Here is a 57671-nt window from a genome sequence, read left to right on the forward strand (position 1 = left end):
TCGTCCTCACCAGCGACAGCGGTGACGCCGCCACCCGCGGCGAACGCCTCGGCGGTCCGCCACCCACGGTGGAGAGCGTCACCGCCGCGTTCGACGCCTGCCGCGCCTTCTGGCTGACCTGGCTACGGGCGTCGCGCTACCGCGGCCGGTGGCATGAGATGGTCACCCGCTCGGCGATCACCCTGAAACTGCTCACCTACGCTCCCACCGGCGCTCCCATCGCCGCCGCCACGATGGGTCTGCCCGAGCAGATCGGCGGCGAACGCAACTGGGACTACCGGTACACCTGGGTTCGCGACGCCTCCCTGTCCGTCCACGCCCTGAGCACGCTCGGCTTCACCCGCGACGCGAACGCCTACCGCCGCTGGCTGCGCGAGCGCCTCGACGCGGGCTGGACCGCCTCCGGCGAACCGCTTCAGATCATGTACCGGGTCGACGGGGAACCCCACCTGACCGAGGAGATCCTCGACCATCTGGAGGGCTACCGCCGGTCCGCGCCGGTCCGCGCCGGCAACGCCGCCGCCGACCAGATCCAGCTCGACATCTACGGCGAGGCCGCCTACGCCCTCGCCGAGGCGAAGGACATGGGCGGAGTCCGTGGCTGGAACGCCTTCGCCGCCGTCATCGACTGGCTCACCGACCACTGGGACCGCCCGGACGAAGGCATCTGGGAAACCCGTGGCGGCCGGCAGAACTTCACCTACAGCCGCCTCATGACCTGGGTCGCCTTCGACCGGGCCATCCGGATCGCGACCGCCTATTCCCGGCCCGCCGACCTCACCCGCTGGCAGACGGCCCGCGACACCGTCTTCCGGCAGATCATCGACCGCGGCTGGAACGACAAGCGCCATGCCTTCGTCCAGCACTACGACACCGACGTCGTCGACGCCTCCCTGCTGCTCATGCCCCGCGTCGGTTTCCTCGCCCCGACCGACCCCGACTGGCTGAGCACGCTCGACGCGATGAACGACGAACTCGTCAGTGACAGCCTCGTCTACCGGTACAACCCGGCCGCCTCCCCCGACGGCCTGCGGGGCTCCGAGGGCACCTTCAACCTCTGCAGCTTCCTCTACGTGCAGGCCCTGGCCCGCGCCGGCCGCCTCGACCAGGCCCGCTACGCCTTCGACAAGATGCTCACCTACGCCAACCACGTCGGCCTGTTCGCCGAGGAGATCGGGCCGTCCGGTGAACAGCTGGGCAACTTCCCCCAGGCCTTCACCCATCTCGCGCTCATCGACGCCGCCATCGCCCTCGACGAGGAGCTCGACCGCGCCGAGAACCTGGGCCGCTGACCATCGGCGACGCGACCGGAAGCGAGGTACGTGACGACGATGACCGAGCAGACGCCCGACGTGGATACCCGCGCCCTGCCACGGTCGACCGGCGCCGACCGGCGCCTCCTGGCACCGCTCGCGCTCGCGCAGTTCATCTGCAGCTTCGCCGGGTCGAACATGAACGTGATGATCAATGACATCAGCCGGGACCTCGACACGACCGTCCAGTCCGTTCAGGTCGTCATCACGGTCTTCCTGCTCGTCATGGCCGCGCTGATGATTCCCGGCGGCAAGCTGACCGACCGGCTCGGCCGCAAACGCTGCTTTCTGATCGGACTCACGGTGTACGGGGTGGGTGCCCTGCTCAGCGCCGTCGCACCGGGCGTGGGCCTGCTGCTGCTCGGCAACTCGATCCTGGAGGGCATCGGCACGGCCCTGCTGATTCCCCCGGTCTACATCCTCACCACGGTGCTGTTCACCGACCTCACCGCCCGTGCCCGCGCCTTCGGGGTCATCATGGCCGGTGGTGGCCTCGGGGCGGCGGCGGGCCCGCTCATCGGCGGCCTGATCACCTCCGCGATCAGCTGGCGCGCGGCCTTCGCCTTCCAGGCCCTGATCGTCGCGCTCATCATCGTGCTGAGCCGGTCCATCACCGACCCGCTCCCGGCGGACCCGCACCGTCACTTCGACGTTCCCGGCTCGATCCTGTCCGCGGGTGGCCTCACCCTGATCGTGCTGGGCATCCTCGCCGCCGACGACAACCTTGCCCTCACCGCCGTCCTCCTGGCCGCCGGCCTGCTCGTGCTGGCCGGATTCCTGCACTGGGTACGCCGCGAGGAGCGAGCCGGCCGGGAGCCTCTGCTGTCCACCAGCCTGTTCCGCAACCGGGTCTCCAACCTCGGCCTGGTCACCCAGAACATCCAGTGGCTGCTGCTGATGGGCTCGTCCTTCACCGTCGCCACGTTCCTCCAGGTGGTCCGCGGCTACGACGCCATCCGGACCGGCCTCATCTTCACCGCGGCCACGGTCGGTCTGCTCATCTCGTCCACCGCCGCCGAACGACTCGCGAAACGCCACTCCCAGAGCACCCTGATCACCGCCGGGTTCACCCTGACCATCGCCGGCATCATCGCCCTGATCGGCCTGGTCGCCGCATCACACAGCCCCTGGGCGTTCGTGCCCGGGCTGTTGCTGCTCGGTCTCGGCCTCGGCGCGATGCTCACCCCCTCGGTCAACGTCGTCCAGTCCGCCTTCTCCGAACAACGCCAGGGCGAGATCTCCGGGCTGTCCCGCAGCATCTCGAACCTCGGTTCGTCCTTCGGTACCGCCATCGCCGGGACCATCCTCGTCGCCGGCCTGACCAGGAACGCCTACGCCATCGCCATGGCCACCCTCGGCGTCCTCGGTGTCCTCGGTCTGGTCGCCGCCGCGCGGATGTCCCGGACCAGCGCCGGGGACAACCCGCTGGCCGACAGCCGGCCCGGCCACGGACCGCACGACTGACCCGCACCCGGTAGCCCCGGGCGACCACCGGTCGTCACCGGAACAGGGATCTCGCGCGTCGTCCGACCGCGCGGAGCAGGGACAGGCCCCGCGCGTTGTACCAGGCGCCGACGGTCGCCCCTCCGGTGAGCACCACCCCGAGTCCGATCAGCCACGACAGAAGCGTGAAGACGACGCCGATCTCGCCGTAGTTCCGCTCGTTGTCCACGATCGACGTCGAGAACAGCAGCCGGCTCACCACCCCGAGGCCGGTCAGTCCGACCGTGGTGAACACCGCCGCGGGCAGGACGTCCCGCCAGGCCAGCCGACCGCGCACGAGAACCCAGGTGCCGATCCAGAACAGCAGCACCATCGCGGTGATGACGATCAGAGCCTGGCACACCTGGCCGGCGACCGTGCCGGTGAGCGCCGCCCCGGTGGCGGTGGTACCCGCGAGAAAGACGAGCAGTCCGGCGAGCCAGACCACCTGGGCCGGCACCCCGCGCAGGCCGAACGCCGGAACCCGGAAGACCCGCAGATACACCGACTGCACCGCCCCGGCCAGGCTCAGCCCACCCAGGGTCAGCCAGAGCGCGCCGAGGACCGTCCAACCGGACTGCGCGGATCCGCCGCCGCGGGGAGTGAACAGGCGCTCGACGGCCATGGCGGCGTCGTGGTTCAGTCCCATCCGCCTGACGATGATCTCGGCCGCGCCGCCGGGGCGCAGCGGCGACACCGCGGCCAGCGTGATGACAAACGGGAAGAACAACATCAGAATGAGCGCGGCGAGGGTCATCGAGCCGTTCATCAGATCGCTTTCCCGCAACTGGCGGGCCAGGCCCTCCGCCGACGAAGAGCGCCATCCTTCCTGAACCTCGCGATATTTTTCCGATGCCCACCTCCGGACGCCGGAAAGGTGGCTTCCCGCCTGCTCGTGGCGAATCTGACCGCCAGCCGGTCCCCGCTGCCGACTCACCCCCACAGCATCACTCGAAGTGACGGTCTGCGCATCCCACCGGATGCGGCAGCGGAAGCGGAGTTCGATATTTCCGGAATCTCGCGGCGCCTTTTTGCGGCTCGTCGAAAACCAGTTTTCGACGAGCCCTCGCAGGGAAGGAGCCGGCCGCGAGACCGCATTGGCGGCCGCACCACGCACAAAGCAGGAGGGACCGTTCCATGGTTGCCAGTGCTGGCGACAGCTCCGACGGCCCGGCGCGTTCTCCTGGCATATCCCTCCGGACTGTCGGGGCGTCCCTCCTGCTCCTGCTGGCCGTCGTGCTGGCACCGCTCGCCGTGGTCGCCACCTGGGCGGACATCACGATCTCCGACTCGGACCGGTACGGGGAGACCGTCGCCCCGCTCGCCACCGACCCCGCGGTGCAGAACATGGTGACCAACCGGCTGACCGATCTGGTCGTCAGGAACGTCGACGTCGATCAGGTCACCGCGTCACTCAACGACGTTCTCACCCGAAACGACGTCCCGCCCGTTGTCGTGAACCATGCCGACGTCCTGGCCGGCGCGCTGCACAGCGCCCTGACCAGCGCGGTACATCAGGTGGTTCAGGGGGTGGTCACCAGCGACCAGTTTCCCCCGCTGTGGGAGAACGCGAACCGTCGGGCGCATGCCGCCGTGAAGAAGGTTCTCACCGATGAGGGCAACAACGTCCTCCAGGCCAAGGACGACACGATCGTGCTGGATATCGGCCCGGTCGTCGACAGTGTGCAGCAGCGACTCGCCGACGCCGGTCTCGAGAAGGCCGGCAGCATTCCCGACGTCGACCGACAGATCGTGCTGCTGCGGACGGACACCCTGACCAGAACTCAGGACGCCCTGCGTCTGCTCGCCGTCCTCGGCCTGTGGCTGCCCGTCGCCGTGGTGGCGTTCGCCGCGCTGGGCGTGTGGCTGGCGCCCGCGCACCGCGTCGGGCTCATGGCCCTGGGCGTCGGCACCGCCGTGACGATGATCGTCCTGCTCGTGGTGCTGGCCGTCCTGCGCCAGAGTTATCTGGACTCCGTCGCGCCCGACGCCCAGCCGCGCGACGCGGCAGCGGCCATCTACGACACTCTCGTCCGTTTCCTACGAGACAGCGCGCTTACCTGGCTGACCGTGGCCGTCATCACCGTGGTCGCCGGGTATCTCCACGGGCCGGGCCGCGGCGCCCGCGCCCTGCGCGCCAGCGCCAGCCACGCCACCGGGGCCGCCGGCCAGGCCCTGGCCCGGGCGGGTGTGGGTACCGGCGGCGCGGGCGACTGGCTGGCCCGGCATCGCCGCCTCACCGGCGGGGTCGTCATCGGGGCGGGGCTGCTGGCGCTGGTGCTGTGGAACTGTCCGACCCCGGCAGCGGTCGCCCTCGTCCTGCTGACAGTCGTGGTCGCCCTGGCCGCGCTGGGTGTCCTCGCCGCCGCCGGGACCATCCGACCCGAGCCCACGAACCCCGCCGACTGGAACGACTGACCCCTGGCCCGGCTCTGGCCGAGCCGAGCTCGGCCGGGCCGCACCGCGCGGCTCAGGCCGGGGACCGGCCGGCCACGATCCGGACCAGAGCCGGGAACATCCCCCACAGACCCGGCCGCGCGGGTGGCACCCCGGGTGCGTGCACCGGGATCCGAACGCGGACCGCGGCCGGAAGCGAGCGCAGCTCCAGCGGTGGTGGCAGGCACAGCGCCTCCCCGTCCACGCCGACACTGACCGGTCTCGCGGAGTCGATCCGCAGGGTGGGACTGGTCCACTGCTGGAAGCCGCGGAACCGGCTGATGGCACCCATGGACTCGAGCGCGACGAGGGCGGGCAGATCACGGGCCCGATCGACACACAAGGTCGTCACACCGAGCCGGCCGCTGTCGAGGTGGGGGCGGGTGCCGAAACCACCGAGGCTGTGGAGCTGGTAGGCGTTGTTGGACACGAGCAGGACGTCCGCGGTCGATCCGGTGTGACCGTCCGGGCCGGTGAAGCGGAGATCCGGCGCGGCGCGGTCCGCGCCCAGCAGGTCGGGCAGCCTCGCGGCCGCCGTGGGCACCTTCGCGTCACGGTAGCTGTCGGACTGCACGATGTCGGCGTAGACACCCAGCGAGACGTTGTTGACAAACACGCGGTCACCGAGCTGGCCCAGGTCGACACGCTGCTCGACCGCGAGGTCGAACGCGTCGAGCGCCCCCACCACATCCCTGCGGTCCAGGCCGAGATCAAGGGCGAAGTGGTTACGCGTACCGGCGGGGACGCAGACGAACGCCATCCCACGCTGACGCGCCACGTCCGCGACGACCGCCTGCGAGCCGTCGCCACCCGCCATGCCCACCACATCGGCGCCGCGGTCGGCGGCGTCCTCGGCGAGCGACCGCAGATCAGCGTGTTCCGTGAGGGTGACGACCTCGATCCCGCGCCGGAGCGCGGCCTGGGCGAGCTGGTGACGCCCGGCGGCACCACCACCGGAACGCGGGTTCACCACCAGGACGCCGTGCCGGGCGGCTCCCACCTGACGCCCCCGCGGTCGGTGCCGTCCGAAGGCGCCACGCGCCGCGATTCCTGACGCGACGAGCAGACCCGCGGTGACCAGCAGGGTGGCCAGGCCGATCACCCCCGCGAAGGCGATCAGGGCGCCAAGGGTGCAGACCGCCAGCACAGCCGCGCCCAGGCGACGCGGCCCCCGTCCGACCAGCGCCGCCCAGCCCGCCATCAACGTGATCGTCACGGCGACGACCGAAACCGGCAGGGCGATCGGCCGGTCGATCAACCGGGCGATCAGGACGACGACCACCGCGGCGGAGGCCAGCAACGCCACCGAAGCCGCCAGCCGCTGGGAACAGGACACCGGCGCTCCCGCGCCCCGCCCCGACCGGCGAACCATCCGGGAACGCATGATCATCCACCCCTCCGAGCTGCCGAAAAACCGGGAGTGCAACCCAGAAAGCAGCCGAAAACATTCTCTTCAACCCGTTTCCACATTTCCCGTTCCACCGTCCCATCCGCGACCCAGGCCAGCAACTCGATCAGGAACGGAAAATGCGCCCCATATTGGAACCATGCCGACACCCGACGCGCCGATCCCGTATTTCGTGAGCCCGGGCGGCAGGCTTCTGATGCCACTGTCTCCCTGATGCCGCTGTTTCCCTGATGCCCCTGTCTCCCTGATGCCCCTTCGGGCGACGACTGGATGAGGCCGGTCCCTGGGTGAAACCCTGGGACCGCCAGGCCAGGCATCAGCCGAGCCGGGTGTGGCCGGCGCAGGAGGGGTGTGGATGGGGTTCTATGAGGACCAGGTGCTTCCGCGGATCATCGACGTCGCGCTCGGGCGGGTGGTGGAGCCGGCGCGGGCCCGGGTGACCGCCGGGCTGCGCGGGGACGTGCTGGAGATCGGCTTCGGCTCGGGTCGCAACCTGGCGCATCTGCCGGCGCAGGTCAGCCGGCTGCTGGTGGTCGAACCGGCGGCGACCGGCCTCCGGCTGGCACAGCGGCGGATCGCCACGGCCACTGTGCCCGTCGAGGTCGTCGGACGGGACGGGCAGCGCTTGGAGCTGGCCGACACCTCGGTCGACCATGTGCTGGTCACCTGGACGTTGTGCACCATCCCCGACGTCGACCAGGCGCTGCGGGAGGCCCGTCGCGTCCTGCGCCCCGGCGGAACGCTGCATTTCACCGAGCATGGCCGCTCCGCGCGGCCGCGGGTCGCCCGCTGGCAGGACCGGCTCACCCCCGCCTGGGGCCGGATCTTCGGTGGCTGCCACCTCAACCGTCCCATCGACGAGCTGGTCACCAACGCCGGCCTGGAACTGCGAAGCCTTGACCACTACCGGGTGGGCCCCGAGTTCATCGGCTACGGCTACGAAGGGATCGCGACAAAACCCGCATGAGGCCGGTGTGCGCCGCGCGGGGGGCTCAGGCGGCGGGGTCGAGGACGACCTTGGTCCAGCCCGTCTCGCGGCGGTCGAAGGCCTGATAGGCGTCGATGGCCGACGACACGGGCTGATGCTGGGTGATGACCCGGGCCGGGTCGACCGTTCCCGCCATCACCTTCGACAGCAGCTCGGGAATGTACCGGCGGTGGTCGCAGATACCGAGCTTGATCGTCAGGTTGCGGTTGAGTGCCACCCCGATCGGATAGGCGTTCAGGGTCGGCGGGTAGAGGCCGACAACACCGATCGAACCGGCTTTGGCCACCGCCTCCACCGACCAGTGCGCCGCCTGCGACGGAGCGTTTCCAGGCACCCAGGTGTCACCAACGGGCCGGGCCCCACCCGCCGTGGCGGCCTCCCTCTCGGCCTCGAACGCCCGGGTCTCGTCGGCATCCGGCACCGCCGGCCCGGACGATGCCCGCTGGGCGTCGACGCCGACCGCGTCGATCACCCGGTCCGCCCCGATGCCCCGGGTCATCTCGAGGATCATCGCGACCGGGTCCTCCTCGTTGAAGTCGACGATCTCGGCGTGCAGCGCACGGGCGCCCTGCAACCGGGACGCGATGCCGTCGACCGCGATGACCCGCCCGGCGCCCTGCTGGAACGCGGACAGGACCGCGAACTGGCCGACGGGGCCCGCCCCGAACACCGCGACCGTGTCCCCCGGGGTGACCTCGGCCAGTCTCGCTCCGTACCACCCGGTCGGATAGATGTCGGACAGCATGATCGCCTGATCGTCCGACACCGAGTCGGGCAGCGGCACCAGCCCGACGTTCGCGTAGGGCACCCGGGCGAACTCCGCCTGCAGGCCGTCGAACGGGCCGGTGTCCACCGGACCGCCGAAGAACGCCGCCCCCGCCCGGGAACCGCGCGGGTTGGCATGGTCGCACTGTGAGTAGTAGCCGTCGCGACAGTAGGAGCAGCACCCACAGCCGATCGTCGAGGGGATGATCACCCGGTCGCCGGGCCGCAGGTTACGGACGTACGGCCCGACCTCCTCCACGACGCCGACCCCTTCGTGCCCCAGGATCGTGCCCTCCCGCATGCCCGGCATCGTCCCGCGCACCATGTGCAGATCCGTCCCGCACACCGCACTGCTGGTCAGACGAACGATCGCGTCCGTCGGCTCGGTGAGCTTCGGCTCGGGCACGTCCTCAAGCCGGATATCGGCCGATCCGTGATAGACAACCGCCTTCATCTGCCATCTCCTCTCCTTCGGGGCCGTCCCCCGCCCCGCCAGGACGAACGGGCACAGTCGTTCACGCCATACCCGACCTGGGCCAGATCACCCGAAGCAGAGAATCCTTTTTGACCATTTCCGGCCGGCTTTACGAAGAATTTGCCGCGATCCACCGAAATGCAGATATCGATAAAGCCCGTCCACGGATACAGCGGCCCACTATCAGACCAAAGCGCTTTTCACGGCGGGCGACGAACGGCGAGCCAGGCGCTACGGGTGATGGGTCCAGGAATTGACGAGCGGAACGGCCATGGGGGCGAAGTCGGACTCGTTGCGGGTGACGAGTGTGAGGCGGTGAACCCGAGCGGTAGCAGCAATCAGGGCGTCGCGGGCCGGGCGCCGGTCCGGCACATGTAGCCGCGCCGCGGCGTCGGCGACGGCCTGGTCGACGTCGAGCAGCCGGCCCCCGTAGACGGGAAGAACGCTCTCGGTGAGCCACGCATCCAGCACAGCCGCCTGTCCGGGGTCGTGTCGCCGTTTGTTCTCGATCCCGGCACGCAGTTCCAGCAGCGTAATGACAGAGAGAAACGTGTCGGACGGCGACAGGGACCCCGCCCAGACGTTGAACCGGTCATGTCTGCGCCTGGCCGGCTTACGGAGCTCCGAGACGATGTTCGTGTCCAGTAGGAAGCTCACAGATCGACCTCACGCGGCGAGTCCCGCGGACGCATCGGCTCGAAGTCGATGTCCTCGTCCAGGACAAATGCCTCCCCCAGGCTCCCCCCGCTGCCAGTAAGCCGCTGGTAGTCCGCGAACGACAGCAGGACATGCGACGGCCGACCATGATCCATGATGATCACCGGGCCGTTGGCGGTCGCCCGTTTGACCGCGCTCACGTCAAGACCATCTCGTAGTCGAGCAGTCCAGGCGCGGCGAGCGACGCAAGCCCCTCGAGCCGACGGCGCACCGCATACCCGGCCGAGCCGTGATCGGTCAGTGTCCGGACCAGAGCGGAACAGTCGATCACGGCCTCGGATGCGCTCATCGGCGGTCCCGACCCTCGTCCATCGCGGTGAGAATGTCCGCGGTGGACAGCTCGGACCGGGTCTCCCGATCAAGTCGGGCCATCATCTCTACACCAGAGGTAACTCAGCCGTTCACCAGAGTTATCGGATGGCCGGCGGGACTGGTCGTGGTGGTGATCGTGGTGCGCTCGTCGATGGGTGGCGCGGTGGAGCGCTGGTCGAAGATGATGAGGGTGCCGGTGGACAGGTGGAGGCGGTCGAGGTAGTGGTCGAGCTGCTTGAGGCCGGCCTTCAGGGGGTTACCCCTGCCCTGTCGCCAGACCTTGAGCTCGACGGCCTCGCGCTGCTCGTGCTGTTCGCCGGCGGGGGTGGTGTAGGGCCAGCGGACGTGCAGGTCGACGCGGCCGGAACCGACGGCGAACTCCCTGTCGACGTAGCCACCGCCGTTCACGACCCGCTGGAGATAGCCCATGAAGATGAGTTGCGGGGCCGCCTCGTCGTAGTAGCCGCGGCGGGTGAGGAACTCCCCGTTCTCCCTCCACCAGTCGGTGAACTCGGCCAGCACCTTCGGGAAGTCGAACGAGTTGTCGGGACGGATGAACGAACGCGGGTTGGCGGCCACGCTCTCCTGGATGCTGCTCGACAGGACTCGCGCGATCACCTCCCGGTAGATCGGGTTCGCGATCCGGACCGGCGGGCTGGACGCGATCAGGCCGAGGTCGCGCACATAGGCGACGTCATCGTCGTAGGGCTCCAGCGGCAGCGAGCCGCCAGCGAGCACCGGGCTCAGAATTCGCTGGACCCGGGGCTCGACGAGCTTCGACGCGAGCGAGTCCAGATGGGTGGCCCGGGCCAGGATCAGCCGTTCCTTCGCCTCGTCCAGAAGCCGCACCGTGATCTTCTCGGACGCTGGCACCGCGATCTCCTCGACGACCTCCCGGGCCAGGGCGTTCACCAGCCAGGGCTGGCCACCTGTCAGTTCGTAGGCCCGGGCCAGCGCTGCCGGCGTGAACTCCTGGCCCGTTTCGGCCGTGTGCTGGCCGTAGAGCTCGGTCACCTCATCCGGGCTGAAGTCCCCCAGCCGCAACGACGTCACCTTGACGTTGAACGGACTCGCCGTCCCGAGCCGCGGCGGGTCGCCACCAGCGAGGGCCTTGTACCCCCGGACATCACGCAGGCCGCAGAGCACCACCGAAGCGGGAAAGTCCCGCGGTCGGTCGGGAAAGCCCGCGCGTAGCTGGCGGAGCACGCTGATGAGGCCCTGCCCACGGACCGCGTCGATCTCGTCGAAGAACAGCACCAGCGGCCGCGGGCAGGTCTGGGCCCATGCCCGCAGGGCCGCCGACAGCTGGGAACCCTCCGGCGCCGCGGGCCAGGCCGGCGGGCGCAGCTCGACCGGGAGGTTGTCCTCGGCCCGGACCTTGATCTGGAAGAGGATGTCGCGGGCCGCCGCCTCGTAGTCATCGCCCGCGGCCTCGGCCGTCTCGCAGGAGAAGTGCAGCGCGGCATACCAGCCCTGAGCTGTCAGCTCGTGCGCGAGCGCCCGCAGCGCCGTCGTCTTGCCCGTCTGCCGCGGAGCATGCACGACAAAGAACGCCTCCTGGGCCACCAGCCCAGGCGCCTGCGGCAGCCGTGACAACGCCGGGATCATGTGGTGACGGACCGGATCGCACGGACCAGCGGTGTTGAACCGGCGTGCCATCCGGGCGCCTCCCTCCGCGGGCCAGCAGAACCGCGCGCTCCGCGCACCACCCTACGCATGATCGACGATCTGGCCGGCGCAGCCCGGAGCCGGGCTGACCCGCGTCCCCGTCTGACCCACTCCACAACAGGCAACGAGCAGGTGTCTCACCCGCTACTGACACTGATGGGGGCGTGGCGGAGACCTCGACTACAATAGGTTCCACGTTGGGTAACCTTGTGGAACAAGTTGGAACACGAGGGACGGTGGTGGATCATGACAGATCCGATCGATCTCCCGTATCCGGTTCCGGAACCTCACGAGTGGGTCGACGAGCCTGATTCTGAGACCGCACGACTCCTCGACGAGGCCTTCGACGATCTTGCCGCGGGTCGATCGGTGATCTGCCCGTCCGAAGCATCGTTCGACGCGCTTCTCGCCGAACTCGCCGCGGAACCGCATACGAGGGCGAGTTGACGGCCGCCCAGAGCAGATGGCCGTGCCGGTGCTGTCCAGGACGCCGCGCCGATGCGGAAAGTGCCGGATCGGGCCGCTAGAGTAGCGGTGTGCCCACGTACGAGGCGATCGCCCAGTTCTGGGCAGACTACCGCCGGCTGCGACCCGAACAGCGCGCCGCTTTTCTGCGTGCTCGGACACTGTTCGTCGATGGTCTTGCTGAGGGCGCACTCCACCCGTCCCTGCGGGTGAAGGGCTTCAAACTGCGCCCAGGTGTCTTCGAGCTCTCGTGGGCGCCGAACGGTCGGGCACTGTTCACCTACGGGTCGCCGCTGCCCGGCCACGGCACGGACCCGCACGTGATCTGGCTACGCGTCGGTACCCACGACATTTTCCGCGCCTGACCCCCGGAGCTGAGAACGCTCCCATTACCCCCGGCGTGCCGCGGCGTTGGATCGTCCCACCCCACAGCGGGCGACGAGCAGGTGTCTCACCCGAGGCTTGCAGGGGACTGAGGATTCAATGAGAGAGGCCTTGCGGGGCCTGCATCCTCGAGCCCTGGTCGATTCCCCGCTGTCCTTTCGCAAACGCGGCATCTTCATTACCAGCGGCGCGCTCCAGCGAGCATGACATGACCACTCCGGGTCTCTGCCGAGCCTCCATCACCGGTCTGCTCCAGGAGCTCAACGACGCGGTGAAGGGCCTCCTACCTGGTCCGGGTCCGGCCGCGACCCGATACTTCGAGGCCGATCATCTTACCGTCGACGTCGCTTCGGCCGAATATCTGCCCGCCATGAAACTGTTCGCGTCCCGTGTGGAAACAGACATCGAGGACATCGCCTTTCTTTACGGCGCACTCGATTACACCACCCTCGATGAGGGACTCGATCCCGTCCAGTCGGTCTACAGGGGCCGGCCGATCGACGCGAAGGTCCAGTTCCTCCTCGAAGAAGTCGTCGATTCCCTCCACCGCCCCGGCAGCCCCGCACTACTACTACAGCACCAAGGCTCGAAGATCGGTAATATGAAGGAGATTCGGCCAATGGCGGCGGCGGTAAGAGGTGAGCGTCCTGCCGGCCGAGCAGCGCTGCCAACGGTGATTGGACGGCAGCCATCGGGCCTGCAGCTGGTTCGAGGCCAGGCTGGACCATTATTCGACAGAACGGCTCACGCATCTCGGTGTCCACTGCCACAGGATCAATCCAGTACGGAGAAGACGAGCTCGGCGCGCTCTCGGGTACTGGCCATCTGCCACGCCTGGTCGGCAATCTCGTGCGGGTCGAGCGACATCGCTGCGAGCCGGTCCTCATCCAGGCCGGAGCCGGCCAGTCCTTCCACTTGGTGACCGGCCAGAGCTTCGAAGATGTCGCCACCTTTGATGCCACCACCGATCACCAGCGATCCGGCATAAATGCCGGTCTCGGCCAAGGCGGCGTGCAGGGTGACGGCGTACGTCCGCAACGCCGCCGCAGCCCACGCATTGATCTTCGTCCCACGGATTATGAGATCGAGCTGGATGACTGACTCGAGATCTCTCAGGCAGGCGAGCGAGGCGGCGCCCGGTCTGGCCGAAGGGTGACCTCGGCCAGACCGGTGGCGAGCCAGTTGGTGTTGCGGTCAGACAGCGTTACGGGTCGGACGGTGGTGCGGGTCAGACGTTGAAGCCGAGGGCGCGGAGCTGGTCGCGGCCGTCGTCGGTGATCTTGTCGGGGCCCCACGGGGGCATCCAGACCCAGTTGATCTTCACGTCGGCGGCGAGGCCGCCGTCGGGGCCGTCGACCAGGGCCGAGCGGGTCTGGTCCTCGATGACGTCGGTCAGCGGGCAGGCCGCCGAGGTGAGCGTCATGTCGAGGGTGATGATGTTGTCGTCGGAGACGTGGATGCCGTAGACGAGGCCGAGGTCGACGACGTTGATGCCGAGCTCGGGGTCGACGACGTCACGCATCGCCTCCTCGATGTCGTCGAACTCCGCGAGGTCCAGGGCTGCCGCCCGCTCGGCGCGGGTGCCGTGCTGCTCGGCCTCGGTCGCCGCGTCCTGGGTCGCCGCGTCCTGGGTCGCCGCGTCCTGGGTGGAGGTGCCAGCTTCGCCGATGACGGTGCCGGGGTCGGCAGTCGCGTCCTGGATCGGGGTTTCGGTCAGCGCGTCGGTCATGGCTTCTCCTGCTCCGGTACGTCGAGGGCGGCGGGGGTCGCCGGCGCCGTGGCCGACACGGACGCGGACGCTGCCGCCGCTGCGGGATCGACGGCCTTGGCGGTGGCGTCCTTCCAGGCCATCCAGGACAGCAGGGCGCACTTGACCCGAGCAGGGTACTTGGAGACGCCGGCGAACGCGACCGCGTCCTCGAGCCGCTCCTCGTCACCCTCCGCGGTGCCGCGCGACTGCATCAGCGCCAGGAACTCGCGTTCGAGTTCCAGCGCGTCGTCGACCTTCTTGCCGATCACCAGGTCGCTCATCACGCTCGCCGAGGCCTGGCTGATCGAACAGCCCTCGCTCTCGTACGAGACGTCCTCGACCACACCGTCGACGACCTTCACCCGCAGGGTGACCTCGTCCCCGCAGGTGGGGTTGACGTGGTGCACCTCGGCGTCGAACGGGTCGCGCAGCCCGCGGTGCAGCGGGTTGCGGTAGTGGTCCAGGATGATCTCCTGGTACATGGAATCAAGGTTCACTTCGAGAAGAACCTCCGGACCCCGTGCAGACCTTCCACCAGCGCGTCGACCTCAGCGGTCGTCGTGTACAGGTGGAAGGATGCCCGGGTCGTCGCGGGAATGCCGTAGCGCAGGCAGACCGGCCGCGCGCAGTGGTGGCCGACCCGCACCGCGATGCCGCGCTCGTCCAGGAGCTGGCCGACATCATGCGGGTGGATGTTGCGCCCGGTGTCGTCGGTGAGCACGAACGAGATCGCCCCACCGCGTGCCTCGGCGGTCGGCGGACCGATGATCCGCAGGCCGGGCACGCCGGCCAGGGCGTCGAGCGCGTAGGCGGTGATGGCGTGCTCGTGGGCGGCGACCGCCGGCATGCCGAGCGCGCTCAGGTAGTCGACGGCGGCACCGAGCCCGACGACCTGGCTGATCATCGGGGTGCCGGCCTCGAAGCGGTGCGGCGCCGCGGCGTAGGTCGACCCCTCCATCGTCACGACCTCGATCATCTCGCCGCCGCCGAGGAACGGCGGCATGACCTCGAGCAGCTCGAGGCGGCCCCACAGCACGCCGACACCGGTCGGCGCGCACATCTTGTGGCCGGTGAAGGCGAGGAAGTCCACCCCGAGGGTGGCGACGTCGACCGGCAGGTGCGGCACCGACTGGGAGCCGTCGAGCACGGTCAGCGCGCCGACCTCGCGGGCCCGGGCGACGATGCGCTCGACCGGGTTGAGGGTGCCGAGGATGTTCGACTGGTGCACCATCGAGACGACCTTGGTCCGGTCGTTGATGATGCTGTCGAGGTCGGCCAGGTCGAGGCGGCCGTCGTCGGTCAGGCCGATCCAGCGCAGGGTGGCGCCGGTGCGCCGGGCGAGCATCTGCCAGGGCACCAGGTTGGAGTGGTGCTCCATCTCGGTGATGACGATCTCGTCGCCGGGGCCGACCCGGAAGCGGGCGGCCTCCACACCGGTGGTCTCGGCGTTGCTCATCGCGTAGGCGACCAGGTTCAGCGCCTCGGTCGAGTTCTTGGTGAACACGACCTCGCGGCGGTCGGTGGCACCGATGAACGCGGCGATCTTGTCACGGGTCGCCTCGTACAGCGCGGTGGCCTCCTCGGCCAGCACGTGGATGCCGCGGTGCACGTTGGCGTTGTGCCGCTCGTAGTAGGTCCGCTCGGCGTCGAGGACGGCCAGCGGCTTCTGCGAGGTGGCGGCGCTGTCGAGGTAGACCAGCGGCAGGTTGTCGTGCACGGTGCGCGACAGGATCGGGAAGTCCTTGCGCACCTGCTCGACGTCGTAGCCGCTGGCCAGAACGGCCGGGTGCGGCTCGGTGACGGTCATGACGCAGCTCCAGCCCCCGCCGGGGCGACCGCGGCCGCTCCGCCGCCCAATGACACCGCGGCTCCGCCGCCCTTGACGTAGCGGTCGTAGCCACCGTCCTCGAGCACGGCGGCGAGCTCGGGGCCGCCCGAGTCGACGATGCGCCCGGCGGCCATCACGTGGACGAACTCGGGCTTGATGTAGCGCAGGATGCGCGTGTAGTGGGTGATGAGCAGGATGCCCGTCTCCCCCTTGGCACGCACGGCCTCGATGCCACCGGAGACGATGCGCAGCGCGTCGACGTCGAGGCCGGAGTCGGTCTCGTCGAGCACGGCGATCTTCGGCTTGAGCAGCGCCATCTGCAGGATCTCGTGGCGCTTCTTCTCACCGCCGGAGAAGCCCTCGTTGACGCCGCGCTCGGCGAACGCCGGGTCCATCTCCAGGGCTTCCATGGAGGCCTTGACCTCCTTGACCCAGGTACGCAGCTTCGGTGCCTCGCCGCGCACGGCCGTGGCCGAGGAGCGCAGGAAGTTCGACACCGACACCCCGGGGATCTCCACCGGGTACTGCATCGCCAGGAAGATCCCGGCGCGGGCGCGGGCGTCGACGCCCATGGTGAGGACGTCCTCACCATCGAGCGTGATGCTGCCGTTGGTCACGGTGTACTTCGGGTGGCCCGCGATCGAGTAGGACAGGGTCGACTTGCCCGACCCGTTCGGTCCCATGATCGCGTGGGTCTCGCCCTTGCGGACGGTCAGGTCGACCCCGCGCAGGATCTCGCGCGGACCTTCCTCGGTCTCCACCGAGACGTGCAGGTTACGAATCTCCAAGGTCGACACCGCGGTCGTCACCCTCGTTCCGGGCTCGTCTGTGCGACGGCGACGAGCACGTCGTCACCGTCGATGGTCACTGGGTAGGTGGGCACCGGGTCGATCGCCGGCAGGCTCAACGGCCGGCCGGTGGTCAGGTCGAACTGCGACCCGTGCAGCCAGCACTCGATCCTGCCGTCTTCGACCTCACCGGCGGACAGCTGGACGTCGGCGTGCGAGCACTCGTCGCGCAGCGCGTAGACGGTGCCGCCGGTGCGCACGACGCACACCGGCACACCGTCGATCTCGACGCCGAGCGCGGTGTCCTCGGCCAGGTCGGCCAGCGAGCAGACCCGGTGATGTCCGGGTGCGGCCGAGGTGCCGGCCGGCGCGGCGCTCACGCGCCCGCCCCGGCGGCGGCCTCGGCAGCCTCGGCGGCTTCGGCCTCGGCGATGGCCTCGGCCAGCTCGGACTCGCCGAGCCGGGCGGCCACCGAGGTCATGATGCGGTCGCGCAGCTCGGGAATGTCGATCCGGTCGATGACCTCGGCGAAGAAGCCGTGGACGACGAGCCGGCGGGCCTCGGTCGGCGGGATGCCGCGCGACTGCAGGTAGAACAGCGCCTCGTCGTCGAAGCGGCCGGTGGCACTGGCGTGCCCGGCGCCGACGACCTCGCCGGTGAGGATCTCCAGGTTCGGCACCGAGTCGGCGCGGGCGCCGTCGGTGAGCACCAGGTTGCGGTTGAGCTCGTAGGTGTCGGTGTCGACCGCGTCGGCGCCGATCAGGACGTCGCCGATCCACACCGCGTGCGCCGACTCGCCGCGCAGCGCACCCTTGTAGGTCACCCGGCTGCGGCACGAGCGCGCCTGGTGGGTGACCAGCAGACGGTGCTCCTGGTGCTGGCCGGCGTCGGTGAAGAACACGCCGTTGAGCTCGGCGTCGCCGCCGGGCCCGCGGTAGTCGACGGTCGGGTTGAGCCGGACGAGCTCACCGCCGAGCGTGACGGTGAACGAACGCAGCTTCGCGTCCCGGCCGACGGAGAAGGCGTGCGCGCCCAGGTGCACGGTGCCCGCGTCCCAGTCCTGCAGGGAGATCACGGTGAGCGACGCGCCGTGGCCGACGTACACCTCGACGTTGCCGGCATAGGTGGCGCTGCCGGTGTGGTCGAGCACGACGGTGGCGGACGAGAACGGCCCGGCCTCGATCACCAGGTGGCCGTAGGCGACCCCGGCGGCACTGGCGGCTCCGGCGGCGCCCTGCGGACCCTCACCGTGCAGGCGCACGATGACCGGTTCCGTCAGCGACGCCTCGGCGGGGATGGTCACGGCGGTCGCCCCGCCCGCACGGGCGGTGGCGAACGCGGCGATCCGGTCGGCCGGGATCAGGACCCGACCGATCCGGGCGTCGGCGGCGTCGAGCCGCTCGACGGCGACCCCGTCAGGTGCCGTGACCGTGACCGTGACCAGGCCGTCGGCCTCGGGGCCGGTCGGCAGGCCACGCAGGCGGCGCAGCGGGGTGAACCGCCAGGCCTCCTCGCGCCCGGTGGGCACGTCGTGGTCCTGCGGGTCACGGGAACGCACCGGGCGGGGCACGGCTCCGGCGGCCGCCGGGGGGCGCCCGGTGGCATCGATGACGGCCATCAGCCGACCGAACCTTCCATCTGCAGCTCGATGAGCCGGTTGAGTTCGAGCGCGTATTCCATCGGCAGTTCGCGGGCGATGGGCTCGACGAAGCCGCGCACGATCATCGCCATCGCCTCCTCCTCCGACAGACCGCGGCTCATCAGGTAGAACAGCTGGTCCGCGCCGACCTTCGACACGCTCGCCTCGTGCCCGATGGACGCGTCGTCCTCGCGGACGTCGACATACGGGTAGGTGTCGGAGCGGCTGATCGTGTCGACGAGCAGCGCGTCGCACTTGACCGTGGAGCGCGACCCCGACGAACCCTCGTTGATCTGCACGAGACCTCGGTAGGACGTCCGGCCGCCGCCGCGGGCCACCGACTTGGAGATGATCTGCGAGGACGTGTGCGGCGCGGCGTGCACCATCTTGGCGCCGGCGTCCTGGTGCTGGCCGGGGCCGGCGAAGGCGATCGAGAGGACCTCGCCCTTGGCGTGCTCGCCGAGCATCCACACGGCCGGGTACTTCATGGTCACCTTGGAGCCGATGTTGCCGTCGACCCACTCCATCGTGGCGCCCTCATGGCAGGCGGCACGCTTGGTGACCAGGTTGTAGACGTTGTTCGACCAGTTCTGGATGGTCGTGTACCGGCAGCGCGCGTTCTTCTTCACCACGATCTCGACGACGGCCGAGTGCAGCGAGTCCGACGAGTAGATCGGGGCGGTGCAACCCTCGACGTAGTGCACGTAGGCACCTTCGTCGACGATGATGAGCGTCCGCTCGAACTGACCCATGTTCTCGGTGTTGATCCGGAAGTAGGCCTGCAGCGGGATCTCGACCTGCACGCCCGGCGGCACGTAGATGAACGAACCACCCGACCAGACCGAGGTGTTCAGCGCGGCGAACTTGTTGTCACCGACCGGGATGACCGAGCCGAAGTACTCCCGGAACAGCTCCGGGTACTCGCGCAGACCGGAGTCGGTGTCCAGGAAGATGACGCCCTGCTCCTCAAGATCCTCGCGGATCTTGTGGTAGACGACCTCGGACTCGTACTGGGCGGCCACACCGGAGATGAGGCGCTGCTTCTCCGCCTCGGGGATGCCGAGCCGGTCGTAGGTGGCGCGGATGTCCTCCGGCAGGTCCTCCCACTCGGCGGCCTGCTTCTCGGTGGAACGGACGAAGTACTTGATGTTGTCGAAGTGAATGCCGGTGAGGTCTGCGCCCCAGGTCGGCATCGGCTTGCGCTCGAACAGGCGCAGGCCCTTCATACGCAGGTCGGTCATCCACGACGGCTCGGACTTCTTCGCCGAGATGCCACGGACGACCGCCTCGGACAGGCCGCGCTCCACGTCGTCGGCATAGGCGTCGGTGTCAGCCCATCCGAACCGGTAGGAGCCAAGGCCCTCAAGGGCGGTCTCGGCAGGGGTGGTCATGGGGCGGAACCTTCCGAAGACGGGGATGGTGGGAGTGGTTCCTGCGGCGGGCCCGCTGGTACGTGGGTCGTGCAGACGCCGTCGCCGTGGGCGATCGTCGCCAGGCGCTGCACGTGGGTGTCCAACACCCGGGCGAGCGCCGCGGTCTCCGCGTCGCACAGCGCCGGGAAGCGCTCGGCGACGAACTGGACCGGGCAGTGATGCTGGCAGATCTGCAGCCCGGTGGGCAGCTCCGAGACGCTGGCGGTGTACCCGGCCGCCGTCATCGCCTCGGCCAGCGCCGCCGGCCGTTCCTGCGGGGACGCGGCGACGACCGCCGAACGCACCCGCCGTTCCAGGTCGACCGCCCGGCTGTCAGCGAACTCGCTGATCGCCGAGGGCCCGGCCACCTCCGCGAGGAAGCGCAACGCACCGGCGGCCAGATCGGAGTAGGCGGACGGGCCGGCCTGGTGGCCGGCCTCGGTCAGCGCGTAGCGCCGAGCCGGACGGCCCCGACCCCGGGGACCGTGGGGACGGCTCTCGATGGGAGAGATGCTGCCGTCGGAGACCATGGCGTCGAGGTGGCGACGGATCCCGGCTGGCGAGACACCGAGCTGACGAGAAAGTTCGGCCGCCGTGGCCGAACCGCCCTCCAGCAGTCGACGCACGACCCGGTCACGGGTGCGGCCGTCCGCCGTCCCGGCCGAGACATCGTGGTCGTTTTTCACAACGCCAGTGTGCCCTATTTACGGGACGCGGTCGAACCCAGCTCCCCCGATCAGGTCACTTCAGGGCGCCGATCTGCGTCACACCCCCAGTGCCAGCACCGTTTCACCACCCGCTTCGCTCCTCAAGGCCCGTCCGGACGTCGTCCGGCCGACACCCGAACACCGCTCCTGTACCTGACAATGCACGCGCAAACACAACATCCACCCACTACCGGCATCTGGTTGACCGTGCCCGCCGCGGCGCTGCCAGACTGACGACACCCCTGGGCACCATCGGGCCGGCGGCAGGACGCCAGGGCGACAGAACGACGGGGCGACAGCGGGAGGCGGCGCAGCAGATGCGGGCGGGACGACGACACGGCGGGCTCCCCCGCGCACTGGTCGGGCTCGGCCTGGTGCTGGCGCTGGTGGGCGCGGCGGCGGGTTGCAGCGGCGGCGGAGACAAGAAGACCAACGGGCTGGAGGGGCTGGCGCCGGCCGAGGTCGGCTCGCGTGCCGTGACCACGTTGCGCACCGCCCCCGGCGTGCACCTGTCCGGCTCCGTCACGAGCCCCGGTGGCGACGCCCCCGCCGACTACGACCTGGTGCTGTCACCCACCACGACGCGCGGCACGGTCGAGGAGTACGGCCAGCAGACCCAGCTCGTCAAGATCAAGGCTGACACGTACGTCCGCCGGGCCCGGTCGTACTACACCGCCACCGGCGACAGCGCCGCCGCCGACCTGCTGGCCGACCGCTGGGTCCGCCTCGCCGCCGCCGACGCGGCCAAGTACTCCTACTTCACCCTCAGCGGCTTCAGCGACTCGCTGCGCAGCTACCTCGTCGGCCTGGCCGGAAAGGTCGAGCAGGAGAAGGTGGACGGCGAGCGTGCCGTGCGCGTGCGGGCCTCCGACGGCACGACCTTCGAGGTCGCCAACACCGGCCCGGCCTACCCCCTGCGGATCACTCTCGCCGGCAACTCGACCACCCGCCTGCGTCTGGCCGACTTCCGCACCCCCGACGCCGCCACCGCGCCGAGTTCCCCGATCGACCTGTCCAGCATCGGTTGAGCCCAGCCTCCGGTTGAGCCCAGCCTCCGGTTGAGCCGGGTCGAGCCTGGCGACGGCACCCGCCGGGGTCGCACCGACACGTCGCACGGGCGACCGTCCGATGCGCCAGGATCGGAGCCATGACGGACGGTGAGCCACCCGCGGCCGACTGGCGTCAGGACGAGCACCGGACTCGGCCCGGCCAGGATCAGGCTCGCGGGTGGGGTCGCGGGCGTGGGCGGGTGGTCGCGGCGGTCGACCAGGGCACGACGGGGACGACGGTGTGCCTGCTCGATGAGCAGGCGGTGGTCGTCGGCCGCGGCTACACCCCCGTGCGGCCGGGTTTCCCCCGGCCGGGCTGGGTCGAGCAGGACCCCGAGCAGCTGTGGCGCAGCGTCGTCGAGGCCGTCCAGGCTGCCCTCGCCGACGCCGGGCGTGCGCCGTCCGACCTCGCCGCGCTCGGGATCACCAACCAGCGGGAGACCACCCTGGTGTGGGATCGGCGCACGTCCACGCCGGTGTACCCGGCGATCGTCTGGCAGGACCGGCGCACCGCCGTCCACTGCGAGCGGCTCGCCGCGGACGGCCATGGTCCGTGGGTGGCCGACCGCAGCGGGCTCGTCCTCGATCCGTACTTCTCCGCCACGAAACTCGCCTGGATCCTCGCGCACGACCCGGAGCTGCGTCGCCGGGCCGGACGGGGCGAACTCGCCGCCGGCACGGTCGACTCCTGGCTGATCTGGCGGCTCACCGGCGGCGCCACCCATGTCACCGACATCACCAACGCCTCCCGCACCCAGCTGCTCCACCTCGCCACCGGACGCTGGGACGACGACCTGCTCGGACTCTTCGAGATCCCGGACGACCTGCTGCCCACCGTGGTGCCCAGTTCACGGGTCTACGCGACGACGGATCCGGCGGCCTTCCTCGGGGTGCGGGTGCCGATCGCGGCGGCCGTCGGCGACCAGCAGGCGGCACTGTTCGCGCAGGGCTGCCACGCTCCCGGGCAGGCCAAGAACACCTACGGCACCGGCTCGTTCGTCCTGGTCAACACGGGTGTGACGGTGCCGGGGCCGGAGTCGGCCCGGGCGGCGGGCCTGCTGCGCACCGCCGCCTACCAGCTGGACGGCCAGCCGGTGCGGTACGCGTTGGAAGGGGCGATCCTGTCCACCGGTTCGGCGGTGGCCTGGCTGCGCGACGGCCTGGGCATCGTCGGCGACGTCGCCGAGACGGCCGCGCTCGCCGCCTCGCTGGCCGGCAACGACGGGGTGTACTTCGTCCCGGCGCTGGCCGGCCTCGGCGCTCCGCACTGGGATCCGCGGGCCCGCGGCACCCTGCTCGGTCTCACCCGCGGCACCAGCCGGGCGCATCTGGCGCGCGCCGTCCTCGAGGGCATCGCCTACCGCACCCGGGACGTGGTCGAGGCGATGGCCGCCGCCGGCTTCGCCGTCACCGAACTGCGTGCCGACGGTGGCGCCGCCCGCAACGCCTGGCTGATGCAGTTCCAGGCGGATGTGCTCGGTATCGACGTCGACGTCCCCGACAACATCGAGACCACCGCGCTGGGATCGGCCTACCTCGCGGGCCTGGCCACCGGTTTCTTCCCCGATCTGGACGCCCTGTCCGACCTGCGCCGCAGCGCCGACCGCTACCGTCCCGCGACGTCGCCCGGGCAGCGCGCCCGCGGCTATCGGCGCTGGCGCAGCGCCCTCGAGCGCTCCCGGGCCTGGGCCCTCGACGACGACCTCGACGACGGCTCCGACGACCGCTCCGACGACCGCTCCGACGACCGCTCCGAGAGCGACCGATATCAGTGACACCCGCCGGCCAGGTAACTACATTCCGAAACAAAGACACGATCACCCTTGACGTTCTGTAGCGCCCAGCACCAGGGGACCACCGTAGGGCCACATCCAGCCGCGTCTTTGTGCGCCAATCGGCTGCCAGACGGATGGATGCCTGACAGGCTGTCACCGGGGGCGGTTGGCGTCTCCCGCCAGCCCTGACCCGGACGGAGACTGTGACCGAGGCGGACTACGCCCTGGAGCTCGGCCGCAGGCTTCGTGCGGCGCGCAATCGGCGAGGCATGTCGTTGCTGGACGTCCAGCAACGCACCGACGGCCGATGGACCGCGGGAACTCTCGGTGCCTATGAACGAGGCTCCCGCACCCTGCGCGTGCACCGCCTCGTCGAGCTCGCCGCGATCTACGATGTGCCGGCGACCCTGCTGGTGCCCCCCGCCATCGACCGGCGTGAGGTCGACCACCTCCCCCCACTGGTCATCGACCTGCGGCGGCTACGCAAACTGCCGCCGACCCGCACCGGTCCCCTGCGACGTTGGATCGCGATCGTGCAGGTCCTGCGTTCGGACAACTCCCGGGACGTGCTCCGGCTGCGCCGCGGTGACCTGCAGTCCCTGTCGCGGCTCTACAGCACCACCCCGGCCGTCCTCTACGAACGACTGCAGGCGTGGGGCGCCCTGGTGGAGCCGAACGAGCCGGCCACCGTCGGCGGGCGCCGCCGCACCACCGTCGCCACCCGCACCCCCCGCCAGCGGATCTGACCCGATGCCCCGCCCCGGAGCGGGGATCAATTCCCCCTTCACCGGACGGGATCCGTAGGATCGCCGAGTGGCCGAGATCCTGGCAGTCAGCGTCGCGGGCCTCGTGAAGACCTATTCCGCGCGCTCCGCGGTCACCCGTACCGGGCCGTCGCGCGCGGATCGGCGACGGGACGGCGGCGCGCGTGGCCGCCGCGCCCGGCGCGGTCCACGCGAGCCTGGTTCCGGCGAGTTCCCCGCGGTCCTCGCACCGCACCCGTCCGAACCGCACCCGTCCGAACCGCCCACGTCCGGCCGTGTCGCCGATGGGCGCATCCGGGCGGTCGATGGGCTGTCGTTCAGCGTGCCGGTGGGTTCGGTCACGGCGCTGCTCGGGCCGAACGGCGCCGGCAAGACCACCACCGTGGAGATCTGCGAGGGTTTCCGCGCCGCCGACGCCGGCGAGGTGCGCATCCTCGGTCGGGACCCGATCGCCGACGCCGTCGAGCTGCGCCCCAGGGTCGGCATCATGCTGCAGTCCGGTGGGATGTACCCCGGGGCGCGCGCCGGGGAGATGCTGCGCCTGGTCGCCGCGCACCACCGTGACCCGCTCGACCCCGCCGCCCTGCTCGACCGGCTCGGCCTCACCGACTCCGCCGCCACCCCGTTTCGCCGTCTCTCCGGCGGCCAGCAGCAACGCCTGTCGCTGGCGATGGCCGTCGTCGGCCGCCCCGAACTCGTCTTCCTCGACGAACCCACCGCCGGTCTGGACGTCGCCGGGCGCCGCACCACCTGGGAGCTCATCGAGGAACTGCGAGCCGCCGGGGTCACCGTCGTGCTCACCACACACGCGATGGACGAGGCGGAGCGCCTCGCCGACCAGGTCACCATCATCAACCACGGCCGCGTCGTGGCCACCGGTTCCCCCGCCGAACTCACCCGCGGCGGCGCCGAGGGCCAACTGCGTTTCCGCGCCCCCGCCGGCCTCGACCTCGCCACCCTGCTGCTCGCCCTGCCCGACGGCACCACCGCCAAGGAAAGCCCGTCCGGCCACTACCTGGTGGAGGGCACCGTCGACCCACAACTGCTGGCCGCGGTCACCGCCTGGTGCGCCGGCAACGGCGTGCTCGCCGAGGACCTGCGGGTCGAGCAACGCACCCTGGAGGACGTCTTCGTGGAACTGACCGGTGCGGAGCTGCGCCCGTGACCGCCGCGGGTGCCACGCTGGACCTTCGTCCGGCGCCCGGTGCCGCGAGCCGCGCCCGGATGTTCGCGGCGCAGACCCGACTCGAGCTCGTCCTGACCCTGCGCCGCGGCGAGTCCGTCCTGCTCACCTTGATCATTCCGGTCGGCCTGCTGGCCTTCTTCACCGGCGTGGACGTCCTGCCGCACGACACCGGGCGACCGGTCGACTTCCTCGTGCCCGGTGTCCTGGCCCTGGCGATCATGTCGACGGCGTTCACCGGGCAGGCGATCGCCACCGGCTTCGAACGCTCCTACGGCGTGCTCAAACGGCTCGGCGCCACTCCCCTGCCCCGCTCCATCCTGCTCGCCGGCAAGACCACGGCCGTGCTCGCCGTCGAGGTGCTGCAGCTCGTCCTGCTCGTCGCCGTCGGTTTCGCACTCGGCTGGAAGCCCTCCGGTGGCGTGGCCGCCGCGCCCTGGGTACTGCTGCTCCTGGTGCTGGGCACGGCCGCGTTCTCCGGCCTTGGCCTGCTGATGGCCGGGACGCTGCGCGCCGAGGCGACCCTCGCGGCGGCCAACGGCGTCTACCTGTTGCTGCTGCTCATCGGCGGCGTGGTCTTCGCACTGTCCGAACTACCCGGATGGCTGCGGGTCATCGCCGAGGGCCTGCCGACGGCGGCCCTGTCGGACGGACTGCGTCACGTCCTCGCCGACGGCGACGGGCCCGGACTGCGCCCCCTGATCGTGCTGGCCGTGTGGGCCGTCGCCAGCCTGGGCCTCGCCGCCCGCACCTTCCGCTGGGAATAACCGCATCCCCTTTCCCTGGCACACACCCCCTTGGCACCCACCCCCTGGCACACACCCCGGACGACCCTTCGGCCACCCTTTCGGCAGCCCCGCCGGACGGCCCTTCGACAATCCCGCTGGACGGCCCCTCGGCAGCCCCGCTGGACGGCCCCCTCGGCAGCCCCGCTGGACGGCCCCTCGGCAATCCCTGGATGGCTCCCTTCGACAGCCTCCACGGCTATCGACCACTCCCAGCCATTATCGATCACCCTTGGCCACCATCGACGACCATCGGCCACCTTTGGTGACCATTGACGCCTCTCGGCTACCGTCGATGCCCCTCGCCGTCCGATAAGCCCCGCCGCAGCCCAGATGCCGAGGGTTATTCGGCCGCATGCCGAGGACTGGTCGGAAATCGAGGGCCCCGATCCTCGAACAACCCTCGGCATGCCGCGATCTTGGCCGCGGTCTGGCCGGGATCTGGGGGAGAAGATCGGTCTGGGGGCCGGCGCCCAGAGCGACAGGTGCACGGGTGCACGGGTGCACGGGCGCACGGGTGGGCGGGCGCACGGGTGGGCGGGCGCACGGGTGGGCGGGCGTCGGATGAGGGGGATGGGGGTGGGAGTTACGATGGCAACCGTGTCAGCTTCTACAGCGCGTCGGAGGTTGCCGCTCGTCGGGCGACGCGCGTTTCAGATCGTCACCGCGGCCAATGTCGTCCTGCTGTCGTTGATCGTGGTCAGCGGCGGAGTGGTGCGCCTGAGCGGCTCCGGCCTGGGCTGTCCCACCTGGCCGCAGTGCGGTGACGGGTCGTTCACGCCGCACTCCGAGTACGCGTTGCACGGTGCGATCGAGTTCGGCAACCGGGTGATCGGCCTGGTCGTCGGGGTCGTGGTGCTGATCACCCCGCTGATGGCGCTGCGGCTGCGCGGCGGGCGGCGCCGTGATCTGACCCGGCTGTCGTTCGGGCTGTGGCTTGACTACCTCGGCCAGGCGGTGCTCGGTGGGATCACGGTGCTCACCAAGCTGCATCCGGCCACGGTGGCGGCGCATTTCCTGCTGTCGATGGTGCTGCTGTGGAACGCGGTCGTGCTGGAGCGCCGGTCCCGGCAGGGGGCAGGTCCGGTGACACCGACCGTCGCCCCCGCGTTGCTGTGGCTGGCCCGGCTGCTCGTCGTCGCAGCCGGGGCGGTGCTCGTGCTCGGGACCGTGGTCACGGGCACTGGTCCGCACAGCGGCGACGCCACCCATGGTGCGCGGTTCGGCTTCGACATCGTCAATGTCGCCCAACTGCACGCCGACGGCGCGATGCTGCTCACCGGCCTCGCCGCGGCGATGGCCTTCGCCGTGCGGATCACCACGGCCCCCACCGCCGCGCGGCGCGGGTCGCTGGTGCTACTGGCCACGATCGTCGCCCAGGCCGGGGTCGGGTTCGCCCAGTACTTCCTCGGCATCCCGTCCGGCCTGGTCGCCCTCCACATGACCGGTGCCACCGTGATGTGGATCGCCGCCCTCTACCTGTGGCTCGCCATGGCCCAGCGCCCCGCTCTCGAACCGGCCACCGCCACCGCCAGCGCTGTCAGCGAGCCCCCGGCAGCCAGGACGGCCGCGGCCGAATCCGCCACGGCTGGCGTGGTGGCCGCACCCAGGGCCACGTCCGCGACGTCTCCCGAATCCGCGGCTGACCGCCCGGCAACCCCGGCCCTGTCGGCGAACCTCATCCCCTGACCGTCTGGCCGTCTCAGCCGCTCGGCCGTCTCAGTCAGGCTCCCTCCGCCCCGTCCGAGTCCGGCCGTGTCGCCGCCGGCCGTGTCACTGCCAGCGGCGACACCACCAGTGGCGGCAGCGGCAGCGGTGGCAGTGACGGCAGCGGCAGTGACGGGCCAGTTCGCACCGGGTCGGGGACCAGCCACGGAACTGTCGGGCCGGCGCTCAAAGACACGCGGGTCGTGTTGGACGGTGGTTCACGGCCGCGACCGTCTCGTCTTCTGGGCACGGGCCCGCGTGGCGCCGCGGATAGCGGGTGTCGATGGATCGGCCTCAAACCGGCCGATCGGCCACCCACCCCTTGCCGCTGTTCCCCCAAAGCGGCCCCGAGACAGGCCGAGACAGCCCCGAGACAGGCCCAGGCCAAGCCCAGGCCCGGCCGATGCAAGACGGGGTTCGCGGCAGGGCTCGATGCCCTGGCAGGAACACCCCACGACGACCCGTGCAGCACGCACCCGCCCGAGAGTCGGAACAAAAGCCGTGAAAGCCGCCTGCTCAGGGTCGGGGAAACGGCCCTCCCTCAGGAGAGAGTGGGGCGGTGTCGGTCATGGCCGCGGCGGGCGGTGTCCGGTCGGCGCGGGCCCAGCGACTCGGTCGTCCACGCAGGACGGTCGAGGGCTGACAGCCCGGACTGGGCAGACGAAACGGCCCCGGGCCGGCGTCACGCACGCCGGCCCGGGGCCGTGATTCGTATATCCCAGGGCCGTCCCGATCAGGACCTTCGACGGGCGTCCGAGACAGGTCAGACGACGGCGACGATGGCGATCGCGGTGAACAGGAGGGTGAGGTAGGTGATGGACATGTGGAACAGGTGCATGGCGCGCGGGTCCTCGCCACGGGCGGTGCGCCGGACGATGCGGTGTGCCTCGACCAGGAACCAGCCGCCGACCGCGATCGCGCTGGCCAGGTAGAACCATCCGGTGTGGGCGACGGGGGCGAGTACCAGGGACACCGCGACCATCCCGTAGGCGTAGAACAGGATGCGGCGCGTCACCGTCTCGGGTGAGGCCACGACCGGGAGCATCGGGATTCCGGCGGCGGCGTAGTCGTCGCGGAACTTCATCGCCAGCGCCCAGAAATGGGGCGGCGTCCAGAAGAAGACGATCGCGAACAGCAGCGCCGCCGACCAGCTCAGTGATCCGGTGACCGCCGACCAGCCGATCAGCACCGGGAAACAACCGGCCGCGCCGCCGATGACGATGTTCGACGGGGTGCGGCGCTTGAGACCAAGTGTGTAGACGAAAACGTAGAACGAGATCGCGCCGAGCGACAGCAGCGCCGACGGCCAGTTCACCAGCAGGCCGAACATGAGCGTCGAGACGATGCCGAGCAGGATGCCGAACACGAGCGCCTCGGTCGGCGTCACGGTGGCGCGGACCAGGGGGCGCTTACGGGTGCGGCCCATCACCTGGTCGATGTCGCGGTCGACATAGCAGTTGATCGTGTTCGCGCTGCCCGCGGACAGGGTGCCCGCGACCAGTGTCACGACGATGAGCCACACCGACGGCATACCGCGCTTGGCGAGCATCATCGCCGGCACCGTGGTGATCAGCAGCAGTTCGACCACGCGCAGCTTCATCAGGGCGACGTAGGCGCGCGCCTTCGCGTTCAGCGCGCCCAGCACACCCGAGCCGGCCCCCGCACCCGGTGCGAGCCGCGCCACCGGGCCGCCCGCGACCGCGAGCGTCCCGACGCCACCGGCCACCGCGGCGCCAGGAGACACCGAAACACCGTTGGACGCCGAAACGCCGTTGGACAGCGTGACGCTCACACCGTTGGACACCTTCACGCCGTTGGACACCTTCACCCCGTTCGACGGGACCATGCTCACCCCGTTGGACGGCTTCACGCTCACACCGTTCGACGGCTTCACGCCGTTCGACAGTTTCGCGCTCACACCGTTGGACAGGGTCGCGCTCACACCGTTCGACACCTTCACCCCGTTCGATGGAGCGACGCTCACCCCGTTGGACGGCTTGACCCCGTTCGACGGCTGCACGCCGTTGGACGGCTTGACGCTCACCCCGTTGGACGGCTTGACGCTGACCCCGTTCGACGGCTTGACGCTCACCCCGTTCGACGGCTTGACGCTCACGCCGTTGGACGGCTGCACGCTGACCCCGTTGGACGGCTGCACGCTCACACCGTTGGAGGGCTTCACGCTGACCCCGTTGGACGGCTTGGCGCTCACACCGTTGGACGGCTGCACGCTCACACCGTTCGACGGCTCGACGCTCACACCGTTCGACGGCGCCAGGCTCACACCGGTGGACGGCCTGACGCCGTTGGAGCCCGTCACGGTGGCAGCGGCAGCCGGGTTCGGGGGCTGCGGCTGGACCTGGTGCGGGACCTGACCCAGTTCGGACTGAGCGGCCACGGAGCCAGGAGCGGCCACGGAGCCAGGAGCCACCGCTGGTGACGTGTCCGACCGCACCGGGCCGCGTGTGGTGACGCGCCGGCGACGAAGGGCGGCCTCGGTAGACAGAGCGACCTCGCGATCGGCGGGATCGGCGGACGACCCGCACTGGACGGAGCCCCGGTTACGGAGCGCACGGTGTTCTACGACGTGTCGGAGTCTAGCCGTCGGATCGGGGCGCACGCGCGCCGGTCGCGCCTGGATCCCCCTGGGCGGGGATGCGGTCTGCCTCACGTCCGGCCCGCCGTCCGCCTCAGGTCCGGCCCGCGGGGTGCCGGTCGACCCGTCCCGGCTGGGCCGACCGCCCGGGTGGCCCGCCCGACCAGGTGGAAGTTGTGGTGGTGGTCGTCTCGCCGTGGCGTCGGTCACGCTCCCCGTCCAGGCCATTTGACCTGGCTGTTCGTCTCATCGCTACCTGGGCGTCACGCAGGCGCACCGTGAGGGATCAGACTGGGATCAGACTGGGATGGCGCAGGCATGGTGGGGTAGGGGCCCAAGGGGTTGGACCGGATGGGCGGGTGCACTGCCCGAGGGCTGCATCCGGCACCGCCCGGCAGGTCTCATCCGGCCGCGTCGCCTGGCGCCAGGCCGGTGTGGGTTCGGCCACCTCGGTCGGATTCACGGATCATCCCGGCATTACGGACGCCGGGACGAGCTTGAGATCGTGTGAAGGATCCATCGCCGCGGAGAGGAAACACACCACCGATGAGCACCCCCCTGTCCGAGCTCTCGGCCGCCGGAGTGGCGGTCTGGCTGGACGACATCAGCCGTCAGCGACTGCGCACCGGCAATCTCGCCGACCTGGTCGCCACCCGCGATGTCGTCGGTGTGACCAGTAACCCGACGATCTTCCAGAAGGCGATCGGTTCGGGCGATCAGTACTCCGAGCAGCTGCATGACCTGAAGGTCCGTGGCGTCGATGTCGGTGAGGCCGTTCGGGCGATCACCGCGGCCGACGTCCGCGAGGCCTGCGACGTGCTGCGTGGCGTGTACGACGCCAGCGGCGGGGTCGACGGCCGGGTCTCCCTGGAGGTCGACCCGCGGCTGGCTCACGACACCGAGCGCACCGTGGCCGAGGCCCGCGCGCTGTGGTGGCTCGTCGACCGGCCGAACCTGTTCATCAAGATCCCGGCCACCCTCGCGGGCCTGCCGGCGATCACCCGGGTGATCTCCGAGGGGATCAGCGTCAACGTCACCCTGATCTTCGGCCTGGAGCGCTACGAGGCGGTGATCGAGGCCTTCCTGACCGGTGTCGAGCAGGCCGTCGCCGCCGGGCGTGACGTCTCCGATCTCGCCTCGGTGGCGTCGTTCTTCGTCAGCCGGGTCGACTCCGAGGTGGACAGCCGCCTCGACAAGATCGGTACGCCGGCGGCGAAGGCCCTGCACGCCAAGGCCGCGATCGCGAACGCGCGCCTGGCCTACGAGCGATACGAGAAGATCTTCGGCTCGCCCCGCTGGGCGGCTCTGGCCGCCCAGGGCGCCAAGGCGCAGCGTCCGCTGTGGGCGTCGACCTCGACGAAGGACCCGTCGCTGCCGGACACGATCTACGTCACCGAGCTGATCGCCCCCGGCACCGTCAACACGATGCCCGAGGCCACGTTGCAGGCGTTCGCCGATCACGGCAGCGTGTCCGGAGAGACGATCCGGCCGAACTACGCCGACGCCCGGGCCGTGTTCGCCGCCCTCGCCACGGTCGGCGTCGATATCGATGATGTCGTGGAGACGCTCGAGGCACAGGGCGTCCAGAAGTTCGAGGACTCGTGGAAGCAGCTGCTCGACACGGTGGCCCAGCAGCTCGGCCGCTCCGATGCCGCCCGCTGACCGGCCCACGACGAACACGAAGGGGGATCGGGTGGCGTCCACGCTGAACTCCAACCCACTGCGGGATCCGCGCGACCGCAGGCTGCCGCGGCTCCCGGACGCCAGCGCCCTCGTGGTGTTCGGCGTGACCGGAGACCTCAGCCGCAAGAAGCTCATCCCGGCCGTGTACGACCTGGCCAACCGCGGTCTGCTGCCGCCGGGGTTCGTCCTGCTCGGCTTCGCCCGGCGCGACTGGGAGCACGGCGACTTCGCCCAGTTCGCCCGCGAATCCGCCGAGAAGGGGGCGCGTACCCCGTTCCGCGCCGAGGTGTGGGACCGGCTGGAGAGCTCGATCCGGTTCGTACCGGGCTCGTTCGACGATGATGTGGCCTTCGACAAGCTCTGCGCCACGCTGGAGGAGCTTGACCGCAGCCACGGCATCGGCGGCAACGCGGCGTTCTACCTGTCCGTCCCGCCGTCGGCGTTCCCGGTCGTGCTCAAGCAGATGCAGCGCACCGGCCTGGCCAACACCGGCGGCGACGCCTGGCGCCGGGTGGTCATCGAGAAGCCGTTCGGGCATGACCTCGGCTCCGCCCGCGAGCTGAACTCGCTGGTGGACGACGTGTTCACACCGGCCGGGGTGTACCGGATCGACCACTACCTCGGCAAGGAGACGGTACAGAACTTGTTCGCGCTGCGCTTCGCGAACACGTTGTTCGAACCGATCTGGAACTCGCAGTTCGTCGACTCGGTGCAGATCACCATGGCCGAGGATGTCGGCATCGGCACCCGGGCCGGGTTCTACGACGAGACCGGTGCCGCCCGCGACGTCCTGCAGAACCACCTGTTGCAGCTGCTGGCGCTCACCGCGATGGAGGAACCGGTCAGCTTCAGCGCGGAGACCATCCGCACCGAGAAGATCAAGGTTCTGCGCGCGGTGTCGCTGCCGGACGACCTGGCCCGCTACGCGGTGCGCGGTCAGTACGAGCAGGGCTGGCTCGCGGGCGAGCGGGTCGCCGGCTACCTGGACGAGAAGGACATCCCACCGGACTCGCGGACCGAGACCTACGCGGCGGTGCGCCTGGGCATCGAGACCCGGCGCTGGGCCGGTGTGCCGTTCTACCTGCGTACCGGCAAACGGCTGCCGCGGCGGGTCACCGAGATCGCGATCGTGTTCAAGAAGGCGCCGCACCTGCCCTTCGACCAGACCGACACGGCCGAACTCGGCAACAACCAGCTCGTCATCCGGGTGCAGCCGGACGAGGGTGTCACGCTGAAGTTCGGTTCCAAGGTGCCGGGCTCGGCGATGGAGGTCCGCGACGTCGCGATGGACTTCCTGTTCGGCGAGGCGTTCACCGAGGCGCTGCCCGAGGCCTACGAGCGGCTCATCCTGGACGTCCTGCTCGGCGACGCGACGCTGTTCCCGAACAACGCCGAGGTCGAGGAGTCGTGGCGGATCATCGACCCGCTCGAGGAGCACTGGGCGAGCACCACCCCGTTCCGGTACCGGGCGGGCAGCTGGGGTCCCACGGCCGCCGACGAGATGCTCGCCCTCGACAGCCGCCGCTGGCGGCGCCCATGATCGCCGCCGGGCATCCCACCGTCTCCGGACGCACCTTTGGACGCACCTTCGGACGTTCGTCCCGGGCGCAGTGCCGTCGCTGGGCGGAGAGGAGCATCTCGTGACCACACTGTGGGACACCACCGGATCCGATGTGGTCAAGGCGCTCGCGGCCGAACGGCGTGCGGCCGGGGCCCTCGCCTTCGGTCTGGCGCTCACCCTCGTCGCCGTCGTCGACGAGAAGAACGTCCGCGAGGCCGAGGCCGCGGCGACCCAGGCCGCGTCCGCGCATCCGTGCCGACTGCTGCTGGTCGTGCGCCGCCAGATCGACGCGCCGCATCCCCGGTTGGACGCGGAGGTGTCGATCGGCGGCCGGCTCGGCCCGGGCGAGGCCGTCGTCATGCGGATGTCCGGACGCCTCGCGCTGCACGCCGAATCGGTTGTGCTGCCCCTGCTCGCCCCGGACGCCCCGGTCGTCACCTGGTGGCATGACGAGCCGCCGGTCCGGATCGCCCACGACCCGCTCGGCGTGTTCGCCGACCGCCGCGTCACCGACGTCTCCCGGGCACCCGACCCGCTGGCCGCCCTCACCCAGCGGGCCACGGACTTCGCCCCGGGCGACACCGACGTCGCGTGGACCCGGCTCTCCCCGTGGCGGACCCTGCTCGCCGCCGCGTTCGACGCGGTCAGCGACCAGCCGACCGCCGTGACGATCAGCGCCGGACGGTCGAACCCGAGCGCCCAGCTGTTCGCCGGCTGGCTGCGCAACCGACTCGGCGTCGCGGTGACGGTGCGCGAGACCGGTGGCGACGCCACCATCGGTGGCGTCGCCGTCGAACTCGGCAGCGACCGCCTCGCGATCACCCGCACCGACGCCCATTCGGCGACGATCGCCCGTTCCGGCTACCCCGACCGGGTCCTGCCGCTGGTCGAAGGCGGCCTCGGCGAGCTGCTCGCCGAGGAGCTGCGTCGCCTCGACGACGACGTCACCTTCGCCGAGGCGCTCGGCACCTGGAGCAACCTGCCGAACCTGGCCGGGCGCAACCCGCATCGCGAGCACATCTGGCGCGACCCGATGCAGCACACCCCGGTTCCCGCCGGCGTGGGCGCGGCCACCGCGGCGGCCCCCACCACCCCCGCCGCGCCCTCGGCGCCGGCTCCCACGCCCCCCTCGGCGCCGACCACACCCTCGGGTGAGGGTCGTCCGGCGGCGGGACAGCCGAAGCCGACGCAACGTCCGGCGGCGGGACGGGCCACTCCCGGCGCACCGCGCCGCTCGGGGCCGGCCGGGCCGGCCTCGCGGGCCAGGGGCGGCGCATGACGGCCGAGCCCTTGCTCGTCCCGCATCCCGACGCGGGCGTTCTCGCCCGGGCCGTAGCCGCCCGGCTGATCACGGCCCTGGTCGACGGGCAGGCCGAGCGTGGCGAGGCGTCGGTCGTCCTGACCGGCGGTGGTATCGGCATCGCGCTGCTGCGCGCGGTGCGGACCAGCCCGGCCTTCGACGTGGTGGACTGGTCGCGGGTCGACGTGTGGTGGGGAGACGAGCGTTTCGTCGCGGCCGACTCCCCGGACCGCAACGAACGCCAGGCCCGGGAGGCGCTGCTCGACCATCTCCCGGTCGATCCCGCCCGGATCTTCCCGATGGGTCACCCGCGTGAGCCGGCCGCCGACGACGCCGCCGCGCTCAAGGCCGCCACGGTCGCCGCGGCGCAGTACGCCGAGCTGTTGGCCAGCCGGGCCGCGCCAGGGACGAACCTGCCCGTCTTCGATGTGGTCCTGCTTGGCCTCGGCCCGGACGGGCACGTCGCGTCACTGTTCCCGAACCTGCCCGGGGTGATGTCCACCGAGGCGGTCGTGGCCGTCGGGAACAGTCCGAAGCCGCCGCCCGTGCGGATCTCGCTGACGCTGGCGACGATCCAGTCGGCACGTCAGGTGTGGGTGATCGTCGCCGGCGAGGAGAAGGCGCAGGCGGTCGCGGCCGCCTTCGCCGGTGCCGGTCCGATCGAGGTTCCCGCGACCGGTGCCGTCGGTCGGGAGCGCACCCTGTGGCTGGCCGACCGTGCGGCCGCGTCCCGCCTGCCCACAGCCCGCTGACCCGGCCCGCCGCGGTCCGTCACGAGCACCAGCACGGCACGGCAGCGCACGGCACGGGGCGCACACGGCGCCGCCGCCCGGTGGCCACTGGGGCCAAGGCCCTGGTGGCCACCGGGCGGCGGTGGACAGCCTCCGATGGGTCAGGTGAGGATCTTCGTCTTGCCGCGCTCGTACTCGCCGTCCGAGATGACACCCTGATCGTGCAGGTGGGCGAGCTTGCCGAGCTCGTCGGCCCGACTCGTCCCGGCAGCCTCCCGCAGGTAGGACCGCCAGGCCTGCTCGTTACGTTCGGCGGCCGCACGGTTGCGCTCGTGCATGCTGCCGCCCCGGACGATCAGATAGGCGAGCACGCCCACCCAGGGCAGTATGATGATCGCCGCGGTCCAACCGGCCTTGGCCCATCCGGACATGTCGTGGCTACGGAACACATCCGTGATCACCGCGACCAGCAACCAGATCCACAGTACGAACGCGAAGAACCACAACATGTAGAGAAAGACGCTCAACAGCGGGAAGTCAGGATCCATGACCGTACCTCCAGTCGGGCGCGGCAGCTGCCGAACGCCCAGGTCCTGGTAATACCCGCGCAGCCCACCTGCCACGTCTGCGCGCGCCCTCCAGCCCTGAGGCCGGGAGCAGGACCACCGGGATCGACATGTTCGACCCCTGACCGCGCTAGTCGCCCACCCGCCGGAGCACGGCATGGCCGGACGAGGCCAGCGGGGACGCGGTGTAGCTGAACCTGACCGTGCCATCGGGCAGCGGGGTCAGCACGTCGGCATCCACCTCGGTGCATGACAGCGATCCGTTGGTGAGCCGCTCGCGAAAGCGGGCCGAGGTGGGGCCGCGTCCATCGGCGCTGATCGCGACCTCGTGGCTGCTTGGATCGTCATCGGCGCCCGTCGAGATCAGCACCAGGTCGCTGGTGCAGCCGTCACGAGGGTTGCGGGCGGTACCCACCGCCTCGCCGGCCCGTCCCGCCCGCAGCGTCACCGTGAGGGGAAAGGTGAGCGGTCCCTGCGTGACGGTGCCCTGCCAGCGTCCGATCAGGCCCGCCGGCACCGTCGCCGTGGCCGTGGCCGTCGACGAGGGGACGGGTGCCGCCCTGGGGGCGGGTGCTGGCGAGGGTGCGGACCCGCTGGCCGGCGCCGGTGTCGCGCTGGCGCTCGGTCGCTGGCGATCGGCGCCGGCGGGCTGACCATCGTCACCGAACAGCGCGAGGCCACCCGCGACGAGCGCCGCCACGAGCACCGCACCGGCAAGCAGCCATCGACCCGACCACGGCACCCGGCCCTGCTCTGGCCGCGCGGCTCCCCCCGGCGCCGGACGCCCCGCCGCCGCGAGCTCGTGGTCAGGCACCCCGGACCCCGGCGCGGCGATGATCGAGGAACCGGACCCAGCGGCCGCACCGGGACCGGAGGACGACGAGCGGGCCCACCGCAGGAGAGCCTCGGCGCCCTGGGCGTCCAGCCGGGTGGCCGGGGTCTTGGCGAGCAGGCCGGCGAGCGGATGGGCGAGCGGACCGGCACGGGTGAACGCGGGTGGTTCGGATCCGACGACGGCGCCGATGGTGGTCGGCAGGTCCTCGCGGGCGAACGGCGAATGGCCCTCGACGGCGAAGTACAGGCTCGCACCGAGGGAGAACAGATCACCGGAGAGCGTCGCGATGCCGTTGACGAGACGTTCGGGCGCCGAGTAGGCGGGCGTGCCGCCGCGGCTGAGCAGACGCTCCACGGCGACCAGGACGAGCGGTCCGGCCGCCTCGGCCCGCGTGGAGCGGTCGGGGATGGTCGGGTCGCCGGCCTGCGCGGCGATACCGAAGTCGGTCAGCAGCACGCGCCCGTCGTGGGCCAGCAGGATGTTGGACGGTTTCACATCCCGGTGCAGCACCCCGAGGCGCTGCCCGGCGACGAGGGCGTCCAGCACCGCCAGGCCGATCTCGGCGACGCGGGCGACGGCGAGTGGTCCATGCCGTTCGACGGTGGCCGCCAGGGTGTCGGCCGGCACGTGTTCCATGACGATCCACGGGAGACCGTCGTGTTCGACGGCGTCGTGGACGGTGACGACATGCGGGTTGCCGCGCAGCCGCGCGGCCGCGCGGGCCTCCCGCATCGCCGCCGCCATCTGCCCGGCGCGCTCGGCGTCGTCGAGGTCCGCCGGGAAGCGGATCTCCTTGAGCGCGACGTCGACCCGCAACAGCTCGTCGTGGGCATGCCAGACCGTGCCCATCCCACCGGCGCCAAGCCAGGCGCCCAGCCGGTAACGTCCTGCGACCAGCCGCCCGCCGCCCTCGCCGCCGGCCGTTCCGGCTGCCCCGACCACGCCGGCCGTTCCGACCACGCCGGCCGTTCCGACCACGCCGGCCGTTCCGACCACGCCGGCCGTTCCGTGACCGCTCTGGCCGGCCGTGTCCGGCTCAGTCACCACGCCAGCGCCATCCGCTGGGAGCGGCCCAGCCGCAGCCGCACCCAGCCGACCCGCATCGGGTGGGATCGCACCCGGTCAGGCACGCACCCGGTAGGGCTAGGAGGCACCCCGCAACTTCGCGAGGGCCTCAGCGAGGATCGCCTCACCGTCCTTCTCGTTGCGCCGCTCCCGGACGTACGCGAGATGCGTCTTGTACGGCTCGGTGCGAGGCGGGGCGGGGGTGTTCTCCCGGTCCCGGCCTGCCGGCAGCCCGCAGCTCGGGCAGTCCCATGTCTCGGGTACCGCCGCGTCCGCCGCGAACGACGGCTTGGTCTCGTGTTCGTTCGCGCACCAGAAGGAGATGCGCTGGCGGGGCGCAGTTTCGCCCCGCTCGGCCTCTCCCATTGGTCCGGCCCCGACCCGGCTCCCCCGAATGGCGTTGCCACCTGCCACGGCCCGCGTACTCCTTCGTCTCGTCCCATGGATTGCAGTTCGCCGACGCCTACCGGCCCCACCCGCCCCGGTGACTACCCACCGTGCGGACGACAGCCAGTCGAGCAAGCCCGACGTTCCCGGCACTCCCCCGGTTGTCCCTCCGGGTACGTCCTGGGGGGAGTGTAGGCCGCCACAGCCCGACGTGGATGCACCGACCACCCCAAGCCGGCCACGCACACCCCGGACGATAACCTCCCGACCCCTACCAACCCACCACGAGGTCAGCCGGAGCCGAGCGAGACGGCGGTGGGGTCGGCGGTGCCGATCGAGGGGACGATCGCGAACGTCGTGATGTTGGCGCTGTGCATCACCGGGGTGTGCACGACGACCAGGGGGATCACCGCGGCGCTGCCGACGACGGTCTGCTCGAGCTCCCCCCAGTCGGTGACCGCGTCGGTCTCGGAGGTCGCGCGCAGCGCGGCGTCCAGCTGCCGGCCAGCGGCGAGCTCACGGTAGCCGCCGTCGGCCGGCCGGGGGCCCACCCAGGTCTCGTCGAGCAGCGGCTGGAAGACCGTACGGCCGGCGTCGCCGTACCAGGCCGGGGTGATTCTGGTCAGCGCCAGGTCCCAGAACTGGCCGCGGGGCGCCACGGCGGCGGTGGTGTACCGCTCGCCCGTGCGAATCCGCACGTCCAGGCGGATCCCGGCGCGCGCGAACGCCGTCCGCAGGGCCTCGGCGACCGCGGCGTCCGCGGGACTGTCCGAGGTCAGCAGCGACAGGGCCGTCACCGGTCCGCCCGGGGTGGTGCTCAGCGCCTCCCGGCATCGCTGCGGGTCACCACTGTCGCCGGTGTCCGGGAACGGGTCGAGGTCGCTGAAACCGGTCATCGGCTCCTGCAACAGCCCGGTGGACGCGGTCGCGAGCTCCGGCCCGCCGAGCGCGTCCGCGAGTCCCGCGCGGTCCACGCAGTACGGCAGCGCCTGGCGGATCGTCGGTTCGCGCAGCGCCGCCGCGGACGGACCGTTCAGGCCGACGGTCAACGCCACCGTGGTACCGACCTCGTCGAGGGCGAGCCGGTTGTCCCTGGCCTTGGCGAGCTCCTTCGCCCGTGCGGTGGTGAGCACCGGATCGAGGGACATGTCCGCGTCACCGGTCTCGAGTTCCTGCAACATCGCCTCGGACGTCTGACCGTCGGTGATGGTGATGTGGTCGACCAGCGCCCGTCGGATCGCGTCCGAGGACGCGTTCCAGGACGGGTTGCGGGCCAGCCGGTAGCCGGGCGTGTCGTCGCGTGCCCCGGTGAACCGGTACGGCCCGGCCGAGATCAGGTTGTGCAGGTACTCCGAGGAGTTCGCCGGGTAGGCCAGCGCCTCCAACGGCGCCGGGGACGCCGCGGGCAGCGCCAGCACGTCGACGAAGTCGTTCACCGGGGCGAGCAGGTGAAAGGCCACCGTGTCGTCGCCGACGATCTCGACGCCCTCGATCGTGGTGCTCTCGATGAACGCCGCGGCATCGTCGGCCGGGGTGGCGGCAAGCTCGTCGCAGAACGACCGGAATCCGACGATCGTCGCGGCGAAGTAACCACGCAACGGCGACGGACTCGGCGGTGTGCACAGCCGCTTGATCCCACGGGCGACGTCATTGGCCGTGATCCGGCGCTGGTTCGGCGTGTCCCACCGGGCCGCCGCGCGCAGCCGCACCGTGTACACCAGCCCGTTCTCGGTGACCATCGGCGCGCCGACCGCCAGATCCGGACGCGGGACCGTCGACCGGGACGGAGCCGCGTCGCTCGGATAGCTGTAGAGCTGACGGGTTACCAGGCGGGCCACGGCCTGCTCAGCCGGCGTCGTGGCCCAGCCGGGATCGCCGCTGGGCATTCGCCCCGCGACGATGCGCAGGGTTCCACCGGGCTTGGCGACCGGCGCCGTGGTGGCCGCGGCCACCGCCGTGGGCGTCACGGAACTCGGCGGCTCACCACTGCCCCCACCGCCCCCACCGCCGCAGGCCGCACCCGCGACCAGCGCCAGCGCCGCGGCGAGCGCCACCGCCGCGTTTCGAAACGCCGCCGGCCGGTGAAAGCCGCGGCGAGCACGCGGAGAACTCAATTCTTCAGCAGCAGACCGAGACCGATAATGCACACGAACCACACACTGCCCACAATGATCGTCAATCGGTCGAGGTTCTTCTCCACCATCGACGACCCGCCGAGCGACGACGACACGCCACCGCCGAACAGCGTCGAGAGCCCACCGCCCTTCGCCCGGTGCAGCAGTACGAGCAGAATCATCAGAACGCTCGCGACAATCAGGGCGATCGACAGACCGATCGTCATTTCGGACCAGCTCCCGCTCCCAGGGGAGGCGGCAGAGCACCGCCACCCGGTTCAGTCGGGACGCCGCCACCGACGCCAACACCGACGCCGACGGCGCCAGGTCGCGTCCAGCGCCCCGCGTCCACGCTCATCTCACCCACGCTCATCTCACCCGCGGCCATCTCGCCCACGGGTAGAGACCGTCAGATGCGACGTGGTGGGTGATGCTACTCAGTGAAAGTACCGCACCCCCGCACACCGCCAACGCCCTGCGCGACCCGAATGCTCCCGACCACACCACCACCAGCACCACCAGCACCACCCCATCCCACCCCGCCCCTGTCCGCACCCGCCCTCCCCCACCGCCGCACGTCCGCGCCCACCGACGGCATGGGGAGGCCGACATCCGTGAACGATCCCGCCTCAGCGCCAGGGCGCACAGCCACAGGGCAACGACGGGCTCGGCGGCATCGACGGGCTCGGCGGCATCGACGGGCTCGGCCAGCCCCCGCCACCAAGTCCGCCCTGAACCAGGGCGATGACCACGCTCAGCCATGGCAGCAACCACGCTCGGTGCCGACCCTGCCGCCAGGCATCGGCGACACGCCGGACGCCCGCCAACCGCCGAGGGGTGTTCGGCGTGTCGGAGGCCCGACGACCGAACACCCCTCGGCATGACGTCAAACAACCCTCGGCATGACTGGATCACCGCGGCACACCGTGATCATCTCGGCCAGTGGCCGGGACACACCGCGATCACCGGGACACACCGCGATCACCTTGGCCACCAGCCGGGGCAGCGCGGGCGACAACGGACCAGCGCCGCCTCGTGTGGCGAGCGGGTCAGAACGGAAGCGGAAGCGGAAGCGGAACGCGGGCGCGTCCGGGGATCAGCCGGTGGGGCTGCTGCGGACGATGCCGACGAAGTCATCGGCGAGCAGGCTCGCACCGCCGACCAGGCCGCCGTCGATGTCGGGCATCGTGAACAGCTCGCCGGCGTTGGCCGCCTTGACCGATCCGCCGTAGAGCACCCGGATGCCGGCGGCGATGGTGCCGGTGTAGAGGTCGGCGAGTTTGCCGCGGATGGCGGCGCACATGTCCTGGGCGTCCTGGGCGGAGGCGGTGCGGCCGGTGCCGATGGCCCAGACGGGCTCGTAGGCGATGACGATCGAGGTGGCCTGCTCGGCGGTGATCCCGGCGAGCGAACCGGCCAGTTGGCCGAGCACGTGCTCGACGTGGGTGCCGGCGACCCGGATCGCCTCGACCTCGCCGACGCACAGGATCGGGGTGATCCCGACGGCGAACGCGGCCTTGGCCTTGGCGGCCACGGTGGCGTCGTCCTCGTGGTGGTCGGCGCGGCGCTCGGAGTGGCCGACGACGACGTACGAGCAGCCGAGCTTCGCGAGCATCGAACCGGCGATGTCGCCGGTGTGCGCGCCCGAGGCGTGCGCGGAGAGGTCCTGCGCGCCGTAGGCGAGCTTCAGTTTGTCGCCGTCGATGAGGGTCTGCACGCTGCGCAGGTCGGTGAACGGCGGGATCACCACGACGTCGACCGCCTCGAGTTCGGCGGGCTTGAGGTCGAAGGCGACCTTCTGTGTCAGCGCGATCGCCTCAAGGTGGTTGAGGTTCATCTTCCAGTTGCCGGCGACCAGCGTCCGGCGACCGCTACCGGTGGTCGGTTTCGCGCTCACGGTTCTACCCTTCTCGGTTCGTCCACGTCCCAGTGCCATGTGCTCGCCCCCGCGGGTGTCGTCGCTCAGACGTCAAGGGCGGCGAGGCCGGGCAGGGCCTTGCCCTCGAGGTATTCGAGGCTGGCACCGCCACCGGTGGAGATGTGGCTGAAGCCGGCGTCGGGGATGCCCAGGGTGCGCACGGCGGCGGCCGAATCGCCCCCGCCGACGACGGAGAAGCCGGGGCCGGCCGCGATGGCCTCGGCGACCCCGCGGGTGCCCTCGGCGAACGGGGCCAGTTCGAACACGCCCATCGGGCCGTTCCAGAAGACGGTGGCGGCGCCGGCGAGGCGGGCGGCGAACGCGGCGGTGGAGGCGGGGCCGATGTCCAGGCCGAGCCAGCCGTCGGGGATGGCGTCGGCGGCGACGGTCGCGGTGGCGGCGTCGGCGGCGAAGCGGTCGGCGACGACCACGTCGGTCGGCAGCACGATCCGGTCGCCGCCCTCGGCCAGCAGCGCCGAGCAGGTGTCGATCATGTCGGCTTCGAGCAGGGAGGCGCCGACGCCGTGGCCGAGCGCGGCCAGGAAGGTGAAGCACATGCCGCCGCCGACGAGCAGGGCGTCGACCTTCGGCAGCAGGGCGCGGATCACGCCGAGCTTGTCGGAGACCTTCGAGCCACCGAGCACCACCGCGTACGGGCGGGCCGGGTCGCTGGACAGCCGGCGCAGCACGTCGAGTTCGGCGAGCACGAGGCTGCCGGCGGCGTGTGGCAGGTGCTTGGGCACGTCGACGACGCTGGCGTGCGCGCGGTGCACGGCGCCGAAGGCGTCCCCGACGTAGAACTCGGCGAGCGCGGCCAGTTCGTCGGCGAACGCGGCCCGCACGGCGGCGTCCTTGCTGGTCTCACCCGGGTGGAAACGCAGGTTCTCCAGCAGCGCCACCTCGCCGTCGCCGAGGGCGGCGACGACCTTGCGGGCGTGCGCGCCGGCGATGTCGCCGCTACCGTCGCCAGCGAAGGTGACCGGGCGTCCGAGCAGTTCGGCCAGCCGGGCGGCGACGGGTTCGAGGGAGTACTTCGCGTCCGGTTCGCCCTTGGGCCGACCCAGATGGGAGGTGACGATCACACGCGCGCCCCGGTCGAGCAGCGCGGTGATCGTCGGGAGGCTCGCCCGGACCCGGCCGTCGTCGGTGATGCGCGGGGTGTCTCCCGTGCGGTCCAGCGGGACGTTGAGGTCGCAGCGGACCAGAACACGGTGCCCGGCGACCTGCAGGTCGTCGATCGTCCTCACTCTGTGTTACTCCAGGGTTCGGGCCGGCTGGCCGGCGACGACGGACGGGCGGCAGTGACGCGGCGGGCCCGGTCGGACCGGGCCCGGCCGCGTGAACGAGCGAGGTGCGTGAGCGAAGTACGCGAACGAGGTGCGCGAACGAGGTGGACGAACGAGCTAGAGGCGGGCGCCGACGAGCGCGGTCAGGTCGACCAGGCGGTTGGAGTAGCCCCACTCGTTGTCGTACCAACCGATGACCTTGACCTGGTTGCCGGCGGACATCGTCAGCAGCGAGTCGAAGGTGCAGGAGGCCGGGGTGTTGACGATGTCGGAGGAGACGATCGGGTCCTCGGTGTAGACGAGGTAACCCTTGAGCGGACCCTCGGCCGCCGCCTTGAACGCCGCGTTGACCTGCTCCTTGCTGGCCGGCTTCGCCAGCGTCGCGACGAGGTCGGTGACCGAGCCGTCGAGCACCGGCACGCGCATGGCCAGACCGTCCAGCTTGCCCTTGAGCTGCGGCAGGACGAGCGAGGTGGCCTTGGCGGCACCGGTGGTGGTCGGGATGATGTTCTGCGCGGCGGCCCGGGCCCGGCGCAGGTCCGAGTGCGGGAAGTCCAGGATGACCTGGTCGTTGGTGTAGGCGTGCACCGTGGTCATCAGGCCCTGGACGATGCCGAACGCCTCGTCGAGGACCTTCGCCATCGGCGCCACGCAGTTGGTGGTGCAGGAGGCGTTGGACAGGATGTGCTGCGTGGCCGGGTCGTAGGTGTCGTCGTTGACACCCATGACGATGGTGATGTCCTCGTCCTTGGCCGGCGCCGAGATGATGACCTTCTTCGCGCCCGCCTGCAGGTGCTGGGCCGCGTCGGCGGCCTTGGTGAAGCGGCCGGTGGACTCGATCACGATGTCGACACCGAGCTCGCCCCACGGCAGCGCGGCCGGGTTACGCTCGGCGAGCACCTTGATCACCGAGTCGCCGACCTTGATGCCACCGTCGGTGACGCTGACCGGCGCGGCCAGCGTGCCCAGCGTCGTGTCGTACTTCAGCAGATGCGCGAGCGTCTTGCTGTCGGTCAGGTCGTTGACGGCGACGATCTCGAGGTCGTTCCGCTTGCTCGCCGCGAGCGCCCGCCAGAAGTTACGGCCGATCCGCCCGAAGCCGTTGACACCCACCCTTGTCGCCACGTCCTGAACTCTCCCTACCGTCGTGTGTCTCGTCGTTTTGACCGTCACGACACCGTTGCGCCATGACGCCGTTCGGTATGACGTTGTCGAGGGAGGAGCCTAACGAGTTCGCACATCATCGGCCGCAATCCGAACCGTGCGGTGTTGGTCTCCTCACACATGGCCGCATTTCCGCCACCCGGGACGACCGCGGACCAACGGCACCGGACCGCCGCCGCCGATCGGCCCCCACCCTGCTCGGACGGACCCCGAGCCAGCGACGATCCGATCCGCGGACCGACCGTGGCCGGGCCCGGCCGCCCGGCGGACAGCCCGGACAGGGACCACCACCCCGCCCCCTGTGGGCGATCACGATGGTGCCATCCCGGCACATTATTCCACTGCCGGTCGGGCCTGTTGATCAGCCTGGCGCGGCGTTGTCGGCCATGGTCCGGACCGGTCCCGACCGGACTCGTCAGGAGCACAATTCCGCGAACAAAGATCGAACGGAATGCCCGAAATGGACCGAATGACACGAGGGCTTGTCAGGCGTTCTCCAGCAGATCCGGTGAGACGCTCGCCTCCGTGTTCGGGATGCCCAGGGCGTTCGCCCGCTTGTCGGCGAGCGCCAGCAGCCGACGAATCCGCCCGGCCACCGCGTCCTTGGTCAACGGCGGGTCTGCGAGCGCGCCCAGTTCCTCCAGGGACGCCTGGGCGTGCTCGAGACGTAGCCGTCCCGCGGCCAGCAGGTGTTCGGGGGCGTCCTGACCGAGGATGCGCATCGCGGCCTGGACCCGGGCCCCGGCCGCGACCGCCGCTCGCGCCGACCGACGCAGGTTCGCGTCGTCGAAGTTGGCCAGTCGGTTCGCGGTCGCCCGGACCTCCCGGCGCATCCGCCGTTCCTCCCAGGCCAGCAGGCTGTCGTGCGCCCCGATCCGGGTCAGCAGCGCCCCGATCGCGTCCCCGTCGCGGATCACCACCCGGTCCACCCCGCGCACATCGCGGCTCTTGGCCTGCACACCGAGCCGCCGCGCCGCGCCGACCAGCGCCAGCGCCGCCTCCGGCCCGGGCGAGGTGACCTCCAGCGAGCAGGACCGCCCCGGTTCGGTGAGCGACCCGTGGGCGAGGAACGCGCCCCGCCAGGCCGCCGCGGCGTCACAGGCCGAACCGGTGACGACCTGCGGCGGCAGCCCACGCACGGGCCGGCCACGCTGGTCGAGCAGCCCGGTGGAGCGGGCCAGCTGTTCCCCGTCGCGTTCGACCCGCACGATGTAACGCACCGAGCGCCGCAACCCGCCCGCGGCGAGCACCGCCACGGTGGACGGGAAGCCGAACACCTCGGCGACCTCCCGGCGCAGCCGCCGCGCGGTCGCCCCCGTATCCAGCTCCGCCTCGACGACGATCCGGCCCCCGACGATGTGCAGACCGCCGCCGAAACGCAGCAACGCCGCCATCTCAGCCCGCCGGCAGCAGGGTTTAGCGACCCGCAACCGACTCAGTTCATCCTTGACGGTGGCCGTCATCGCCGCCACACCGATCACTCCTTGGCTTCACCAGATGAGGTCCGGCGGACGGCTCCGCCAGACGAAGGGCACCCGGACCGGGCGGCCCCGCCGACCGCCACCGCGGTCGTCTGCCGGGCCGAGTGCCTCGGATCTCCGTCCGCGAACACCGCCTGGAAGGCGGCCGCGAGCCGGATCGGATCGTGGATGGGCGCGCCGGGCACCCGTACCGGCGCCAGGTGCAGCCGGGCGCCCAGCAGAGCGGCCGCGGCCGCGAGCGGGGCGGGATCGGGCACCGCGGTGGGATCGGCGAGCACCACGTCCAGACGCAGTCCGGGCACGTGCCGGCGCAGCGCGTCGAGATGGGCCTGCGGGGTGTAACCGGCGGTCTCCCCTGGCTGCGCTGCCAGGTTCAGCACCATGAGCGTACGTCCGCGCGCCGAGGTGATCGCCTGACGCATCCCGGGCACCAGCAGATGCGGCAGCATGCTGGTGTAGAGCGAGCCCGGGCCGAGTACCAGCCAGTCCGCCGCCCGCGCGGCCGCCACCGCCTCCCGGCAGGGCACCGGTGCGGCCGGCGCGACCCGCAGCCCCACCACCCGGCCGGTCGTGGTGGCCACCGCCGCCTGCCCGCGGACCTCGGCGGTCACCTCCGGCTCGCGCGGATCAAGCCCGGCGACATCGGCGACGATGTCGATGCCCGCCGTCGCCAGCGGCAGCACCCGGCCCCGTACCCCGAGCAGCGCGGCGGCCAGGTCCAGGGCTGCCACCGGCGATCCGGTGCGTTCGGCGAGGCCGGTGAGCACCAGGTTCCCGACCGCGTGTCCGGCCAGCGGACCGGGCCCGCCGAACCGGTGCTGGAACAGGTCGGCCCAGGTCGCCGGGTCACCGTCGGCGCCGGCGAGGGCCGCCAGCGCCATCCGCAGATCGCCCATGGGCAGGGCGCCGAGCTCACTGCGCAGCCGTCCCGACGAACCACCGTCATCACCGACGGTCACTACCGCGGTCAGGGCCGGGGTCAGTCGGCGCAGTGCCGCCAGGGAGGCGGCCAGACCGTGCCCGCCACCGAAGGCGACCACCGCCGGTGGCAGTCGGGCCTCGTCGTCCTCGTCGTCGAAACGGCTCACGCTCACTCCCGACCCAGGTCGCGGTGCACGACGCGAACGCCGATGCCGTCGGCGGCCAGACGCGCGCCGACCTGCTCGGCGATGGCGACGCTGCGGTGCTTGCCGCCGGTACAGCCGACCGCGAGGGTGAGGTACCGCTTGCCCTCGCGGGCGAACCCGTCGCCCATCAGATGCAGCAGCGCCGCGTACTGGTCGAGGAACTCCCGCGCGCCCGGCTGGGCGAGCACGTAGTCGCGGACCTGCGGGTCCCGTCCGGTGTAGGGGCGCAGCTCCTCGACCCAGTGGGGGTTGGGCAGGAAGCGGCAGTCGGCCACGAGGTCGGCGTCCAGGGGCAGCCCGTACTTGTAGCCGAACGAGACGACGGTGGCGTTGAGCCGGTGGGTACGCGGCTGACCGAACGCGGCGTCTATCTTCGCCCGCAGTTCGTGGACGTTGAGGTCGGTCGTGTCCAGCACCAGGTCGGCCTCGCCGCGTAGTTCCGCGAGCAGTGTGCGCTCACGTCCGATGCCGTCGACGACCCGGCCGTCGCCCTGCAGCGGATGCGGCCGGCGGACGTGGTCGAACCGGCGGATCAGCGCGTCGTCGCTGGCCTCCAGGAACAGCATCCGGGGCTGCATGCCCCGGGTGTCCAGCGCCGCGACCGCCGCCCGCAGGTCGGAGAAGAACGCCCGCCCGCGGACGTCGACGACGACGGCGATCCGGCTGACCGCCCCACCGGAACGATGCCCCAGTTCGGCCATCGTGGACAGCAACGCGGGCGGCAGGTTGTCGACGACGAACCAGCCGAGGTCCTCCAGGCACTTGGCGGCCGTGCTGCGGCCGGCGCCGGACAGCCCGGTGATGATGGCCAACTCGAGGGTCGGTGTGGTCATGGCGTCCGTCCCGCGTCGGCGTGGTCGAGGATCTCACCGGTCATCGGGTCGACGGCCGGGGCGGGCGCCGCGGGTTGCCCCGGCGCCGTGCGGGCGAGGGCCGTCACGATCGCCGCGGCGGTGCGCGGACCGATCCCGGAGACCTGAGCGAGCTCCTCCGCGCTGGCCGCGCGGATCTTCGCGACCGAACCGAACGCCCGCAGCAGCGCCTTGCGCCGCGTCTCACCGAGGCCTGGCACCTCGTCGAGCGCGGAGGCCACCATCGCGGTGGAACGCTTCTGCCGGTGATAGGTGATCGCGAAGCGGTGTGCCTCGTCCCGCACCCGTTGTAGCAGGTAGAGGCCCTCGGATGTGCGCGGGAGGATCACCGGTTCGTCGCTGTCGGCAAGCCAGACCTCCTCCAGCCGCTTCGCGAGTCCACACAGTGCCACTCCGCCCGGCCCGTCGTCGATGCCGAGGTCGTTCAACGCCCGCGCGGCCGCCGCGACCTGCGGCGCCCCACCGTCCACGACGACGAGGTTCGGTGGGTAGGCGAACCGACGGGGACGTCCGGTGTCCGGATCGAGCGGCTGCCCACCCACGGCCGGCTCCCCCGCCGACCCGGCCGGGCTGGCTGAACTGGCTGAACTGGCTGAACTGGCTGGGTCGGCCGGGTCGGTCAGCTCCGCGGGCACCTCGCCGCTGGCCGGGATGCCGGCGATCTCACCGGTGCGCGACTGTTCGGCGAGGTAGCGGGAGAACCGTCGGTGGATCGTCTCGTACATGCTCGCGACGTCGTCCTGACCGCGGGCCTGCGCCCCCGAGGCGCCCCCACCGCTGTCTCCCGCGGCACCGGCGCCGCCGGCGAGCCCCCGGATGGAGAACCGGCGGTACTCGGACCTGCGGGCCAGGCCGTCCTCGAACACGACCATGCTGGCGACGATGTTGGTGCCCTGGGTGTTGGAGACGTCGAAGCACTCGATGCGCAGCGGCGCGTCCGGCAGGTCCAGGGCCTCCTGGAGTTCGGCCAGCGCGCGGCTGCGGGCGGTCAGGTCACTGGCCCGTTTCGTGCGGTGCAGGGCCAGCGCCTGACTGGCGTTGCGCTGCACCGTCTCGAGCAGGGTCCGCTTGTCGCCCCGCTGCGGGACCCGCAGCTCCACCCGGCCGCCGCGGACCACCGCGAGCAGTTCGGTCACCGCCTGGACGTCCGGGGGCAGCACCGGTAGCAGGATCTCGCGGGCGACACCGGCGCCCTCGACATCCACGCTGGCAAGCCCCGTGGGCCGGCGCGCGTCCCCCCGCACACCGCGGCCACCCACCGGACCGTCCGCGGCACCCGCCGGACCGTCCGCGGCACCGTCGACGTGAGCGGTGTCCTCGGCGCCGGGGATGGCGGGTGGTGCGATGCCCTCGAGGTAGTCCTGGGTGAGGAACTGCTCGACGAGGTCGGCGGTGGTCACGTCCTCGACCTTGTCGACCACCCAGCCACGCTGGCCGCGGACCCGCCCACCCCGGACGTAGAAGATCGCGACCGCGGCCTCCAGATCGTCCTCGGCGAAGGCGATCACATCGGCGTCGGTGCCGTCGGGCAGCACGACCGCCTGCTTCTCGATCGCGCGGCGCAGCGCACCGGCGTCATCGCGCAGCCGGGCGGCCCGCTCGTATTCCTGGGCCGCCGCGGCGGCGCGCATGTCCTGCTCGATGCGGCGCAGGAACCGGCCCGTCTGGCCGGACATGAAGTCGCAGAAGTCCTCGACGATCGCCCGGTGCTCGGCGGCGTCGACCCGTCCGACGCACGGCGCGCTGCACCGGTCGATGTAGCCGAGCAGACACGGCCGGCCCACCTGCCCGGCGCGGCGGAACACCCCGGCCGAACAGGTCCGCGCCGGGAACACCCGCAGCAGCTGATCCAGGGTCTCCCGGATCGCCCAGGCATGGACATACGGCCCGAAGTACCGCACGCCCTTGCGCTTTGGCCCCCGCATGACCTGCAGGCGCGGGAACTCCTCGTGAAGGGTCACGGCGAGACTCGGATAGCTCTTGTCATCGCGGTAGCGGACGTTGAACCGCGGGTCGAACTCCTTGATCCAGGTGAACTCGAGCTGTAGTGCCTCGACCTCGGTGGCGACCACCGTCCACTCGACACCGCAGGCCGTCCGCACCATCTGCTGGGTGCGGGGATGCAGCGTGTGCGGGGCGGCGAAGTAGTTCGCGAGCCGGGAGCGCAGGTTCTTGGCCTTGCCGACGTACAGCACGCGGCCATGCTCGTCACGGAAGCGGTAGACGCCGGGGGTCTCGGGGATCGACCCCGGCGCAGGCCGGTAGGACGCCGGATCAGCCATGAACCGAGCCTACGGCGACCATCATCCTGGACGGGCAGCACCTGCACGTAACCATTTCATCACGCATAGCGTGCGACCTGGTCGGCGGGGGTCCGGTTCCCGACGTCGGGACGGTCCGGCAGCGCCTCAGCAATCGAGGACGTAAAGTGATCACATCCACACCTTCCGGTGTTCGGGGCTCTCCCGCTGGCGCCCGACGCGCGAGGCTGCGACCCTCGACACACCGGATGGCGAACCGAGGGAGCCAGCACGTGTTTGGAAAGGACGTCACCGCGGAGTTCGTCGTGGACGACGGCGCCAACAGCGGGCGGGTGACGGTGTTCCAGATCTGCTGGCGGGCCTGCGATCCGCTGGCCGTGTCGCTGACCCTGATATCCCGACCGGAGCACCCCGCCCTGCCCCAGGGTCACTGGGTGGCGCCACGTGACGCGCTGCGCACAGGCCTGGAGCGCACCGTCGGCGACGGCGACGTGCGCATCGGCCCCGACCCCGAGCAGCGCGGCATCCGCCTCGACCTGGCCGACGGCGAGAAGAGCAAGGTGGTCGTGCTGGCCACGGCGCCGCTGCGCCGTTTCCTCGACCGCACCGAGCGGCTCGTGCCCACCGGCCAGGAGCACACCGAGCAGGAGCTCGACACCGTGCTCGCCGACCTCCTCCAGGACTGACCGCCGCCCGCGCCGCGGCCAGTCGCCGCGGCGGCCGACCGGCACCGGCGCGGCGGGCGCGGCCTTAGCGGGCCGCGGCCTCGGCGACGCGTTCGCGCCGGATACCCGCGCCCTCGCCATCTTCGCCCCCGACACCTTCGCCCCCGGCACCTTCGCCCCCGACACCGCCGCCCTCGACACCGCCACCCCTGGCACCCCGGCCGCCACCGTCCGTACCGGCGACCCGGCCGCCACCGTCCGTACCGGCGACCCGGCCGCCAAGAATCTCGCGCAGGAACACCGCGGTATGGCTTTCAGTGACCGCGGCCACACTTTCCGGTGTGCCCTGTGCCACGACCCGACCGCCGCCGGTGCCACCCTCGGGACCCATGTCGATGACCCAGTCAGCGGTTTTGATCACGTCGAGGTTGTGCTCGATGACGATGACGGTGTTGCCCGCGTCGACCAGCCGGCCGAGTACCCCGAGCAGTTTGCGAATGTCCTCGAAGTGCAACCCGGTCGTCGGCTCGTCCAGGACGTAGACGGTGCGGCCGGTGGAGCGGCGCTGTAGTTCGGCGGCGAGTTTCACCCGTTGCGCCTCGCCACCGGACAGCGTCGGTGCCGGCTGGCCCAGCCGGACGTACCCAAGCCCGACGTCGTTGAGGGTGCGCAGGTGACGGGCGATCGCCGGCACCGCGGCGAAGAACTCGGCGGCCTCCTCGATCGGCATGTCGAGCACGTCGGCGATGCTGCGGTTCTTGTAGTGCACTTCCAGGGTCTCCCGGTTGTAGCGCGCACCGTGGCAGACCTCACACGGCACGTACACGTCCGGAAGGAAGTTCATCTCGATCTTGATGGTGCCGTCGCCGGAGCAGGCCTCACATCTGCCGCCCTTGACGTTGAACGAGAACCGGCCGGGCTGGTAGCCGCGCACCTTCGCCTCGGTCGTCTCGGCGAACAGCCGGCGGACGTGGTCGAACACGCCGGTGTAGGTGGCCGGATTCGATCGCGGGGTGCGCCCGATCGGCGACTGGTCGACCCGGACGGCCTTGTCCAGCTCCTCGAGGCCGCTGACGGTGCGGTGGCGGCCCGGCACCTCGCGGGCGCCGTTGAGCCGGTTCGCGAGCACCGCCGCGAGGATGTCGTTGACCAGCGTCGACTTGCCCGACCCGGACACACCGGTGACGGCGACGAAGCAGCCGAGCGGGAACGAGACCGTGACATCGCGCAGGTTGTGCTCCCGGGCCCCGTGCACCGTGAGCGAGCGACCCTTCGTCGGAACACGGCGGATGTCAGGGACCGGGATCTGCCGACGCCCCGACAGGTAGGCGCCGGTCATCGACTCCTCGCTGGCCAGCAGCTCCTCCACCGGCCCGGACACGACGACCCGCCCGCCGTGCTCGCCGGCACCGGGACCGATGTCGACCACCCAGTCGGACGCGCGAATCGTGTCCTCGTCGTGCTCGACGACGATGAGGGTGTTGCCAAGGTCACGCAGACGCTCGAGGGTCTGGATGAGCCGGCGGTTGTCCCGCTGGTGCAGGCCGATGGACGGCTCGTCCAGCACGTACAGCACGCCGACGAGCCCGGAGCCGATCTGGGTGGCGAGCCGGATGCGCTGCGCCTCCCCGCCGGCCAGCGTGCCCGCGGCCCGGTCCAGCGAGAGATAGTCCAGACCGACGTCGAGCAGGAACGACAGCCGGGCGTCGACCTCCTTGAGCACCCGACCGGCGATCACCTGCTCCCGCTCGGTGAGTTCCAGGCCGCGCAGGAACTCGGCGCACTCCCCGATCGCCATCCCCGACACCTCGGCGATCGAACGCGCCCCGAGGGTGACCGCGAGCGACTCGGGCTTGAGCCGCGCACCGCGGCACGTCGGGCACGGCACATCGCGCATGTACCCCTCGTACCGCTCGCGGCTGCTGTCCGACTCGGCCTCGCGGTGGCGGCGGCCGATGAAGCCGATCACACCTTCGAAGGACGCGTAGTAGGACCGCTTGCGCCCGTAGCGGTTGGTGTAGCCGACGTGGATCTCGGTGTCGCCGCTGCCGTGCAGCACCGCCTTGCGGGCCCGCTCGGGCAGCCCCTCCCAGGGCGTGTCCATCCGGAAGCTGAGGTCCTCGGCGAGCGCGGTGAGCAGCCGCTCGAAGTACTCCTTGTTGTGCCCACCGGCCCACGGCGCCACCGCGCCCTGCGCCAGCGACAGCGTCGGGTCGGGAACGACGAGCTCCGGGTCGACCTCCTTGCGGGTGCCGATGCCGGAGCAGTCCGGGCAGGCGCCGTAGGGCGAGTTGAACGAGAACGACCGCGGTTCCAGCTCCTCGAACGACAGGTCGTCGTACATGCAGGCCAGATGTTCGGAGTACATCCGCTCGCGGTCGGGATCGTCAGCGGGCCGGTCGACGAAGTCGACGAGCACCAGGCCCCCACCCAGACGCAGCGCGGTCTCCACCGAGTCGGTCAGACGCTGCTTGGCCGACGCCTTCGCCGCCAACCGGTCGACGACGACCTCGATGGTGTGCTTGCGCTGCTTGGCGAGCTTGGGCACGTCGGTGAGGGCGACGACGTCGCCGTCGACCCGGGCGCGGGCGAAGCCGGAGCTCTGGAGCTCGGCGAACAGGTCGACGTACTCACCCTTGCGCCCGCGCACCACCGGGGCGAGCAGCTGGAAACGGGTGCCCTCGGGCAGCTCGAGCAGCCGGTCGACGATCTGCTGGGGCGTCTGCCGGGCGATCGGCCGCCCGCATTTCGGACAGTGCGGGCGGCCCGCGCGGGCGTAGAGCAGCCGCAGGTAGTCGTACACCTCGGTGATCGTGCCGACGGTGGACCGCGGGTTGCGCGAGGTCGACTTCTGGTCGATGGACACCGCCGGGGACAGGCCCTCGATGAAATCCACATCCGGCTTGTCCATCTGACCGAGGAACTGGCGGGCGTAGGCCGACAGCGACTCGACGTAACGCCGCTGCCCCTCGGCGAAGATCGTGTCGAAGGCGAGGCTCGACTTGCCCGATCCCGACATTCCGGTGAAGACGATCAGCCCATCCCGGGGCAGGTCAAGGTCAACGTCGCGGAGGTTGTGCTCACGCGCGCCACGCACGACAAGTCGGTCGGCCATCGTCGATCCCTCATGATCTTCCGGAAATCGGACCTGGGCGGGTGTCGCCATGCTACGGATGGGGTCCGACAGTTCCGTCGCGGCCACCTCCCGCGGCAGCTGTCCATACCGCACCGCGGCCAACGCCGCACAGCAGCGGTTCTACCCGGCGGCGAACCCAACCCGGCACCACGACCCACGTGAGGCCCACACCGGCCCACACCGGCGCCGATCGGCCATGGCGGCGCGGCCCCCATCCGAACGACGGTAACCATCCGCTACCAGCGGATGTTCCGCCGCCGGCCGGACCAGCCGACACTCGCTGCCCGGCCACGGCCGCGATGATCACCAGCCCGGCGGGCTGGGCGCAGCGGGCTGCGCACGGCGGGCTTCGTCGACGGCCTCGCCGAGCGCGTCCACCGCCCGCCCCGCCGAAGGCGACCGTGGGGAAGGATGGGAGGGACCGCGGGAGTCCGTCGAAGGGGCAGCACCCATGAGCAGCGAGCAGGGTACGGCGGGCGACGCCTACTCCGGCCAGGTCACCGTCGGCGGCCCGGCGGACACCCGAACACTGCCTGGCCTGACCGTGACAAAGGTCGCGGTCGGCCCGATGAACAACAACGCCTACCTGTTGCGCTGCGCCGTCACCGATGAGCAACTGCTCATCGACGCGGCGAACGAGGCCGACACGCTGCTGCGCCTGGTCGGTGACGCGGGACTGGCCACCGTTGTCACCAGCCACCGGCACGCCGACCACGTGCAGGCACTCGCCGAGGTGGTGGCCGCCACCGGTGCGACCACCGTCGCCCACGTCGACGACGCCCCCGAGATCCCCGTGCCGACGGCCCGGATCGTTCGGGACGGCGATGTGGTCACCGTCGGTCGCGCCAGCCTGCGCGCCATCCATCTGGTCGGCCACACACCTGGCTCGGTCGCCCTGCTCTACGACGCCGACCCCGCCTCACCGCACCTGTTCACCGGCGACTGCCTGTTCCCCGGCGGTCCTGGGAGGACAACAGATCCGGACGACTTCACGAGCCTGATGGACGACCTCGAAGAGAAAATCTTCGGCCCGTTGCCAGACACGACGTGGATCTACCCCGGCCACGGGTTCGACTCGACGATCGGCGTAGAGCGCCCCCATCTCGCCGAGTGGCGGGCCCGCGGCTGGTAGCTCGGCGATAACGATCACCAGCCGCAGGGCGCGGAGGGCGATCCGTCTAAGGTGTCCCCGGTACGACATAAGGGGATTCGTCATGTGTCAAACCGGCATCACCTCGACCGGCTCACCGCAGCGGACGGCTGACTGATGGACACGGCCGAGCTAGTCGTCTCCATCGTTACGGTGGTTGCCGCGTCGATCTACTCTCACAGTCAACGGCGGATCGCGGTACGGGCCGCTGAAGCGGCTGAGCGGGCGGCTGATGAGGCGCGCCGTGCCGCGGACGAGGCGCGGCGCTCCGCCGATGCCGAGGAAGAGGCAACCCGCATCGAGCAGGAGCGCCGCGCCGATGAACTTGCTGATGCCGAACGGCGGCGGGTTGTCTTCAGGCTGCGCCCGCTCGGCAAGGACAACCATGCGCTCCATCACTCGGGCACAGACTCGGCGTATGGAGTCCATGTCGACATCGGCGACCTGGACAGCGCAGGCCGACAGACGGACTTCGACGAGATCCCTCCGGGCCTAGACCATCTGCTCTATCTGTCCCAGGGATTTGAGACGGCAACCACCCACATCGTGGTGTCGTGGCACCTGCGGCCTGACCGGTCGGACTCACAGCAGTCCGTGAAGCTCCTCATCGTCTAGATCGCCCCGCAGAGCGGACTTATCTGGCGGAGTGGCGGGCTCACGGCTGGTGACCGCACCAGCTCAGCCGAACCCGCCACAGCTTTGGCGGTACTGGGTCAGCCGCGCTGCCCGTCCTGATACTTCTGCACCTCGATCTTGTAGAGACTCTTCAAGACCGTAACGATCTCATCAAAGTCGTCGATCCGGATCAGGTGCGAGGCGATGGTCAGCACACCGCCAGCAAGGGCGTAGAGGGCCGCATCGGTGCCCTGGAGGCCATTGGGGTTCACTGCCGCGAAGACCTGACGGCTTCGGCTGAAAATTCCCGTGGTGTCGAGTTCGTCGATCGTCCCGTCGAATTTGATCGCCATGCCTCGTACGCTCCGCCGGTCGAGGGCTGCACGCCTGACGATCCGTGCAACCCTGCGGCATGAGATGCCAGATGTCCGAAGAGGTCCGATCTTGATCCGGCTAGATCCTGTAGCCCGGGGCCTCGGAGACTAGCTTTCCAGACCCGAGCTGCTCATCTCGATGATGTCTGCTCCACTTGCCGGCGAGCCATGCGCGGACGTCAGCAGGACGGTAGCGGACATGCCGGCCAACCTTCGCGAACGGCGGGCCGAGTTCCTCATCCGAGTCGTACGCCCGGCGCAGCAGGTCCGGATCGAGGCGTTCGACCCGTCCGCGGACGAACCGCCAGTGCCGGACAGTGCCCTCGCTGACCTTGCAGATCTTCGCGACGTCCGCTGTCGTCCACAGGCCATCAGAGAAGGATGGGGTCGGCGGCGGTGCCGGTTCGGGTTGAGCCGGTCGAGCACGTGGCCGCCGACGGCTCTGGCCGATGTCCGGGACGTCCGAGGACGCCATGGCAGATGGAGCCGCCCTCACGTGCTCTCGCCTCGTCGTCGGGCCTGGCGTACTGCGACGCTGCGCGCTGCGAGCCGCTGCATGTGGGCTTTGTGGGCGTATTCAGCGCGCTTTGCCCGCTCCTGCGCTGACAGCAGCCCATCCGGGTCAACCTGCTGCTCGAACCGGGCGATTGCCGCCGCCCGCGCCGGAGCCGTCCGCCCCGACCTGTCTCTCGTCCGCGCCCACGACTCGTTCGCGGCGGCACGGGCCTTCAGCGATCGAAGTGCGGGGCTCAGCTTCCTCATGCGCTGTGCATGCCCATTCCAAATTGGATCATCACTCGGTGAGCGTGGCCTTCCCGTTGCTCTCCGCTCACTGGCAGGTCGCTATGCTGCCCGCCGATGAACGTTACGGGGGAAATCGTGCGTCGCATGCTCATGCTGCTGCCGGCGGTCGGACTGTTCGCGCTGGTCGCCGCCGGATGCCAGCCAGCACCGGTCATCCAGACAGCGGCGACACCATCGCCG

54 protein-coding genes (2 of these 54 running past the window's edge) are annotated in these 57671 nt (G+C 70.8%); 20 read left to right on the plus strand and 34 right to left on the minus strand.

The genetic code is table 11. From position 1 onward, the window contains the following. Positions 1–1292, plus strand: partial view of a glycoside hydrolase family 15 protein gene (locus MXD59_RS12350; protein WP_248824800.1) — the 3' portion only. Its footprint begins 562 nt before the window's first position; 1292 of the gene's 1854 nt are visible here — the last part of the coding sequence; the start codon falls outside the window, past its left edge; its stop codon occupies positions 1290–1292. Positions 1293–1331: 39 nt separating this feature from the next. Continuing rightward, positions 1332–2777, plus strand: coding sequence for an MFS transporter (locus MXD59_RS12355; protein ID WP_248824801.1), 1446 nt, complete (start codon positions 1332–1334; stop codon positions 2775–2777). A gap of 34 nt (positions 2778–2811) precedes the next feature. Here the strand turns inward: MXD59_RS12355 and MXD59_RS12360 are convergent, their stop codons facing one another. Next, positions 2812–3552, minus strand: coding sequence for a ribonuclease BN (locus MXD59_RS12360; RefSeq protein ID WP_248815496.1), 741 nt, complete (start codon positions 3550–3552; stop codon positions 2812–2814). Positions 3553–3932: 380 nt separating this feature from the next. Here MXD59_RS12360 and MXD59_RS12365 point away from each other — a divergent pair, with 380 nt between their 5' ends. Then, on the plus strand, positions 3933–5213 hold the full coding sequence (locus tag MXD59_RS12365) for a hypothetical protein (RefSeq protein ID WP_248824802.1): 1281 nt from the start codon (positions 3933–3935) through the stop codon (positions 5211–5213). A 52-nt stretch (positions 5214–5265) separates the two neighbouring features. Here MXD59_RS12365 and MXD59_RS12370 read toward each other — a convergent pair whose 3' ends face one another. Beyond that, complete coding sequence (locus MXD59_RS12370) at positions 5266–6621, minus strand: diacylglycerol/lipid kinase family protein (protein WP_248824803.1); 1356 nt, start codon at positions 6619–6621, stop codon at positions 5266–5268. A gap of 373 nt (positions 6622–6994) precedes the next feature. Here MXD59_RS12370 and MXD59_RS12375 point away from each other — a divergent pair, with 373 nt between their 5' ends. Further along, positions 6995–7606: a class I SAM-dependent methyltransferase gene (locus MXD59_RS12375; RefSeq protein WP_248824804.1), complete on the plus strand. Its 612-nt coding sequence runs from the start codon at positions 6995–6997 to the stop codon at positions 7604–7606. Between the two features lie 25 nt (positions 7607–7631). Here MXD59_RS12375 and MXD59_RS12380 read toward each other — a convergent pair whose 3' ends face one another. The 5 genes from MXD59_RS12380 to MXD59_RS12400 form a co-directional block, all read right to left on the minus strand. Continuing rightward, positions 7632–8846 (minus strand): alcohol dehydrogenase catalytic domain-containing protein, encoded by a 1215-nt coding sequence (locus tag MXD59_RS12380; RefSeq protein ID WP_248824805.1) that lies wholly within the window; start codon positions 8844–8846, stop codon positions 7632–7634. Positions 8847–9098: 252 nt separating this feature from the next. Beyond that, the gene (locus MXD59_RS12385; protein WP_248815502.1) at positions 9099–9524 is read right to left on the minus strand and encodes a type II toxin-antitoxin system VapC family toxin; all 426 of its coding nucleotides are present in this window, start codon (positions 9522–9524) and stop codon (positions 9099–9101) included. Continuing rightward, a complete protein-coding gene (locus MXD59_RS12390; protein WP_248824806.1) occupies positions 9521–9724 on the minus strand; it encodes a type II toxin-antitoxin system prevent-host-death family antitoxin in 204 nt (67 codons plus the stop codon). Before MXD59_RS12390 ends, MXD59_RS12385 begins: the two co-directional genes overlap by 4 nt. Beyond that, positions 9721–9873: a hypothetical protein gene (locus tag MXD59_RS12395; protein WP_248824807.1), complete on the minus strand. Its 153-nt coding sequence runs from the start codon at positions 9871–9873 to the stop codon at positions 9721–9723. Before MXD59_RS12395 ends, MXD59_RS12390 begins: the two co-directional genes overlap by 4 nt. Positions 9874–9977: 104 nt before the next feature. Beyond that, positions 9978–11555: an ATP-binding protein gene (locus tag MXD59_RS12400; protein WP_248824808.1), complete on the minus strand. Its 1578-nt coding sequence runs from the start codon at positions 11553–11555 to the stop codon at positions 9978–9980. Between the two features lie 255 nt (positions 11556–11810). On the opposite strand from MXD59_RS12400, the gene MXD59_RS12405 reads away from it, so the two are divergent. Both MXD59_RS12405 and MXD59_RS12410 read left to right on the plus strand, forming a co-directional pair. Continuing rightward, positions 11811–12011, plus strand: coding sequence for a hypothetical protein (locus tag MXD59_RS12405; protein WP_248824809.1), 201 nt, complete (start codon positions 11811–11813; stop codon positions 12009–12011). Between the two features lie 89 nt (positions 12012–12100). After that, on the plus strand, positions 12101–12394 hold the full coding sequence (locus MXD59_RS12410) for a hypothetical protein (RefSeq protein WP_248824810.1): 294 nt from the start codon (positions 12101–12103) through the stop codon (positions 12392–12394). Positions 12395–12696: 302 nt separating this feature from the next. Here the strand turns inward: MXD59_RS12410 and MXD59_RS12415 are convergent, their stop codons facing one another. The 10 genes from MXD59_RS12415 to MXD59_RS12460 all read right to left on the minus strand — a co-directional run bounded on the left by MXD59_RS12415 (position 12697) and on the right by MXD59_RS12460 (position 20516). Next, positions 12697–12960 (minus strand): hypothetical protein, encoded by a 264-nt coding sequence (locus MXD59_RS12415; protein ID WP_248824811.1) that lies wholly within the window; start codon positions 12958–12960, stop codon positions 12697–12699. 227 nt (positions 12961–13187) lie between these two features. Further along, complete coding sequence (locus MXD59_RS12420) at positions 13188–13451, minus strand: hypothetical protein (RefSeq protein WP_248824812.1); 264 nt, start codon at positions 13449–13451, stop codon at positions 13188–13190. 190 nt (positions 13452–13641) lie between these two features. Beyond that, on the minus strand, positions 13642–14142 hold the full coding sequence (locus MXD59_RS12425) for a metal-sulfur cluster assembly factor (RefSeq protein ID WP_308301695.1): 501 nt from the start codon (positions 14140–14142) through the stop codon (positions 13642–13644). After that, a complete protein-coding gene (sufU, locus tag MXD59_RS12430; RefSeq protein ID WP_163548748.1) occupies positions 14139–14660 on the minus strand; it encodes a Fe-S cluster assembly sulfur transfer protein SufU in 522 nt (173 codons plus the stop codon). Before sufU ends, MXD59_RS12425 begins: the two co-directional genes overlap by 4 nt. Next, positions 14657–15970: a cysteine desulfurase gene (locus MXD59_RS12435; RefSeq protein WP_248824813.1), complete on the minus strand. Its 1314-nt coding sequence runs from the start codon at positions 15968–15970 to the stop codon at positions 14657–14659. Before MXD59_RS12435 ends, sufU begins: the two co-directional genes overlap by 4 nt. Continuing rightward, entirely contained in the window at positions 15967–16788 is an 822-nt protein-coding gene (gene sufC, locus MXD59_RS12440; RefSeq protein ID WP_175084496.1) for a Fe-S cluster assembly ATPase SufC, read from the minus strand. The genes MXD59_RS12435 and sufC overlap by 4 nt, the downstream gene beginning before the upstream one ends. Positions 16789–16796: 8 nt before the next feature. After that, complete coding sequence (locus tag MXD59_RS12445; RefSeq protein ID WP_248824814.1) at positions 16797–17159, minus strand: non-heme iron oxygenase ferredoxin subunit; 363 nt, start codon at positions 17157–17159, stop codon at positions 16797–16799. After that, positions 17156–18397, minus strand: coding sequence for a Fe-S cluster assembly protein SufD (gene sufD, locus MXD59_RS12450; RefSeq protein ID WP_248824815.1), 1242 nt, complete (start codon positions 18395–18397; stop codon positions 17156–17158). Before sufD ends, MXD59_RS12445 begins: the two co-directional genes overlap by 4 nt. Then, a complete protein-coding gene (gene sufB, locus MXD59_RS12455; protein ID WP_248824816.1) occupies positions 18397–19809 on the minus strand; it encodes a Fe-S cluster assembly protein SufB in 1413 nt (470 codons plus the stop codon). The genes sufD and sufB overlap by 1 nt, the downstream gene beginning before the upstream one ends. Then, positions 19806–20516, minus strand: coding sequence for a helix-turn-helix transcriptional regulator (locus MXD59_RS12460; RefSeq protein WP_248815518.1), 711 nt, complete (start codon positions 20514–20516; stop codon positions 19806–19808). The genes sufB and MXD59_RS12460 overlap by 4 nt, the downstream gene beginning before the upstream one ends. A 338-nt stretch (positions 20517–20854) precedes the next feature. Here MXD59_RS12460 and MXD59_RS12465 point away from each other — a divergent pair, with 338 nt between their 5' ends. From MXD59_RS12465 to MXD59_RS12490, 6 genes are all read left to right on the plus strand, one after another. Then, the gene (locus MXD59_RS12465) at positions 20855–21565 is read left to right on the plus strand and encodes a hypothetical protein (RefSeq protein ID WP_248824817.1); all 711 of its coding nucleotides are present in this window, start codon (positions 20855–20857) and stop codon (positions 21563–21565) included. 119 nt (positions 21566–21684) lie between these two features. Next, positions 21685–23361, plus strand: coding sequence for a glycerol kinase GlpK (gene glpK / locus MXD59_RS12470; RefSeq protein WP_248824818.1), 1677 nt, complete (start codon positions 21685–21687; stop codon positions 23359–23361). A 203-nt stretch (positions 23362–23564) separates the two neighbouring features. Continuing rightward, positions 23565–24107, plus strand: coding sequence for a helix-turn-helix domain-containing protein (locus MXD59_RS12475; RefSeq protein ID WP_248824819.1), 543 nt, complete (start codon positions 23565–23567; stop codon positions 24105–24107). Positions 24108–24174: 67 nt separating this feature from the next. Further along, on the plus strand, positions 24175–25290 hold the full coding sequence (locus MXD59_RS12480) for an ABC transporter ATP-binding protein (RefSeq protein ID WP_248824820.1): 1116 nt from the start codon (positions 24175–24177) through the stop codon (positions 25288–25290). A 59-nt stretch (positions 25291–25349) separates the two neighbouring features. Continuing rightward, a complete protein-coding gene (locus MXD59_RS12485) occupies positions 25350–26075 on the plus strand; it encodes an ABC transporter permease (RefSeq protein WP_163548770.1) in 726 nt (241 codons plus the stop codon). Positions 26076–26684: 609 nt separating this feature from the next. After that, positions 26685–27782 carry a COX15/CtaA family protein gene (locus tag MXD59_RS12490; protein WP_248824821.1) on the plus strand — a complete coding sequence of 366 codons (1098 nt, stop codon included), beginning with the start codon at positions 26685–26687 and terminating at the stop codon, positions 27780–27782. 781 nt (positions 27783–28563) lie between these two features. Here MXD59_RS12490 and MXD59_RS12495 read toward each other — a convergent pair. Next, positions 28564–29433 (minus strand): heme o synthase, encoded by an 870-nt coding sequence (locus MXD59_RS12495; protein ID WP_248815549.1) that lies wholly within the window; start codon positions 29431–29433, stop codon positions 28564–28566. Between the two features lie 148 nt (positions 29434–29581). Here MXD59_RS12495 and MXD59_RS12500 point away from each other — a divergent pair, with 148 nt between their 5' ends. The 5 genes from MXD59_RS12500 to pgl all read left to right on the plus strand — a co-directional run bounded on the left by MXD59_RS12500 (position 29582) and on the right by pgl (position 35692). Further along, positions 29582–30175: a hypothetical protein gene (locus MXD59_RS12500; RefSeq protein ID WP_248824822.1), complete on the plus strand. Its 594-nt coding sequence runs from the start codon at positions 29582–29584 to the stop codon at positions 30173–30175. Between the two features lie 767 nt (positions 30176–30942). Beyond that, a complete protein-coding gene (gene tal, locus MXD59_RS12505) occupies positions 30943–32058 on the plus strand; it encodes a transaldolase (RefSeq protein ID WP_248824823.1) in 1116 nt (371 codons plus the stop codon). Positions 32059–32089: 31 nt separating this feature from the next. After that, entirely contained in the window at positions 32090–33619 is a 1530-nt protein-coding gene (zwf, locus tag MXD59_RS12510) for a glucose-6-phosphate dehydrogenase (protein ID WP_248824824.1), read from the plus strand. A 100-nt stretch (positions 33620–33719) separates the two neighbouring features. Beyond that, positions 33720–34919: a glucose-6-phosphate dehydrogenase assembly protein OpcA gene (locus MXD59_RS12515; protein ID WP_248824825.1), complete on the plus strand. Its 1200-nt coding sequence runs from the start codon at positions 33720–33722 to the stop codon at positions 34917–34919. Beyond that, positions 34916–35692 carry a 6-phosphogluconolactonase gene (gene pgl, locus MXD59_RS12520; protein ID WP_248824826.1) on the plus strand — a complete coding sequence of 259 codons (777 nt, stop codon included), beginning with the start codon at positions 34916–34918 and terminating at the stop codon, positions 35690–35692. Before MXD59_RS12515 ends, pgl begins: the two co-directional genes overlap by 4 nt. A 140-nt stretch (positions 35693–35832) precedes the next feature. Here the strand turns inward: pgl and MXD59_RS12525 are convergent, their stop codons facing one another. From MXD59_RS12525 to uvrC, 12 genes are all read right to left on the minus strand, one after another. After that, positions 35833–36219, minus strand: coding sequence for an SHOCT domain-containing protein (locus MXD59_RS12525; protein ID WP_163550755.1), 387 nt, complete (start codon positions 36217–36219; stop codon positions 35833–35835). 148 nt (positions 36220–36367) lie between these two features. Then, the gene (locus tag MXD59_RS12530) at positions 36368–38119 is read right to left on the minus strand and encodes a serine/threonine-protein kinase (protein ID WP_248824827.1); all 1752 of its coding nucleotides are present in this window, start codon (positions 38117–38119) and stop codon (positions 36368–36370) included. Positions 38120–38215: 96 nt separating this feature from the next. Next, on the minus strand, positions 38216–38551 hold the full coding sequence (locus MXD59_RS12535) for an RNA polymerase-binding protein RbpA (protein ID WP_163550672.1): 336 nt from the start codon (positions 38549–38551) through the stop codon (positions 38216–38218). A 263-nt stretch (positions 38552–38814) separates the two neighbouring features. Further along, a complete protein-coding gene (locus tag MXD59_RS12540; RefSeq protein ID WP_248824828.1) occupies positions 38815–40578 on the minus strand; it encodes an ABC transporter substrate-binding protein in 1764 nt (587 codons plus the stop codon). A 56-nt stretch (positions 40579–40634) separates the two neighbouring features. Then, positions 40635–40865 carry a preprotein translocase subunit SecG gene (secG, locus tag MXD59_RS12545; protein ID WP_163550674.1) on the minus strand — a complete coding sequence of 77 codons (231 nt, stop codon included), beginning with the start codon at positions 40863–40865 and terminating at the stop codon, positions 40635–40637. An 869-nt stretch (positions 40866–41734) separates the two neighbouring features. After that, positions 41735–42574 (minus strand): triose-phosphate isomerase, encoded by an 840-nt coding sequence (gene tpiA, locus MXD59_RS12550; RefSeq protein WP_248824829.1) that lies wholly within the window; start codon positions 42572–42574, stop codon positions 41735–41737. A gap of 26 nt (positions 42575–42600) precedes the next feature. Continuing rightward, positions 42601–43803 (minus strand): phosphoglycerate kinase, encoded by a 1203-nt coding sequence (locus MXD59_RS12555; protein ID WP_163548980.1) that lies wholly within the window; start codon positions 43801–43803, stop codon positions 42601–42603. Between the two features lie 156 nt (positions 43804–43959). After that, on the minus strand, positions 43960–44967 hold the full coding sequence (gene gap / locus MXD59_RS12560; protein WP_163548981.1) for a type I glyceraldehyde-3-phosphate dehydrogenase: 1008 nt from the start codon (positions 44965–44967) through the stop codon (positions 43960–43962). A 524-nt stretch (positions 44968–45491) separates the two neighbouring features. Further along, positions 45492–46478 (minus strand): DNA-binding protein WhiA, encoded by a 987-nt coding sequence (gene whiA / locus MXD59_RS12565; RefSeq protein ID WP_163548982.1) that lies wholly within the window; start codon positions 46476–46478, stop codon positions 45492–45494. Between the two features lie 5 nt (positions 46479–46483). Then, positions 46484–47575, minus strand: a complete 1092-nt coding sequence (locus MXD59_RS12570; RefSeq protein ID WP_217451568.1) for a gluconeogenesis factor YvcK family protein — start codon at positions 47573–47575, stop codon at positions 46484–46486. 2 nt (positions 47576–47577) lie between these two features. Continuing rightward, positions 47578–48447: an RNase adapter RapZ gene (rapZ, locus tag MXD59_RS12575; protein WP_163548983.1), complete on the minus strand. Its 870-nt coding sequence runs from the start codon at positions 48445–48447 to the stop codon at positions 47578–47580. After that, positions 48444–50768: an excinuclease ABC subunit UvrC gene (gene uvrC / locus MXD59_RS12580; RefSeq protein ID WP_248824830.1), complete on the minus strand. Its 2325-nt coding sequence runs from the start codon at positions 50766–50768 to the stop codon at positions 48444–48446. The genes rapZ and uvrC overlap by 4 nt, the downstream gene beginning before the upstream one ends. A gap of 251 nt (positions 50769–51019) precedes the next feature. Between uvrC and MXD59_RS12585 the strand changes: the two genes are divergently transcribed. After that, complete coding sequence (locus MXD59_RS12585) at positions 51020–51433, plus strand: SsgA family sporulation/cell division regulator (RefSeq protein WP_248824831.1); 414 nt, start codon at positions 51020–51022, stop codon at positions 51431–51433. Between the two features lie 64 nt (positions 51434–51497). Here MXD59_RS12585 and uvrA read toward each other — a convergent pair whose 3' ends face one another. After that, on the minus strand, positions 51498–54527 hold the full coding sequence (gene uvrA / locus MXD59_RS12590) for an excinuclease ABC subunit UvrA (RefSeq protein ID WP_248824832.1): 3030 nt from the start codon (positions 54525–54527) through the stop codon (positions 51498–51500). A 472-nt stretch (positions 54528–54999) separates the two neighbouring features. Between uvrA and MXD59_RS12595 the strand changes: the two genes are divergently transcribed. Together MXD59_RS12595 and MXD59_RS12600 are read left to right on the plus strand one after the other, a co-directional pair. Further along, positions 55000–55680 (plus strand): MBL fold metallo-hydrolase, encoded by a 681-nt coding sequence (locus MXD59_RS12595; RefSeq protein WP_248824833.1) that lies wholly within the window; start codon positions 55000–55002, stop codon positions 55678–55680. Positions 55681–55815: 135 nt separating this feature from the next. Next, positions 55816–56313, plus strand: a complete 498-nt coding sequence (locus tag MXD59_RS12600; protein WP_248824834.1) for a hypothetical protein — start codon at positions 55816–55818, stop codon at positions 56311–56313. A 98-nt stretch (positions 56314–56411) separates the two neighbouring features. Here MXD59_RS12600 and MXD59_RS12605 read toward each other — a convergent pair whose 3' ends face one another. The 3 genes from MXD59_RS12605 to MXD59_RS12615 form a co-directional block, all read right to left on the minus strand. Beyond that, positions 56412–56666: a hypothetical protein gene (locus tag MXD59_RS12605; protein ID WP_248824835.1), complete on the minus strand. Its 255-nt coding sequence runs from the start codon at positions 56664–56666 to the stop codon at positions 56412–56414. A gap of 100 nt (positions 56667–56766) precedes the next feature. Next, positions 56767–57162 (minus strand): helix-turn-helix domain-containing protein, encoded by a 396-nt coding sequence (locus MXD59_RS12610; protein ID WP_248824836.1) that lies wholly within the window; start codon positions 57160–57162, stop codon positions 56767–56769. Positions 57163–57445: 283 nt separating this feature from the next. Beyond that, on the minus strand, positions 57446–57671 hold the 3' portion of the coding sequence (locus MXD59_RS12615) for a hypothetical protein (protein ID WP_248824837.1). 131 nt of this gene lie beyond the right edge of the window; 226 of the gene's 357 nt are visible here — the last part of the coding sequence; its start codon lies beyond the right edge, outside the window — the gene reads right to left on this strand; the stop codon is at positions 57446–57448.

The sequence above is a fragment of the Frankia umida genome (assembly GCF_023242945.1).
Classification (GTDB): domain Bacteria; phylum Actinomycetota; class Actinomycetes; order Frankiales; family Frankiaceae; genus Frankia; species Frankia umida.

Excerpts from the sequence above, each read along its gene's own strand:
- tal (WP_248824823.1), top strand. The coding sequence starts at position 30,943 with ATGAGCACCCCCCTGTCCGAGCTCTCGGCCGCCGGAGTGGCGGTCTGG.
- MXD59_RS12525 (WP_163550755.1), bottom strand. The coding sequence starts at position 36,219 with ATGGATCCTGACTTCCCGCTGTTGAGCGTCTTTCTCTACATGTTGTGG.
- rapZ (WP_163548983.1), bottom strand. The coding sequence starts at position 48,447 with ATGACCACACCGACCCTCGAGTTGGCCATCATCACCGGGCTGTCCGGC.
- MXD59_RS12485 (WP_163548770.1), top strand. The coding sequence starts at position 25,350 with ATGTTCGCGGCGCAGACCCGACTCGAGCTCGTCCTGACCCTGCGCCGC.
- sufB (WP_248824816.1), bottom strand. The coding sequence starts at position 19,809 with ATGACCACCCCTGCCGAGACCGCCCTTGAGGGCCTTGGCTCCTACCGG.
- MXD59_RS12595 (WP_248824833.1), top strand. The coding sequence starts at position 55,000 with ATGAGCAGCGAGCAGGGTACGGCGGGCGACGCCTACTCCGGCCAGGTC.
- uvrA (WP_248824832.1), bottom strand. The coding sequence starts at position 54,527 with ATGGCCGACCGACTTGTCGTGCGTGGCGCGCGTGAGCACAACCTCCGC.
- MXD59_RS12380 (WP_248824805.1), bottom strand. The coding sequence starts at position 8,846 with ATGAAGGCGGTTGTCTATCACGGATCGGCCGATATCCGGCTTGAGGAC.
- MXD59_RS12375 (WP_248824804.1), top strand. The coding sequence starts at position 6,995 with ATGGGGTTCTATGAGGACCAGGTGCTTCCGCGGATCATCGACGTCGCG.
- MXD59_RS12490 (WP_248824821.1), top strand. The coding sequence starts at position 26,685 with ATGGCAACCGTGTCAGCTTCTACAGCGCGTCGGAGGTTGCCGCTCGTC.
- uvrC (WP_248824830.1), bottom strand. The coding sequence starts at position 50,768 with ATGGCTGATCCGGCGTCCTACCGGCCTGCGCCGGGGTCGATCCCCGAG.
- glpK (WP_248824818.1), top strand. The coding sequence starts at position 21,685 with ATGACGGACGGTGAGCCACCCGCGGCCGACTGGCGTCAGGACGAGCAC.
- MXD59_RS12360 (WP_248815496.1), bottom strand. The coding sequence starts at position 3,552 with ATGACCCTCGCCGCGCTCATTCTGATGTTGTTCTTCCCGTTTGTCATC.
- tpiA (WP_248824829.1), bottom strand. The coding sequence starts at position 42,574 with ATGGCACTGGGACGTGGACGAACCGAGAAGGGTAGAACCGTGAGCGCG.
- MXD59_RS12365 (WP_248824802.1), top strand. The coding sequence starts at position 3,933 with ATGGTTGCCAGTGCTGGCGACAGCTCCGACGGCCCGGCGCGTTCTCCT.
- MXD59_RS12370 (WP_248824803.1), bottom strand. The coding sequence starts at position 6,621 with ATGATCATGCGTTCCCGGATGGTTCGCCGGTCGGGGCGGGGCGCGGGA.
- MXD59_RS12600 (WP_248824834.1), top strand. The coding sequence starts at position 55,816 with ATGGACACGGCCGAGCTAGTCGTCTCCATCGTTACGGTGGTTGCCGCG.
- secG (WP_163550674.1), bottom strand. The coding sequence starts at position 40,865 with ATGACGATCGGTCTGTCGATCGCCCTGATTGTCGCGAGCGTTCTGATG.
- MXD59_RS12465 (WP_248824817.1), top strand. The coding sequence starts at position 20,855 with ATGCGGGCGGGACGACGACACGGCGGGCTCCCCCGCGCACTGGTCGGG.
- MXD59_RS12605 (WP_248824835.1), bottom strand. The coding sequence starts at position 56,666 with ATGGCGATCAAATTCGACGGGACGATCGACGAACTCGACACCACGGGA.
- MXD59_RS12405 (WP_248824809.1), top strand. The coding sequence starts at position 11,811 with ATGACAGATCCGATCGATCTCCCGTATCCGGTTCCGGAACCTCACGAG.
- MXD59_RS12610 (WP_248824836.1), bottom strand. The coding sequence starts at position 57,162 with ATGGCGTCCTCGGACGTCCCGGACATCGGCCAGAGCCGTCGGCGGCCA.
- MXD59_RS12435 (WP_248824813.1), bottom strand. The coding sequence starts at position 15,970 with ATGACCGTCACCGAGCCGCACCCGGCCGTTCTGGCCAGCGGCTACGAC.
- sufD (WP_248824815.1), bottom strand. The coding sequence starts at position 18,397 with ATGGCCGTCATCGATGCCACCGGGCGCCCCCCGGCGGCCGCCGGAGCC.
- MXD59_RS12425 (WP_308301695.1), bottom strand. The coding sequence starts at position 14,142 with ATGACCGACGCGCTGACCGAAACCCCGATCCAGGACGCGACTGCCGAC.
- MXD59_RS12355 (WP_248824801.1), top strand. The coding sequence starts at position 1,332 with ATGACCGAGCAGACGCCCGACGTGGATACCCGCGCCCTGCCACGGTCG.
- MXD59_RS12395 (WP_248824807.1), bottom strand. The coding sequence starts at position 9,873 with ATGAGCGCATCCGAGGCCGTGATCGACTGTTCCGCTCTGGTCCGGACA.
- MXD59_RS12400 (WP_248824808.1), bottom strand. The coding sequence starts at position 11,555 with ATGGCACGCCGGTTCAACACCGCTGGTCCGTGCGATCCGGTCCGTCAC.
- pgl (WP_248824826.1), top strand. The coding sequence starts at position 34,916 with ATGACGGCCGAGCCCTTGCTCGTCCCGCATCCCGACGCGGGCGTTCTC.